Origin of the sequence: Lonsdalea britannica (assembly GCF_002111595.1) — a bacterium.
GTDB classification, from domain to species: Bacteria; Pseudomonadota; Gammaproteobacteria; order Enterobacterales; family Enterobacteriaceae; genus Lonsdalea; species Lonsdalea britannica.
Genome location: NZ_LUTN01000007.1, coordinates 57,672 through 115,342, shown reverse-complemented (window position 1 = coordinate 115,342; position 57,671 = coordinate 57,672). Strand labels below are relative to the sequence as shown.

Annotated in this window: 42 protein-coding genes, 7 pseudogenes and 1 other annotated feature (2 of these 50 cut by a window edge); of the genes and pseudogenes, 13 read left to right on the top strand and 36 right to left on the bottom strand. The window is 55.4% G+C overall.

Annotation, left to right across the window (positions count from 1 at the left end; genetic code table 11):
* The 10 genes and pseudogenes from AU509_RS07970 to ribF all read right to left on the bottom strand — a co-directional run.
* A protein-coding gene (locus tag AU509_RS07970) for a threonine/serine exporter family protein (RefSeq protein ID WP_085651800.1) crosses the window boundary here: on the bottom strand, window positions 1–505 show its 5' portion. It extends 272 nt beyond the left edge of the window; 505 of the gene's 777 nt are visible here — the first part of the coding sequence; the start codon lies at window positions 503–505; the stop codon falls past the left edge of the window.
* Between the two features lie 322 nt (window positions 506–827).
* Entirely contained in the window at window positions 828–1,751 is a 924-nt protein-coding gene (locus tag AU509_RS07965) for an SDR family oxidoreductase (protein ID WP_085651799.1), read from the bottom strand.
* 202 nt (window positions 1,752–1,953) lie between these two features.
* On the bottom strand, window positions 1,954–5,178 hold the full coding sequence (gene carB / locus AU509_RS07960) for a carbamoyl-phosphate synthase large subunit (RefSeq protein ID WP_094118088.1): 3,225 nt from the start codon (window positions 5,176–5,178) through the stop codon (window positions 1,954–1,956).
* 78 nt (window positions 5,179–5,256) lie between these two features.
* A complete protein-coding gene (gene carA / locus AU509_RS07955) occupies window positions 5,257–6,402 on the bottom strand; it encodes a glutamine-hydrolyzing carbamoyl-phosphate synthase small subunit (protein WP_094118087.1) in 1,146 nt (381 codons plus the stop codon).
* Window positions 6,403–6,859: 457 nt separating this feature from the next.
* The gene (gene dapB / locus AU509_RS07950; protein ID WP_094118086.1) at window positions 6,860–7,681 is read right to left on the bottom strand and encodes a 4-hydroxy-tetrahydrodipicolinate reductase; all 822 of its coding nucleotides are present in this window, start codon (window positions 7,679–7,681) and stop codon (window positions 6,860–6,862) included.
* 285 nt (window positions 7,682–7,966) lie between these two features.
* A pseudogene (gene ispH, locus AU509_RS07945) lies at window positions 7,967–8,916 on the bottom strand (4-hydroxy-3-methylbut-2-enyl diphosphate reductase).
* Window positions 8,897–9,370, bottom strand: coding sequence for an FKBP-type peptidyl-prolyl cis-trans isomerase (fkpB, locus tag AU509_RS07940; protein WP_094118085.1), 474 nt, complete (start codon window positions 9,368–9,370; stop codon window positions 8,897–8,899). Before fkpB ends, ispH begins: the two are co-directional and overlap by 20 nt.
* Before the next feature lie 3 nt (window positions 9,371–9,373).
* A complete protein-coding gene (gene lspA, locus AU509_RS07935; RefSeq protein ID WP_409359754.1) occupies window positions 9,374–9,868 on the bottom strand; it encodes a signal peptidase II in 495 nt (164 codons plus the stop codon).
* 11 nt (window positions 9,869–9,879) lie between these two features.
* The gene (gene ileS, locus AU509_RS07930) at window positions 9,880–12,699 is read right to left on the bottom strand and encodes an isoleucine--tRNA ligase (protein ID WP_094118083.1); all 2,820 of its coding nucleotides are present in this window, start codon (window positions 12,697–12,699) and stop codon (window positions 9,880–9,882) included.
* A gap of 32 nt (window positions 12,700–12,731) precedes the next feature.
* Window positions 12,732–13,672, bottom strand: a pseudogene (gene ribF / locus AU509_RS07925) (bifunctional riboflavin kinase/FAD synthetase).
* Between the two features lie 403 nt (window positions 13,673–14,075).
* Between ribF and rpsT the strand changes: the two are divergent.
* Window positions 14,076–14,339, top strand: coding sequence for a 30S ribosomal protein S20 (rpsT, locus tag AU509_RS07920; protein ID WP_026739060.1), 264 nt, complete (start codon window positions 14,076–14,078; stop codon window positions 14,337–14,339).
* Window positions 14,340–14,508: 169 nt separating this feature from the next.
* Here the strand turns inward: rpsT and nhaA are convergent.
* The 6 genes and pseudogenes from nhaA to mog form a co-directional block, all read right to left on the bottom strand.
* Window positions 14,509–15,710 (bottom strand): annotated as a pseudogene (gene nhaA / locus AU509_RS07915) (Na+/H+ antiporter NhaA).
* A 218-nt stretch (window positions 15,711–15,928) separates the two neighbouring features.
* Window positions 15,929–16,828, bottom strand: a complete 900-nt coding sequence (locus tag AU509_RS07910; RefSeq protein ID WP_094118082.1) for a glycerophosphodiester phosphodiesterase family protein — start codon at window positions 16,826–16,828, stop codon at window positions 15,929–15,931.
* A gap of 205 nt (window positions 16,829–17,033) precedes the next feature.
* Window positions 17,034–18,170, bottom strand: coding sequence for a molecular chaperone DnaJ (gene dnaJ / locus AU509_RS07905; RefSeq protein ID WP_026739057.1), 1,137 nt, complete (start codon window positions 18,168–18,170; stop codon window positions 17,034–17,036).
* Window positions 18,171–18,282: 112 nt separating this feature from the next.
* Entirely contained in the window at window positions 18,283–20,199 is a 1,917-nt protein-coding gene (gene dnaK / locus AU509_RS07900) for a molecular chaperone DnaK (protein WP_094118081.1), read from the bottom strand.
* Between the two features lie 345 nt (window positions 20,200–20,544).
* Window positions 20,545–21,881 (bottom strand): annotated as a pseudogene (locus AU509_RS07895) (MFS transporter).
* Between the two features lie 120 nt (window positions 21,882–22,001).
* Complete coding sequence (gene mog, locus AU509_RS07890; RefSeq protein ID WP_085651786.1) at window positions 22,002–22,589, bottom strand: molybdopterin adenylyltransferase; 588 nt, start codon at window positions 22,587–22,589, stop codon at window positions 22,002–22,004.
* A gap of 361 nt (window positions 22,590–22,950) precedes the next feature.
* On the opposite strand from mog, the gene AU509_RS07885 reads away from it, so the two are divergent.
* On the top strand, window positions 22,951–24,036 hold the full coding sequence (locus AU509_RS07885; protein WP_099045372.1) for a GGDEF domain-containing protein: 1,086 nt from the start codon (window positions 22,951–22,953) through the stop codon (window positions 24,034–24,036).
* A gap of 50 nt (window positions 24,037–24,086) precedes the next feature.
* Here AU509_RS07885 and tal read toward each other — a convergent pair whose 3' ends face one another.
* Complete coding sequence (gene tal, locus AU509_RS07880; protein WP_094118115.1) at window positions 24,087–25,040, bottom strand: transaldolase; 954 nt, start codon at window positions 25,038–25,040, stop codon at window positions 24,087–24,089.
* A 338-nt stretch (window positions 25,041–25,378) separates the two neighbouring features.
* Between tal and yaaA the strand changes: the two genes are divergently transcribed.
* The gene (gene yaaA / locus AU509_RS07875) at window positions 25,379–26,155 is read left to right on the top strand and encodes a peroxide stress protein YaaA (RefSeq protein WP_085651785.1); all 777 of its coding nucleotides are present in this window, start codon (window positions 25,379–25,381) and stop codon (window positions 26,153–26,155) included.
* 175 nt (window positions 26,156–26,330) lie between these two features.
* Here the strand turns inward: yaaA and AU509_RS07870 are convergent, their stop codons facing one another.
* Window positions 26,331–26,912, bottom strand: coding sequence for a CGNR zinc finger domain-containing protein (locus AU509_RS07870; protein ID WP_094118080.1), 582 nt, complete (start codon window positions 26,910–26,912; stop codon window positions 26,331–26,333).
* A gap of 88 nt (window positions 26,913–27,000) precedes the next feature.
* On the opposite strand from AU509_RS07870, the pseudogene AU509_RS07865 reads away from it, so the two are divergent.
* Window positions 27,001–27,888, top strand: a pseudogene (locus AU509_RS07865) (alpha/beta fold hydrolase).
* A 108-nt stretch (window positions 27,889–27,996) separates the two neighbouring features.
* On the opposite strand, the gene galR reads toward AU509_RS07865, so the two are convergent.
* The gene (gene galR / locus AU509_RS07860) at window positions 27,997–29,007 is read right to left on the bottom strand and encodes an HTH-type transcriptional regulator GalR (protein WP_094118079.1); all 1,011 of its coding nucleotides are present in this window, start codon (window positions 29,005–29,007) and stop codon (window positions 27,997–27,999) included.
* A 413-nt stretch (window positions 29,008–29,420) separates the two neighbouring features.
* On the opposite strand from galR, the gene AU509_RS07855 reads away from it, so the two are divergent.
* Together AU509_RS07855 and galK are read left to right on the top strand one after the other, a co-directional pair.
* The gene (locus AU509_RS07855; RefSeq protein ID WP_094118078.1) at window positions 29,421–30,464 is read left to right on the top strand and encodes a UDP-glucose--hexose-1-phosphate uridylyltransferase; all 1,044 of its coding nucleotides are present in this window, start codon (window positions 29,421–29,423) and stop codon (window positions 30,462–30,464) included.
* A gap of 9 nt (window positions 30,465–30,473) precedes the next feature.
* The gene (gene galK / locus AU509_RS07850) at window positions 30,474–31,640 is read left to right on the top strand and encodes a galactokinase (RefSeq protein WP_094118077.1); all 1,167 of its coding nucleotides are present in this window, start codon (window positions 30,474–30,476) and stop codon (window positions 31,638–31,640) included.
* A 70-nt stretch (window positions 31,641–31,710) separates the two neighbouring features.
* Here the strand turns inward: galK and thrC are convergent, their stop codons facing one another.
* The 5 genes from thrC to AU509_RS07825 form a co-directional block, all read right to left on the bottom strand.
* Window positions 31,711–33,000, bottom strand: coding sequence for a threonine synthase (thrC, locus tag AU509_RS07845; protein WP_094118076.1), 1,290 nt, complete (start codon window positions 32,998–33,000; stop codon window positions 31,711–31,713).
* 3 nt (window positions 33,001–33,003) lie between these two features.
* Window positions 33,004–33,933, bottom strand: a complete 930-nt coding sequence (thrB, locus tag AU509_RS07840; RefSeq protein WP_094118075.1) for a homoserine kinase — start codon at window positions 33,931–33,933, stop codon at window positions 33,004–33,006.
* Between the two features lie 2 nt (window positions 33,934–33,935).
* Entirely contained in the window at window positions 33,936–36,395 is a 2,460-nt protein-coding gene (gene thrA, locus AU509_RS07835) for a bifunctional aspartate kinase/homoserine dehydrogenase I (protein ID WP_094118074.1), read from the bottom strand.
* 87 nt (window positions 36,396–36,482) lie between these two features.
* Window positions 36,483–36,601: a sequence feature (Thr leader region), on the bottom strand.
* A complete protein-coding gene (thrL, locus tag AU509_RS19055; protein WP_072000207.1) occupies window positions 36,537–36,608 on the bottom strand; it encodes a thr operon leader peptide in 72 nt (23 codons plus the stop codon). It overlaps the preceding feature by 65 nt.
* Before the next feature lie 198 nt (window positions 36,609–36,806).
* A complete protein-coding gene (locus AU509_RS07825; protein WP_094118072.1) occupies window positions 36,807–37,508 on the bottom strand; it encodes a tRNA/rRNA methyltransferase in 702 nt (233 codons plus the stop codon).
* Between the two features lie 784 nt (window positions 37,509–38,292).
* On the opposite strand from AU509_RS07825, the gene arcA reads away from it, so the two are divergent.
* Window positions 38,293–39,009, top strand: coding sequence for a two-component system response regulator ArcA (gene arcA, locus AU509_RS07820; protein WP_026739041.1), 717 nt, complete (start codon window positions 38,293–38,295; stop codon window positions 39,007–39,009).
* Between the two features lie 51 nt (window positions 39,010–39,060).
* On the opposite strand, the gene creA is transcribed toward arcA, so the two are convergent.
* Window positions 39,061–39,540, bottom strand: a complete 480-nt coding sequence (gene creA / locus AU509_RS07815; RefSeq protein WP_094118071.1) for a protein CreA — start codon at window positions 39,538–39,540, stop codon at window positions 39,061–39,063.
* A 208-nt stretch (window positions 39,541–39,748) separates the two neighbouring features.
* Here creA and robA point away from each other — a divergent pair, with 208 nt between their 5' ends.
* On the top strand, window positions 39,749–40,618 hold the full coding sequence (robA, locus tag AU509_RS07810; protein WP_094118070.1) for an MDR efflux pump AcrAB transcriptional activator RobA: 870 nt from the start codon (window positions 39,749–39,751) through the stop codon (window positions 40,616–40,618).
* On the opposite strand, the gene gpmB is transcribed toward robA, so the two are convergent.
* On the bottom strand, window positions 40,615–41,265 hold the full coding sequence (gpmB, locus tag AU509_RS07805; RefSeq protein ID WP_094118069.1) for a 2,3-diphosphoglycerate-dependent phosphoglycerate mutase GpmB: 651 nt from the start codon (window positions 41,263–41,265) through the stop codon (window positions 40,615–40,617). The genes robA and gpmB overlap by 4 nt on opposite strands.
* A 51-nt stretch (window positions 41,266–41,316) precedes the next feature.
* On the opposite strand from gpmB, the pseudogene yjjX reads away from it, so the two are divergent.
* A pseudogene (gene yjjX, locus AU509_RS07800) lies at window positions 41,317–41,849 on the top strand (inosine/xanthosine triphosphatase).
* Between the two features lie 21 nt (window positions 41,850–41,870).
* Here the strand turns inward: yjjX and trpR are convergent.
* Both trpR and sltY read right to left on the bottom strand, forming a co-directional pair.
* On the bottom strand, window positions 41,871–42,197 hold the full coding sequence (gene trpR, locus AU509_RS07795) for a trp operon repressor (protein WP_094118068.1): 327 nt from the start codon (window positions 42,195–42,197) through the stop codon (window positions 41,871–41,873).
* 131 nt (window positions 42,198–42,328) lie between these two features.
* Window positions 42,329–44,257, bottom strand: a complete 1,929-nt coding sequence (gene sltY / locus AU509_RS07790; RefSeq protein ID WP_094118067.1) for a murein transglycosylase — start codon at window positions 44,255–44,257, stop codon at window positions 42,329–42,331.
* 432 nt (window positions 44,258–44,689) lie between these two features.
* On the opposite strand from sltY, the gene ettA reads away from it, so the two are divergent.
* A complete protein-coding gene (gene ettA / locus AU509_RS07785) occupies window positions 44,690–46,354 on the top strand; it encodes an energy-dependent translational throttle protein EttA (RefSeq protein WP_094118066.1) in 1,665 nt (554 codons plus the stop codon).
* Window positions 46,355–46,561: 207 nt separating this feature from the next.
* Here ettA and AU509_RS07780 read toward each other — a convergent pair whose 3' ends face one another.
* Window positions 46,562–47,461: a LysR family transcriptional regulator gene (locus AU509_RS07780; protein ID WP_085651283.1), complete on the bottom strand. Its 900-nt coding sequence runs from the start codon at window positions 47,459–47,461 to the stop codon at window positions 46,562–46,564.
* 124 nt (window positions 47,462–47,585) lie between these two features.
* On the opposite strand from AU509_RS07780, the gene AU509_RS07775 reads away from it, so the two are divergent.
* A complete protein-coding gene (locus AU509_RS07775; protein WP_094118065.1) occupies window positions 47,586–48,575 on the top strand; it encodes a zinc-binding alcohol dehydrogenase family protein in 990 nt (329 codons plus the stop codon).
* A gap of 70 nt (window positions 48,576–48,645) precedes the next feature.
* On the opposite strand, the pseudogene serA reads toward AU509_RS07775, so the two are convergent.
* Window positions 48,646–49,877: pseudogene (serA, locus tag AU509_RS07770) on the bottom strand (phosphoglycerate dehydrogenase).
* A 311-nt stretch (window positions 49,878–50,188) separates the two neighbouring features.
* A complete protein-coding gene (gene rpiA, locus AU509_RS07765; protein ID WP_094118064.1) occupies window positions 50,189–50,854 on the bottom strand; it encodes a ribose-5-phosphate isomerase RpiA in 666 nt (221 codons plus the stop codon).
* 192 nt (window positions 50,855–51,046) lie between these two features.
* Between rpiA and AU509_RS07760 the strand changes: the two genes are divergently transcribed.
* Window positions 51,047–51,940 (top strand): LysR family transcriptional regulator ArgP, encoded by an 894-nt coding sequence (locus AU509_RS07760; RefSeq protein ID WP_085651279.1) that lies wholly within the window; start codon window positions 51,047–51,049, stop codon window positions 51,938–51,940.
* Window positions 51,941–51,976: 36 nt separating this feature from the next.
* Here AU509_RS07760 and AU509_RS07755 read toward each other — a convergent pair whose 3' ends face one another.
* The 3 genes from AU509_RS07755 to AU509_RS18595 all read right to left on the bottom strand — a co-directional run bounded on the left by AU509_RS07755 (window position 51,977) and on the right by AU509_RS18595 (window position 53,878).
* On the bottom strand, window positions 51,977–52,702 hold the full coding sequence (locus AU509_RS07755; protein ID WP_085651278.1) for an oxidative stress defense protein: 726 nt from the start codon (window positions 52,700–52,702) through the stop codon (window positions 51,977–51,979).
* A 370-nt stretch (window positions 52,703–53,072) separates the two neighbouring features.
* Window positions 53,073–53,450, bottom strand: coding sequence for a helix-turn-helix domain-containing protein (locus AU509_RS18600; protein WP_254901544.1), 378 nt, complete (start codon window positions 53,448–53,450; stop codon window positions 53,073–53,075).
* A 56-nt stretch (window positions 53,451–53,506) separates the two neighbouring features.
* Entirely contained in the window at window positions 53,507–53,878 is a 372-nt protein-coding gene (locus tag AU509_RS18595) for an AraC family ligand binding domain-containing protein (protein ID WP_254901543.1), read from the bottom strand.
* A 278-nt stretch (window positions 53,879–54,156) separates the two neighbouring features.
* Between AU509_RS18595 and AU509_RS07745 the strand changes: the two genes are divergently transcribed.
* Window positions 54,157–55,833 carry a 2-isopropylmalate synthase gene (locus AU509_RS07745; RefSeq protein ID WP_094118063.1) on the top strand — a complete coding sequence of 559 codons (1,677 nt, stop codon included), beginning with the start codon at window positions 54,157–54,159 and terminating at the stop codon, window positions 55,831–55,833.
* A 307-nt stretch (window positions 55,834–56,140) separates the two neighbouring features.
* Here the strand turns inward: AU509_RS07745 and mscS are convergent, their stop codons facing one another.
* Both mscS and fbaA read right to left on the bottom strand, forming a co-directional pair.
* Complete coding sequence (gene mscS, locus AU509_RS07740) at window positions 56,141–57,010, bottom strand: small-conductance mechanosensitive channel MscS (protein ID WP_085651275.1); 870 nt, start codon at window positions 57,008–57,010, stop codon at window positions 56,141–56,143.
* A gap of 128 nt (window positions 57,011–57,138) precedes the next feature.
* Window positions 57,139–57,671 carry the end of a class II fructose-bisphosphate aldolase gene (fbaA, locus tag AU509_RS07735; RefSeq protein ID WP_085651274.1) on the bottom strand. Its footprint extends 547 nt past the window's final position, so only the last 533 of its 1,080 coding nucleotides appear in the window; the start codon falls outside the window, past its right edge — the gene reads right to left on this strand; the stop codon is at window positions 57,139–57,141.

The following is a 57,671-nucleotide window of genomic DNA, read 5'->3' as shown; positions in this document are numbered from 1 at the left end:
TCAGCGGATTAAAACTGCGGGCTGTCAGCAGTTGGCGCACATACATCGCAAGCCCGCTGGCGAGCAGCGCGATGAGGAATGCATCCCAGCCGCCGCCGTTCAATCGGCTGAAACAGCCGCAAGAGAGCGCGACGATGCTCACGACAATCCAGCGCGGATAGCGCAGCGGCTTGATGTTATTGAGCCGTTTCGCCACCTCCTCAACGCCCAGCAGATGATGTTCAGCCATAATCACGACATGCTGCACCTCCGTGACGACGTGCATATTGATGCCGCGATCTTCGTTTCTGCGCGTGGTCGTCAAACAGTGTCCATTGACGATGGTGCTCAGCACCACGGCGTTAGCGGAAATGGAACTCTCCACGCTATCGACGCCCAGCGCTTTTCCCAGACGCGACGGTAGCTGCTCGACGACCGTACTTTCCGCGCCGTGCTGTAGCAGCATCAGCGCACATTGAATACACAACCGGGTGATGTCCCGTTGGGCGATATCTGAACTGATCATGTTGATGCTCCGACCCGACCTCAAAAGTCCCGAGAATTCACGCTGACGCACGTCACCCAGGCAGCGACAGTCACTCACGGCTTTCGGCCTATGGGCTAAAGCCACAGCGTGATTTGACAACATTATGCACGGATTTGACGCAATGGCTTTGATGACGATAGGGATTATGGCAGCTAATCAGGGAGATGAAACGGAGGAAGCGTAAAGCAGGATCGGCGTAAATCTGGCGTGACAATCAGGGCGGCGGTGCGTGATGACCTGACTTCAATGAAACAGCGTGGAACGGCGCATCGCCGCGCCACGCACCAAAACAGCTTGAAGACTACAGCGTGCCGGTGCCGCCGTCCGCACACCATACCTGACCGGACGTATAACTGGCTTCCGCCGACGCCAGCGTGACATACAGCGGCGCGATTTCCACCGGCTGACCGGGACGCCCCATCGGCGAACTCGCGGCAAACTGCTGCACCATCTCCATCGGCTGACCGCCGCTGGACTGTAGCGCCGTCCAGTAAGGTCCCGGCGCGACCGCATTCACGCGAATCCCTTTGCCGGTGACCTGCTTCGCCAGCGCCTTGGTGAACGCCACATTACAGGCTTTGGTCTGCGCGTAATCCAGCAGAATGGCGCTGGGGTTGAAGGCCTGCACCGAGGTCGTGTTGATGATCGCCGAGCCGGGTTTCATGTGTTGCAACGCGGCTTTGCTGATCCAGAACGGCGCATAGACATTGGTTTTGAACGTGGCGTCGAACGCTTCGGTCGTCAGCTGTGCGATGGATTCTACGTACTGCTGGCGTCCGGCGTTGTTGACCAGAATATCCAGTCCGCCCAGCTTATGTACCGCTTCGTCCACCAGCTTATGGCAGAACGCTTCGTCGCGAATATCGCCCGGTATCGCCACCGCCGTGCGCCCTTCGGCGCGAATCAGCTCAATGACTTCTTTCGCGTCAGACTCTTCTTCCGGCAGATAGTTGATCGCGACATCGGCCCCTTCTCGCGCATAGGCGATCGCCACCGCGCGGCCAATACCGGAATCGCCGCCGGTCACCAACGCTTTGCGGCCCTGCAGGCGACCTGTTCCGCGATAGCTTTTCTCGCCATGATCCGGCAGCGGCTGCATTTTACTTGCCAGCCCCGGCGGGGTTTGCGGCTGACTGGGAAACGGAGGCTGGGGATAAGCGTCGACCGGATTTTTGCCGGTCAAAGCGGAATGTGAGGACTGACCTTCTTTCTCATGCGAAGCCATACTTATCTCCTGATAAAGGATGTTCAGACGGATAAAAAATGCTCATCCGCACACGTTTGGGTCACCCTTTAAGCGTAGACGCTAAATGCGTCTTTTTCAGGAAAAGGAGTCATTTATGCTGCCAAATAGAGATTCAACACAATGAAATATCAATAAAAAAACGGGCCGATCGGCCCGTCATCTACGCCCCGTATAGCGAGCGTTATTGGCTGATTTTCGCGTGCATTTCCTGCACGGAAGTCACCTGTTCCGTCGGATCGGCATTCAGCGACATCGCGGTAGCAAATCCTCCGTTCATAGTGGTGTCGTAGTGCACTTTGTACTGCAGCGCGCTGCGACGGATCAGCTTGGAGTCCTCAATCGCCTGACGACCCGCCGTCGTATTCACGATATAAGCGTACTCGCCGTTCTTGATGCGATCCTGAATGTGCGGACGGCCTTCGTGCACCTTGTTGACCAGACGCGGATTGATACCCGCCTCACCCAGCACCACCGCGGTGCCGTGAGTCGCATCCAGCTCAAACCCATGCTTCAGCAGCTTGGCCGCCAGATCTACAACGCGTCCTTTGTCGCCTTCACGTACCGACAGCAGCGCCCGGCCATTTTTCTTCATGGCGGAGCTACTGCCCAGCATGGCTTTGGCGAACGCTTCCGCAAACGTGCGGCCTACGCCCATGACTTCGCCGGTCGAACGCATTTCCGGCCCCAAAATAGGGTCGACGCCCGGGAATTTATTAAACGGCAACACCACTTCTTTGACCGAGTAATAAGGCGGAATCACTTCTTGGGTGACGCCCTGCTCGGCCAGCGTTTTGCCCGCCATGACGCGCGCCGCCACTTTCGCCAACGGCACGCCGGTCGCCTTGGAGACGAATGGCACGGTACGCGCCGCACGCGGGTTCACCTCAATCAGATACACTTCGTTGTTCTTGACCGCGAACTGCACGTTCATCAACCCGCGTACCGCCAGTTCGAACGCCAGTTTTTCGACCTGCTGACGCATCACATCCTGAATCTCTTTGCTCAGGGTGTACGCCGGCAGCGAACACGCGGAGTCGCCGGAGTGAACCCCAGCCTGCTCGATGTGTTCCATGATGCCGCCGATCAACACCTGTTCGCCGTCGCAGATGGCGTCCACATCCACTTCCACTGCGTCGTCCAGGAAGCGGTCCAGCAGTACCGGCGCATCGTTGGAGACGCTGACCGCCGTCTGGAAGTAACGGCGCAGGTCCGTTTCGTCGTAGACGATTTCCATCGCACGACCACCCAGAACATACGAAGGACGCACTACCAACGGATAACCGAGGCCCGCCGCTTTTTCTACCGCCTGGTCGATGGCGACAACCGTGGCGTTCGCAGGCTGTTTCAGGCCCAGACGGTCAACCGCCTGCTGGAAACGTTCGCGGTCTTCCGCACGGTCAATAGCATCCGGACTGGTGCCAATCACCGGTACGCCGGCCGCTTCCAGCTCACGCGCCAGCTTCAGCGGCGTCTGGCCGCCGTACTGGACGATCACGCCCTTCGGTTTTTCGATGCGGACGATTTCCAGTACGTCTTCCAGCGTGACCGGCTCGAAGTAGAGACGATCGGAAGTGTCATAGTCTGTAGAGACGGTTTCCGGGTTGCAGTTGACCATGATGGTTTCGTAGCCGTCTTCCCGCAGCGCCAGCGAGGCATGTACGCAGCAGTAGTCGAACTCGATACCCTGACCGATACGGTTCGGCCCGCCGCCCAGCACCATGATTTTATCGCGGTCGGTGTTCGGGTTGGCTTCGCACTCGTCTTCATAAGTCGAGTACAGATAAGCCGTATCCGTCGAGAATTCGGCGGCGCAGGTATCCACGCGTTTGTAGACCGGGTGCAGGTTGTACTTGTCGCGCAGCTTACGAATTTCGCCTTCAGAGACGCCCGCCAGCGTCGCCAGACGCGCATCGGCAAAGCCTTTACGCTTCAGCATCCGCAGGAACTCCGGCGTCAGGCTGTTCGCCCCTTCTTCCGCCACCTGCTCTTCCAAACGCACCAGCTCTTCAATCTGTACCAGGAACCAGCGATCGATATTGGTCAGGTTGAAAACGCCGTCTACCGACATCCCGGCGCGGAAAGCATCGGCCAGATACCAGATGCGATCGCCGCCCGCGTCTTTCAGCTCGCGGCGAATGGTGGTCAGCGCCTCGGGATCGTCCAGATCCACTTTCGGGTCAAACCCGGTCGCGCCCACTTCCAGTCCGCGCAACGCTTTTTGCAGCGACTCCTGCTGCGTGCGGCCAATCGCCATCACTTCGCCCACCGACTTCATCTGCGTCGTCAGGCGATCGTTCGAGCCCGCGAATTTTTCGAAGTTGAAGCGCGGGATCTTGGTGACGACATAGTCGATAGACGGTTCGAACGACGCCGGCGTCCGCCCGCCGGTGATATCGTTCATCAGTTCGTCCAGCGTGTAGCCCACCGCCAGCTTTGCGGCGATTTTCGCGATCGGGAAACCGGTGGCTTTAGAGGCCAGCGCCGATGAACGGGAGACGCGCGGGTTCATCTCAATGACGATGAGACGGCCATTTTTCGGGTTAACCGAGAACTGCACGTTGGAGCCGCCGGTTTCAACGCCGATTTCACGCAGCACCGCCATCGAAGCGTTACGCATGATCTGGTATTCCTTGTCCGTCAGCGTTTGTGCCGGAGCCACGGTGATGGAGTCACCGGTGTGGATCCCCATCGCGTCGAGGTTCTCGATAGAGCAGACGATGATGCAGTTATCATTCTTGTCCCGCACCACTTCCATCTCATACTCTTTCCAGCCAATCAGCGACTCATCAATCAGCAGCTCATTGGTCGGAGAAAGGTCCAGACCGCGAGTACAGATCTCTTCGAACTCTTCGCGGTTGTAGGCGATGCCGCCGCCAGTGCCGCCCATCGTAAAGGACGGACGGATAATGCAGGGGAAGCCCACGTCAGCCGCCACGGCCAGCGCTTCTTCCATCGTATGCGCAATGCCGGAGCGGGCGGTATCCAGCCCGATTTTCTTCATGGCGATATCGAAACGACGACGATCTTCCGCTTTGTCGATGGCATCGGCGGTCGCGCCGATCATCGTGACGCCGAACTCTTCCAGTACGCCGCGACGCTCCAGCTCCAGCGCGCAGTTCAACGCCGTCTGCCCGCCCATCGTCGGCAGCACCGCATCCGGACGCTCTTTATCGATGATTTTGCGCACCACTTCCCAGTGAATCGGCTCGATGTAGGTGGCGTCGGCCATCTCCGGGTCAGTCATGATCGTCGCCGGGTTGGAGTTCACCAGAATGACGCGGTAGCCCTCTTCACGCAGCGCCTTACATGCCTGCGCCCCAGAGTAGTCGAACTCGCACGCCTGACCGATGACGATCGGGCCGGCGCCCAGAATGAGGATACTTTTTATGTCGGTACGTTTTGGCATTTCTCGCTCCTGAGAACCCGCTAACTCGCCGCCGTGCGAGGGTGATTCCCCGGCGCGGCGCGACTCAGCGTCTTCTGGTTATTGGGTGTTACGGTAAGACTCAATCAGCTCGATAAAGTGGTCGAACAGCGGCGCGGCATCGTGCGGACCCGGGCTGGCTTCAGGGTGTCCCTGGAAGCTGAAAGCCGGTTTATCAGTGCGGTGAATGCCCTGCAGCGAGCCATCGAACAGCGATGTATGAGTGACGCGCAAATTCGCCGGGAGTGAGGCTCCGTCCACCGCAAAGCCATGGTTTTGAGCGGTGATCATCACGCAGTCCGCATCCAGATCTTTCACCGGGTGGTTGCCGCCGTGGTGGCCGAATTTCATTTTGATAGTGTCGGCGCCGCTGGCCAACGCCAGCAGTTGGTGACCCAGGCAAATGCCGAAGATCGGGATCTCGGTGTCCAATAGCGTTTTGATGGCGTCGATAGCGTAATCGCAGGGCGCCGGGTCGCCGGGACCGTTGGACAGGAACACGCCATCTGGATTGAGTTTCAAGACATCTTCAGCGGAAGTCTGGGCCGGAACGACCGTCAGACGGCAGCCGCGATCCACCAGCATGCGCAGAATATTGCGTTTGGCGCCGTAGTCGTAGGCCACCACATGATAAGGCAGCTCGCTGTCGTCTTTCGGCGTCGGCAGATCGCCTTGCAGCGTCCAACTCCCCTGACGCCACTCGTAGCTGGCGGCAGTCGTCACCTCTTTCGCCAAATCCATGCCTTTCAGGCCCGGGAATGAGCGCGCTTTTTCCAGCGCCAGCGCGGCATCCGCCGCATCGCCCACAATGATGCAGCCATTTTGCGCGCCTTTTTCTCTCAGCAGACGCGTGAGCTTACGGGTATCGATATCCGCAATCGCCACAATGTTATTGCGCTGAAGGTAGTGGGAGAGGCTTTCCTGGCTGCGGTAGTTGCTGGCAATGAGGGGAAGGTCGCGAATAATCAGGCCTTGTGCCTGAATGGATGAGGATTCTTCGTCGCTGGCGTTGACGCCGACATTACCAATGTGAGGATACGTAAGAGTAACAATCTGGCGGGAATAGGAAGGATCAGTGAGGATTTCTTGATAACCGGTCATCGACGTATTGAAGACCACTTCCCCCACAGCCGATCCCTCTGCCCCAATGGCCCGGCCATGGAATTGGGTTCCGTCTTCCAGAACCAATAGCGCTGACTTAATCAAAACACCCTCCAAGGAATAAACAATCACGTTATTTGCATATTAATTCAGATTCGCCGATCTAAATCAATGCAAAAACCACCTGTAAGGTAAATTTTCGGCAAATTGGGCGCATTTTAATGACGGGCCGGTCAATTGTCCATCCAAAACAGGATTTTTTCTTGTGTTTATACGTATTCAGTCAATAATCCCAGTCGATAGCCATAAAAACACACATAAAATGGCTTAAGAAAACGGTTGCTCACCAAGATGACGAAAAATGTGGTTGATATCGCATCAACTGCGCCAAACAGAGAGCGCAGAAGTCAAAAACAAGCCATAAAACAAAAGAAAACAACGAAATAAGAAGAGTTAATTAAAATATAACAATCAAACACATATTTTATGCACAAAACAAAAATGACACCCAAAAGGTGCCATTTAAATCATATAGTTACATTTAAATCACCAGACCATAAAATCACAAATCATCGAGACCAAGCACATCTTTCATGTCATAAAGACCTGATTTATGCGCCCTTAACCAAATGGCAGCCCTGACTGCGCCATTGGCAAAAGTCATACGACTTGAAGCCTTGTGGGTTATCTCTACGCGTTCGCCGATATCCGCAAACATGGCCGTGTGTTCACCGACGATATCGCCCGCACGAACGGTCGCGAAACCAATGCTTTTCGGGTCACGCTCGCCGGTATAGCCTTCACGCGCATAGACGGCGCAGCTTTTGAGATCGCGCCCCAGCGCGCCGGCGATGGATTCGCCCATGGCCAGCGCCGTCCCCGAAGGGGCATCCACTTTGTGGCGGTGATGCGCTTCGATGATTTCAATGTCGGTATAATCGCCCATAACCTTCGCGGCTTTCTCCAGCAGCTTCAGCATCACGTTCACACCCACGCTGAAGTTGGCAGCGAACACGATGCCGATGTCGGCCGCTGCCTGAGAAATCGCGGCTTTGCCCGCATCATCAAAGCCCGTGGTTCCGATAATCATAGATTTAGCGTGCTGACGACAAAATGCCAGATGCGCCAATGTGCCTTCAGGACGCGTGAAATCGATTAAAACATCGAAGTCGTTCTTTACGGCATCAAGGGAGTCAGAAACAACCACATTCCGTTTCCCCAGCCCGGCCAGTTCGCCGGCATCACTGCCGACCAGCGTGGAGCCCGCTCGCTCCAACGCCGCGCCCAGCACCGCGCCATCAACATGATCAACGGCCTGTATGAGCTGACGCCCCATGCGCCCGCCAGCACCGGCGATCGCAATACGGATTGATGAATCCTTCATGTCTTCTCTCTCTTATTCATGTCGTGCATAAAAAATGCATTCAGGGTAACCAAACCGAACGGCAGAAAATGAAGCGATGTGCCGACCGGCGAAAATGAGCACGTATCCCGCCTCTGCAACCCGCGCCACCACTCATTGAGAGTCGTTATATGCCCTTTTTTGCGGTATTCGAGGCATCATGCAGATTCACCACTATAACGCATAAACATGCAGTTTCAACGCAGGGAAATATTTTCGGGAAGGGGGAAACGACAGCACCGAACGGGCTGTCGCTCAGTCAGATCGTCAGTCGACCTGTTTAATTTCAACACGCAGTTCTTTCGGCACTTCGAACACGATGTTTTCCTCGCGTCCGACCATCTCGTGCGCCACTTCGCCGCCCAACGACTGGAGACGCTGTACGACCTCCTGCACCAGAACGTCAGGCGCGGAGGCTCCGGCCGTGACGCCGACACAGGCCGCATTGTTGAACCAGGCTTCCTGAATGTCGTCCGCCGAGTCAATGAGATAAGAGCGCTTGCCGACGCGCTGAGCCAGCTCCGCCAGACGGTTTGAGTTGGAGGAGTTTTTCGATCCGACCACCAGCACGACATCAGCTTCACTGGATAAATTACGCACAGCTTCCTGCCGATTCGTCGTCGCATAGCAGATATCGTCCTTACGCGGCCCGATGATTTTGGGGAAACGCGCCCTCAGGGCATCAATCACCGCATAGGTGTCATCAACGGATAGAGTCGTTTGCGTCATGAAACACAAATGGTCTTCGTGCTTCACCTGCAACGCATACACGTCCTTCGGGCTTTCGACCAGATACATCCCGCCCTCAGGGTTGTTGTACTGCCCCATGGTGCCTTCGACTTCGGGATGCCCCGCGTGGCCAATCAGAATCGCTTCCATCCCTTTCCGACTGGCGCGCGCGACTTCCATATGCACCTTGGTGACCAGCGGACAGGTCGCGTCAAACACGCTCAAATCACGGCTTTTGGCCTCTGCGCGCACCGCCTGTGAAACGCCGTGCGCCGAGAAAATCAGGATAGCGCCGTCCGGCACTTCATCAATTTGCTCGATAAAAATAGCGCCGCGTTCCCGCAGACCGTTAACGACAAAGCGGTTATGCACCACCTCATGACGCACGTAAATCGCGCGCCGTAAATCTCCAACGCGCGTTCCACGATGCTGATGGCGCGGTCAACGCCCGCACAGAACCCGCGGGGGTTAGCCAGCAAGATTTTCATGCTTCTCCTCCTGTAACGGGGGATCGATAGCCTGCACGTCGATGTCGAACGTGATGGTGTGTCCGGCCAGCGGATGATTGAAATCGACGGTGACAGACTCTTCCGCCACTTCCTGAATAATGCCCGGCATATCCTGACCGCCAACGCCGCTGAACAGCATAATCGTTCCCACGTCGGGCACGCCGGTTTCAGCGAAGTCGCGTCGCAGGAAGAACTGAATCAAATCGGGATTGGCATCGCCAAAGGCGGATTCGGGCGGCAGGCTGAAGCGACGCTTATCGCCTACCTGAAGCCCTAACAGCTGCTGCTCCAGCTCGGGGGACAAACTGCCGTCCCCCAGCCGAAACCGAGCCGGTTTTCCGCTGCGCTGAGTATTTTCCGCCACCGATCCGTCTTCCAGGGTCAACGTGAAATGCACCAGTACGGTACTGTGGTTCTCAACACGTTCAGACATGCGTTATTTACCTTCGGCTTTTTTCTTCTCAGAGGACACGAAAAAGCCTTCGAGCACAATCAACAATGCTCCGATACAGATGCCCGCATCGGCGATATTGAAGATGGGGTAGTGCCAGTCATTGATATAGAAATCAACAAAGTCAATCACATAGCCATGAACTATGCGATCGGTCAGGTTACCCACCGCGCCGCCGATAATCATGGCGTAAGCCATGTTATTCAGCTTCTGACTGGCGCTGGAGCGATACATTAGTACCAGCAGAGCCGCGGTGATCGCCAGCGCGATCACCGCAAAGAACCAACGCTGCCAACCATCTTTATCAGCCAGGAAACTGAACGCTGCGCCCGGATTATGGGCATACGTCAGATTAAAGAATGGGATCAGCGGCAGCGACTCACCCAACTGAAAGTGAGTCATGACCCACTGCTTGCTGCCCAGATCGACTACCAGCACTACCAGCGCCAGCCAAAGCCAGCGCAGTCCCGTTGATTTCATAGCGTGTCTCATTAGACGAATTTACGCACTTCGCCCGCACCACCGACATTGGTGGCACAGCGACCGCACACTTCAGGATGCTCGGAGTCAGTCCCGATATCCGTTTCAAAATGCCAGCAGCGCGGACATTTCTCGCCGTCAGCCTTATCAAGGACAATTTTCAGCCCTGATAATTCCGTCTGCTGAGCGTCCGCAGGCGCATCGTCGTAAGAGGCGATGGTCGCTTTCGAGGTCAGCAGCGCGAAATGCAGCTCAGGCTGCAGCTGATTCAGCTTCTCAGTCAACGCGCTATCCGCATACAGCGTAACAGCCGCTTCCAGAGAACCACGGATGTGCTTGTCGTTACGCGCCTGCTCGATGACCTTGTTCACTTCGCTGCGGATTTGCAGCATATCGGCCCAGAAAGCCTCATTCATGCTTTCATCGCCGTCAAGACCGAACAGGCCGTCATACCACTCTTCGGTAAAGACGTACTGCGCGCGCTCGCCCGGCAGGTAAGCCCAGATTTCATCCGCAGTAAAGGAGAGGATCGGCGCCATCCAGCGCACCAGCGCTTCGGCGATGTGGAACAGGGCCGTCTGACAGCTGCGACGCGCGACGCTGTCGCTCTTCGCGGTGTACTGGCGATCTTTGATGATATCGAGGTAGAACGATCCCATTTCGATCGAGCAGAACTGCATCAGGCGCTGTACTACGCGGTGGAAGTCGTAGTTTTCGTACGCATCCAGAATCTCTTCCTGCGCCGCTTTCGCGCAACCGACCGCCCAGCGATCCAGCACGACCATATCCTGAGGTGCCACGCTATGCTGAGCCGGATCGAAACCGTTCAGGTTCGCCAGCAGGAAGCGGGCGGTGTTACGGATACGGCGGTAAGCATCGGCGGAACGTTTCAGGATTTCATCGGACACCGCGATCTCGCCGGAGTAGTCGGTGGAACCGATCCACAGGCGCAGAATGTCGGCGCCCAGTTTATCCATGACGTCCTGCGGGCTGACTGTGTTACCGATGGACTTGGACATTTTGCGGCCCTGTCCATCCACGGTGAAACCGTGAGTCAGTACCTGACGGTACGGCGCTTTACCTTTGATAGCGGTAGAGATCATCAGAGAAGACATGAACCAGCCGCGATGCTGGTCGGAGCCTTCCAGATACATATCCGCCTCGTGGCCGCCGAACTCCGGACGCACGTCGACCACTGAAGCATGGGTAGAACCGGAATCAAACCACACGTCCAGCGTATCAGGCACTTTGACGTAGTTGGCGGCGTCTTCGCCCAGCAGCTCCGCCGGGTCCAGATCCCACCATGCCTGAATGCCATCCTGCTCAACGCGTTTAGCGACGGCTTCCATCAGCTCCACGCTGCGCGGATGCAGTTCTTCGGTGTCTTTGTGCACGAACAGCGACATCGGCACGCCCCAGGTACGCTGACGGGAAATACACCAGTCTGGGCGGTTCGTGACCATGGTTTCGATACGCGCCTGGCCCCAGTCCGGGATCCACTGCACATCTTTGATTTCCGACAGCGACTGCTTACGCAGCCCTTTCTGATCCATGCTGATAAACCACTGCGGCGTCGCGCGGAAGATAATCGGCGTTTTGTGACGCCAGCAGCAAGGATAGCTGTGCAGCAGTTTTTCAACGTGCAGCAGCACGCCGCGTTCGCGCAGCATTTCAACAACAGTATCGTTAGCCTTGAAGACGAACAGACCGTCCAGTCCCGGGAATGTACCCGGCAGATAGCAACCGTTTGGACCTACCGGGTTGGCGATTTCCAGCTGATATTTCTGACTGATGACGTAATCGTCCGGACCATGTCCGCCCGCGGTATGGACCGCGCCCGTACCGGCATCCAGCGTAACGTGGTCGCCCAGAATCGCCGGGACATCGAAGCCCATGAACGGGTGATTGAAGCGCATCAGTTCCAGCGCGTTACCCTCGCACTCGCCCAGCACCTTCCATTCGGAAACGCCCAGACGCTGCATCACGCTTTCAACCAGATCCGCCGCCAGAATCAGCGCCTGACCATCAACCTGCACCAGCTGGTAAATGAATTCCGCATTCAGGGAGATAGCGCGGTTAGCCGGCAGGGTCCACGGGGTCGTCGTCCAAATCACCAGAGAGATGGAACCGACTACCGCATCGGCTGAAACGCCAAACTTCGCCGCCACGGCGGAAGGGTCTACCGCGCTGAAAGCGACATCAATGGAAGGCGACGTTTTGTCATAGTATTCGACTTCCGCTTCCGCCAGTGCGGAACCACAGTCGGCGCACCAGTGCACCGGCTTCGCGCCTTTGTGCAGATGACCGTTAGCGATGATTTTGCCCAACGCGCGGATGATGTTGGCTTCGGTGTCGAAGTCCATCGTCAGGTAAGGATGATCCCACTCGCCCAGTACGCCCAGTCGAATGAAGTCTTTTTTCTGTCCGGCAACCTGCTCTGCCGCGTACTTACGGCACTCCTGACGGAATTCTGCCGCGCTGACTTTTTCGCCCGGCTTGCCGACCAACTGTTCAACTTTCAGCTCGATAGGCAGACCATGACAGTCCCAGCCCGGAACATAGGGCGAGTCATAGCCGGAAAGCCCCTTGGACTTGATAATAATGTCTTTAAGAATCTTGTTAACCGAGTGACCAATGTGAATGTTGCCGTTGGCGTACGGGGGGCCATCGTGCAGGATAAAGGTTTTTTTACCCTGCTTGGCGCTACGAATAATCCCGTACAGATCCTGATCGTACCAACGTTTCAGCATATCGGGTTCGCGCTTGGCGAGATCGCCACGCATCGGGAACCCTGTTTCCGGCAAATTCAGGGTAGTTTTATAGTCACTCATTAGATTCTCGATTTCGTTTTCGGCTAGAAAAATTAAACCGGTGCCTTTAGCCCAAAGAATTCACGGGCCGCCACCTCATCATTAGCAATCTGCTGCTTCAGCGCATCAAGCGAAGCAAATCGCTGTTCATTACGTAGTTTTTTGCGCATGACCACTTCTATATGGCGGCCATACAGATCCAGCGTGACGTCAAGCAAATGCACTTCCAACTGCTGACGTTTGTCGCCGGTGACCGTCGGGCGCGTTCCGATGTTAGCCACGCCGGGAATAGCTCATCGCCCAATCCGTAAACGCTGACGGCGTACACGCCGCTGACCGGCGAGACCTTGCGTTTTAACGGCACGTTCGCCGTAGGGAAACCGATCGTGCGGCCCAGCGCATTACCGTGTACCACGCGTCCCGAGATACTGAACGGATGCCCCAGTAACGCTTCGGCCTGCGCCAAATCGTCCTGGCTGAGCGCTTCCCGCACCGCGGTACTGCTCACTCGTTTTCCACCGTTGCAGAACGAATCGGTGCTAATGACCTCAAAGTCCAGCTCAACGCCCGCTTTCTGTAATAACAGGAAATCCCCTTTGCGACCAGCGCCGAAGCGGAAGTCATCCCCCACCACCAGGAATTTCACCCCCAGCTTGTTGACCAGCAGATCGGAAATAAAGGTATGGGCGTTGTGGGCGGCGAAAGCCGCGTCGAACTTCACGCACAAGAGGTAATCCACCCCCGCCTGCGACAGGTATTTGACCTTGTCGCGCAACCGGGTCAGTCGGGCAGGCGCGTTGTCGCCGCCGAACAGTTCCTGCGGTTGGGGTTCAAAAATCATCACCATCACCGGCAGTCCGCGCTTCTGCCCTTCCTGTTTCAGGCGTTCGAGCAGCACATGATGCCCGCGGTGGACACCGTCAAAGTTACCAATAGTAAGCACACAGCCATGATGGTGTGCCTGAAGATTGTGTATACCGCGTATTAGCTGCATAACTGGCTCAAAACAGTGGAAATCGGCGGATTATACCTTGTACAGCGAGTAAGGTTAACCCGGGATGCGTGCCTTTTGTCGCCAGCCCTGCTGATTTCAGCACAGGAAGGCAGCTTAAAATGAGCAGAATTGCCTCCCATGAGGTAGTATCTCGCGCTCAGTAAGGCATGGGATTGCCAAGATCAGTCGGTTAACACGGGTTGCGCGTTTTAATACCGATTTATGGTGTGAAAGGCTGTATTCCCCGACGTGAAGCTGTTAAAATCCTGCGCCATCACAACGTAACAAGCGCTGACGTACAAACGGCGCTTATTTGCACAAATCCATTGACAAAAGAAGGCTAACCGGGCATATTCCTCGGCCTTTGAATTGTCCTCGATAGAATATATTTGGGAGTTGGACCTTGGCTAATATCAAATCAGCTAAGAAACGCGCCGTACAGTCTGAAAAGCGTCGCAAGCATAACGCAAGCCGTCGCTCCATGATGCGCACTTTCATCAAGAAAGTATACGCGGCGATCGCCACTGGCGATAAAGAAGCAGCACTGAAAGCGTTTAATGAAATGCAACCGATCGTGGATCGTCAGGCTAGCAAAGGCCTGATTCACAAGAACAAGGCTGCACGTCATAAGTCAAACCTGATCGCTCAGATCAACGCTTTGCAATAATCGCTTTTTGCGAGCATTGCTAGAAAAAACCGGCCTAGGCCGGTTTTTTTATGTCTGCAGATCCTGAAACAGCAAACGATGATCTTACCTGACTGAGTGTGGTCTTGATCGCGTAGAGGCTGTCACATGCCCACACGATCGTCGCCCCATCGTCTGATGACTGCGCAGGTTACTCTTCTCTGGGTAATGTCGTGTGACAAGACACTGCAGGCAAGGCCATACGCAAAGCGATAAAACCCAACACCCCAGCCGCCAACGAGGTCACCAGGATCGCGAGCTTGGCATACAGCACCGTCGCCGCATCCGCTTCACCGCCGAAAGAGAGCAACGTGATGAAAATAGACATCGTGAAGCCTATACCGCACAGCACCGATACCGCACTAAGCTGACGAAAGTTCACGCCTGCCGGTAATGCCGCAAGCCCCAGCGCGGTCACTGCCCCGCTGAACAACATAATACCCAGCGGTTTTCCTATCAGCAGACCGGCGGCGATGCCCACCGTGAGCGGCGAGAGCATCTGCGTTGCGTCTACCCCCTGTAGCGCGATACCCGCATTGGCGAAGGCAAAGAGCGGAATAATCAGAAAGGCGACCCAGCCGCTTAACCGGTGTTCCAGCGCTTTCGCAGGCGATGGTTGTCCAGCTGGCGCGCGCAGCGGGATGAGGAATCCCACCACCACCCCCGCCAGCGTGGCATGCACGCCCGACAGCAGCACGCAGAACCATACAACGACGCCTACCAATAAATAAGCGGGCGTGTTCATCACCTGTCGCCAATTCAAATACGCCAGGATCAACGCCGACAGCGCCGCCCCCAGCAGAGCCCATCCATGCAGTTGCTGCGTATAAAACAGCGCGATCACCAGAATCGCCCCGAGATCGTCAATGATCGCTAGCGCCAACAGGAAAACTTTCAGTCCCAGCGGCACCCGCTTACCCAGCAGCACCAGAATACCCACGGCGAAGGCGATGTCCGTCGCGGTCGGGATTGCCACCCCACCCGAGTGTGCGCATCTGCGGCGTTGATCGCCAGATAGATCAGCGCAGGGACCACCATTCCTCCCAGCGCTGCCGCAACGGGTAACAGCGCCTGACGCCGGCTGGCCAATGCGCCGACCATCAGCTCGCGTTTGACCTCAAGCCCCACCATCAGGAAAAACAGCGTCATCAGGCCATCGTTAATCACATGCAGCAGCGAGGCATGAATGCGTATTTCTCCCCACGCCACGTGGAACGGCGTTGTCAGTACCTTGTCATATCCCATCGCCGTCAGCGGAATATTCGCCATCAGCAACGCCAGCAGCGTAGCAACAATCAGCGTTATTCCCGCCGCTGCATCCAGCCGGGCAAACCGGCGCAATAGCCTTATCATCAGGACTCTCTCTCAAAACGGCATCAGCACACCGCCTTCTTGTGTAGTCAGGAAGGCGGGATCAGAAGCCATCACTCTCGTTGAAAATGCCGCAGCATTCAACAAAAACCAGATAACCTTCGGTAAAAACGAATCACAGCAAAATGATGAGCGTTATAGGGACGGCAAACGCGTGTCACCTACGCACCAACCACGGCGCCTCATGACGTTCGACAACGCTATTTCGCGTTACCCTGACGAAAAGCCCGCGCGTCGCGCGGAGAATCCACCAGCACGCCATCCGCCCCCAACTCCCGCGCACGCGCGTAATCGGCTGGCGTATTAACGCCAAACAGAATAACCTGCGCCGTTCCGGCAGACCGAAAGCAGTCCATCGCTTCTTTATCCCAGGTCAGTAAGGATTTGGAACGCCCTTCCCCCAATGTGAAGCGCTCAACGACCTCAACCTCGCGACGTAACTCCAATCCATACCAATGCATCGTCTGCGAAGCCGGAAGCGGATCACATTGATGCGCCATGGAGACATTCGCCAATAAGGTTCTGGTACGGTCACGGCTTTCGAAGCGAGAAATCGGCGGCGGCAACGCGTCGAGATAGCGCGCATCCGTGGAGTAAACACGCGTACGCGCCAGGCTTCCAGTGTCCTGCAGCGTTTTCAGCAGCGCCTGACCGAAGCGGACCGGATCGGTATCGGGCGATTTGATATCCAGATAGAACGTCACCTGAGGAAACATCCGCAAGACCGCATCCAGTCGGGGAATGCCGATGCCTTTGCCACGGAAGGGATGATGCGTGGCATCACCGAAAGCCCATCCCGCATCTACGTTCGCCAATTCAGCACTGGTGTACGCAGAAATCGGCCCTTGTTTATCGGTCAACGCCTTAAGATCCGTCGGTCTATACAGCACAATCACGCCATCTTTCGCCTCCTGCAACGTGATCCAAACCGCATCCGCGCCATTCTTCAGCGCGGTATCAACCGCTATCACCGTATTTTCCGGCGCATCGCCGGTCCCACCCCGATGTGCAATCACCTGGGGCGCACTCGCGGAATACGCCGTGCCGGACGCCGCCGCCAAACACAGAAACACACAGAAATCGTGGAAAAATCGTTGCATGCCAAGCCCCTGTTTGAACAATCAATGAGGGGCCTAAGCATATCGTCGCGATATGACGTTTTTGTAACAGCGCGCCGTATTGGCCGGGAAAACCGGCTTACGCAAGATTGTCAGCAAGACAGGGAAAATGAGGCATCCACGCACCATAAAAAACGGCCCGCAAAGCGGGCCGTTGATGGGGATCGACACGTCGAATGATCTGATCTTAACGGGTCAAGTCGTCAAAGAATTTCTTCACGCCATCGAAGAAGCTTTTCGAACGCGGGCTGTTGCGCTCACCGGAAGGTCCGCCAAAGCTCTGTTCCAGTTCTTGCAGCAGCTCTTTCTGACGCTCGTTCAGGCTGACCGGCGTTTCTACCACCACGCGACACAACAGGTCGCCCTGTGCGCCGCCGCGAACGGACTTCACGCCCCTGCCGCGCATTCTGAACAGCTTGCCGGTCTGCGTTTCCGCCGGGACTTTAAGCTTCACGCGGCCATCCAGGGTCGGCACTTCGATTTCGCCACCCAACGCCGCCATCGCGAAGTTGATCGGCACTTCGCAGTACAGGTTGTTTTCTTCACGCTGGAAGATCGGGTGCTGTTTCACCTGAACCTGTACGTACAGATCGCCTGCCGGCGCGCCCATCTCACCGGCTTCACCTTCACCGGAAAGACGAATGCGGTCGCCCGTATCCACGCCAGCCGGAATTTTAACCGACAGCGTTTTGCTTTTTTCCATACGACCGTGACCGTGACATTTCACGCACGGATCTTTGATGATTTTGCCGCGGCCATGACAGTGCGGACACGCCTGCTGCACGGTGAAGAAGCCCTGACGCATCTGCACCTGACCGTTACCATGGCAGGTTGGACAGGTCGCCGGCGAGCTGCCCGGACGGGAGCCGTTGCCATGACAAACATCACACTCTTCCAGCGTCGGAATACGGATCTCTTTGGTGACGCCACGCACGGCCTCTTCCAGAGTCAGATCCATGTTGTAACGCAGGTCTGAGCCACGGCTCGCGCGTTGACGGCGTCCACCGCCAAAAATGTCGCCGAAAACGTCGCCAAAGATATCGCTGAAGTCTGCGCCGCCGCCGAAACCGCCGCCGCCGCCACCACCCATGCCGCCTTGTTCGAACGCAGCATGACCGTACTGGTCATATGCAGCACGTTTCTGCGAATCGCTCAGCACTTCGTAGGCTTCTTTGACTTCTTTAAATTTGGCTTCAGCACTGCTGTCACCGGGGTTACGGTCCGGGTGAAACTTCATCGCCAGGCGCTTGTACGCCTTCTTGATTTCACGTTCATCCGCGCTTTTCGCAACGCCTAACGTTTCGTAGTAGTCTTGCTTAGCCATGCTTGTTATCTGCCCTCAACATGCGTGCACGGGCGCAGAGTTTCCCCGACGCCCGTGCTGATTGCCTTGCCGACAACGATAACTTACCGCTGCCGCGCCCGCTCAAGGGCGATTATTTTTTGTCTTTGACTTCTTCGAATTCCGCATCAACGACATCGTCGTCTTTACGGTCAGCGCTTTCGCCGCCAGCGGCGCCCGCTTCCGGCTGAGCCTGCTGCTGCTGAGAAGCTTCCAGCAGTTTGGTCGATGCTTCAGCCAGCGCCTGGATTTTCGCTTCGATGTCCGCTTTATCTTCAGACTTCAGAGACGCTTCCAGCGCTTTCAGCGCGTCTTCGATCGCCGTTTTGTCGTCAGCGGCCAGTTTGTCGCCCAGTTCTTCCAGCTGCTTACGCGTGCTGTGCAGCAGGTGGTCGCCCTGGTTACGAGTCTGAACCAGCTCTTCGAACTTACGGTCAGATTCAGCATTCGCTTCGGCTTCACGCACCATCTTCTGGATTTCGTCTTCGTTCAGACCGGAAGACGCCTTGATGGTGATGTTCTGTTCGCGACCGCTGTTCTTATCTTTCGCAGACACGTGCAGGATACCGTCGGCATCAATGTCGAAGGTGACTTCGATCTGCGGCATGCCACGCTGAGCCGGCTGAATGCCGTCCAGGTTAAACTGCCCCAAAGATTTGTTGTCCTGAGCGCGTTTACGCTCGCCCTGCAGCACGTGGATCGTCACTGCGGACTGATTGTCTTCCGCGGTGGAGAATACCTGGCTGTGTTTGGTCGGGATCGTGGTGTTCTTGGCAATCAGCGCCGTCATCACGCCGCCCATGGTTTCGATACCCAGAGACAGCGGGGTAACGTCCAGCAGCAGTACGTCTTTGACATCGCCAGACAGTACGCCGCCCTGTACGGCAGCACCGATAGCCACGGCTTCGTCCGGGTTAACGTCTTTACGCGGCTCTTTGCCGAAGAAGTCAGCGACTTTCTTCTGAACCATTGGCATACGCGTCTGACCACCGACCAGGATGACATCGTTGATGTCGGATACGGACAGTTTCGCATCCTGCAGCGCGACTTTCAGCGGCTCCAGAGAGCGGGTGACCAGTTCTTCAACCAGAGATTCCAGTTTGGCGCGAGTCACTTTGATGTTCAGGTGTTTCGGGCCAGAAGCGTCAGCCGTGATGTACGGCAGGTTAACGTCGGTCTGCTGCGCGGAAGACAGTTCGATTTTCGCTTTTTCTGCCGCTTCTTTCAGACGCTGCATTGCCAGCGGATCGTTACGCAGATCGAAGTTCTGCTCTTTCTTGAACTCGTCAACCAGGTAGTTGATCAGACGGCTGTCGAAGTCTTCACCACCCAGGTGGGTATCACCATTGGTTGCCAATACTTCGAAGGTTTTTTCGCCTTCCACTTCATCGATTTCGATGATGGAGATATCGAACGTACCACCACCCAGGTCGTAAACCGCGATAGTACGGTTGCCGACTTCTTTATCCAGGCCGTAGGCCAGGGCAGCCGCGGTCGGTTCGTTGATGATACGTTTGACTTCCAGACCCGCGATACGGCCGGCGTCTTTGGTGGCCTGACGCTGAGCATCATTGAAGTATGCCGGTACGGTGATAACCGCTTCAGTGACGGCTTCGCCCAGGTAATCTTCAGCCGTTTTCTTCATCTTCTTCAGAACTTCGGCGGAAATCTGCGGCGGAGCCAGTTTCTGGTCTTTCACTTCCAGCCAAGCATCGCCGTTGTCAGCACCGATGATTTTGTACGGCATGATGTTGGCGTCACGCTGAACTTCTTCGTCCTGGAAACGACGACCAATCAGACGCTTGATAGCAAACAGCGTGTTTTTCGGGTTGGTCACCGCCTGACGTTTAGCCGGTTGGCCAACCAGAGTTTCACCGTCTTGCGTATAAGCAATGATGGAAGGCGTGGTGCGATCGCCCTCGCTGTTTTCCAGTACCTTAACCTTCGTACCATCCATAATCGCAACACAAGAGTTGGTTGTACCCAAGTCGATACCAATGATCTTACCCATCTAAACATCTCCACTAAAAAGTCATATTCGGTTGTATCGTTCAACCTACTATGTGGGCGGCAAATGAGTTTTCAACTCCTCGCCATACTATGCCGTGTTCGGTCAAACTGTTCTGATGACTCATAGATGGGGACGACAATGCCAGCATCAAGGGCTACTGGGTAAAAAAAACCATTCTTTTGCTATTTTGCTTTTTCTGTGTACAGAAGAAAGGCGCTCAGCCGGCTTCTTATACCCCGCATGAACCCTTTTTGCCCGCGATGTTGTCGCCGACGGGGAGGGATTCCCCGTCAGAGATAGGACCAATGGGCGTCGACGATGCGGGTTAAGCCAAGAGGGGGCGTTTTACCCGCGCCCGGAGAAGGAGGAAGGGGACGCTTCACTTTCAGAGGACACATCACCCTGCTCTTTTTCGAGCAGATAACGTATGAGATAGCCGCCCATCAGGACGCCGCCTAACGACAAGAACAAGACGTAATACGCGGGCGCCAACGGCGTCAATGTCATCAAAAATGTCACCAAAACCGGCGTGAGTCCGCCAAAGATTGCGTAGGCGATATTGTAGGATAATGAAATACCGGAAAATCGCACGACGGGCGGGAAAGCCCGCACCATCACGCACGGCACTAATCCCGTCACACCGACGCTAAAACCGGCCAGCGCATAGCTCACAAACAGGGTTGTCGTGCTGTCCGCCGCGTGGGTATAAAAGAATCCGCTGCTGGCGGCCAGCAGCAAACTGCCGCCGATAAACGTTTTGCCCACCCCCAGCCGGTCCGCAATACCGCCTGCAACGATACAGCCCAACATCAGCATGACGGTCGCCAGACTGTTTGCCTGCAAGGTCAGCGCAGGGGCGATGCCGTAAACCTTCTGCAGATAGGTGGGCGACATCAGCACGACCACCACCACCCCCGCCGACAGCAGCCAGGTCAACATCATCGATAGCACGACCGACTTTTTGTGCGCCTGAATGACCGATTTGAGCGGAAGTTCTTTCGCCAGCGCTTTACGCGCCTGCATATCGACGAACACGGGGGTTTCTTTCAGCCAACGCCGCAGATACATCGCGATAAAGCCGAACAGACCGCCGATGAAAAAAGGGATACGCCAACCGCCGGAGAGAATTTGATCCTGGGACAGCAGCATGTTCAACAGCGTAGCCAGCATCGACCCCACCAAAATGCCCAGCGTCAGACCCGACGTGAGAATGCCGCAGGCAATGCCGAGACGCTTCGCCGGCACATGTTCGGCAACGAAGACCCAAGCGCCGGGCACTTCCCCGCCAATGGCCGCCCCCTGCAGTAAACGCAGTAGCAATAGCAACAACGGGGCGGCTATTCCGATGGTCGCGTAGGTAGGGAGCAGTCCCATGCCCAGCGTCGGCAGCGCCATCATCAAAATGCTCAGGCTGAACATTTTTTTACGCCCTACCAGATCGCCGAAGTGAGCCATGACGATTCCGCCCAACGGTCGGGCCAGATAGCCTGCGGCGAAAATGCCGAACGTTTGCAGCTGACGCAGCCACTCAGGCTGTCGGATGGGAAAAAAAGTTGGCCGATCACCGGCGCGAAGAAGACGAACACGATGAAATCGTAAAATTCCAGAGCGCCGCCCAGCGCCGCCAGAGAGAGGGTTTTGTAGTCTTGTCGATTCAACTGCTGATGGGATTTGTTATCCATAATGACCGCGCTATGCGCCATTGAGTCGGGGCGCTGTAGTATCCTTGCGAAAACATGACTATACCGACAAATTTCAGCCAGACAGACAAATCTAAATATTATGACGCGTGAACGCCGACTTCAGTTTTGAAGTTCGCGCAACGCGCTTTTAGGACGAAAAGCGGCAACCACGTTGGGATCGGTCTCAACGTACGGCCCTTCCAGGAGCTGAATGCAGTAGGGGACGCTGGCGAAAATGCCGGGAACGATCACCTGCCCCGCCTCATCTTTCAGACCGGTTAGCGTCTCTTGAATCGATTTGGGCTGGCCCGGCAAGTTCAGAATCAACGCCTGTTTACGAATCACGCCCACCTGACGGGACAAAATCGCCGTCGGCACAAATCGCAGGCTGATTTGACGCATCTGTTCGCCGAATCCCGGCATCTCACGATCGGCGACCGCCAGCGTCGCATCAGGGGTAACGTCACGTCGGGCCGGACCGGTACCGCCGGTAGTCAGCACCAGATGACAGCCAAATTCATCCACCAGCTCGCACAGCGTTTGTTCGATCATCGCTTGTTCATCGGGCACCAGACGCGACTGTATCTCGAACGGCGTCGTCAGCGCTTGTGAGAGCCAGGTCTCCAACGCAGGGATCCCCTTATCCTGATAAATGCCGCTGGACGCTCTGTCGGAAATCGACACTAATCCAATACGCAGACTGTTCATAATGACCTCGTGCCTATCTAATTATCTCGGAAAGCCCATTTTATCAGGCCGACGTAAATAGCACCTCCGGAAATAAATTTGGAGGCGAATCGAGAGAATATCCCGCTGTGCCTTCTTTGCTTTTCATTTTTGTCGACAATGAAAGCGCAGGCGGGTGAACGCTCAGGATAAAAACGAATTTAGGAATTCGATAATATATTATCGTCAACTGCTGACACCCGAGAATAAAATCGCCAAAATAGTGCCTTTGCTATACCGCGCTGGTGCGTGGTTCTGGTCACCCTGTTTTTCATCAGTATTACTTATGGTTATCCTGCATAAATATTTTAGGTGAATGATTTAATTCGAATAAGATGTCTGAATGAATATAATTCAACGCAATATATTAAAAATTTTGTCGCATACGCCGGTCGCGTTTGTCCTGTTTGGTATAGTCTCATTTGTCATTACTGCCTGTATTCTGCTGAACACACAGCGAAATAATTGGCAGGAAGAAAAACGCTATTTCGATAATATCATTCAGATCTATGAATCATTCAATAATGGTAATGCACTCGTAGAAAGCGACCATAGCTATAAAAATGGCGATTCGCTCTTTTCAAGAGTGATTATTCTCTCGTTCCGCAGCAACGATGTCGTTAAAGAGTGTATTCACCGACTGTCGTCATTCGATATCACGATGAGCGAAAAGTCGATCGCTCGCGTCTGCCAGAGCAAGCTGCCTACCGTTGGGGAGCTGAATAAGAAAGATCAGTTAACGTCCGTGCTTCCTCTCCTGTCTTCGTCGGATGACCTGGTGGGTATTCGTATCCGGTTCGCCACGTTGAGTGGACCGCCGATTTTCAGTTCCGTATTTTCCTCTCTCAGTTCGTTGGTGGCGCTGCTGAGCATCAGCCTGTTCGGCGCATTTCTTGGCACCCTCCTGGCGCTGCTGATAAAAAAATACCTGATTGAGCTACCGGCCATCGCCCGCTTCGACGATCTGACCGGTTGCCTGCGCAGAGATGCTTTTTACCATGCCGCCAACAAAGTCATGCGCAACGCCACCCAGCAACATCAACCGCTGTGCGTCCTGCTGATCGACCTCGATCACTTCAAGAAAATTAATGATACGCTGGGGCATGCCGCGGGGGATGAAACGCTGAAGGATGTTGCTGATGTGACCCGACACTACTTCCGCAGAGGCGACATCTTGGGACGTTTGGGAGGCGACGAGTTCGCCGTGATATTACCAAATACGACGTTGGATAACGCCTACAGAGTCTCGGAACGCATCCGCCTTGCGATCCACGAAATGACCTACGACAAACTCTCCAAACGCCATCTTTCCGTCAGTATTGGTTTAGTGGAATACGCGGCTGGCGAAGAGACGCTGGAACAAGTGATCAATCGGGCCGATATCAAGCTCTACGCTGCGAAGAAAAGCCGTAACCGCGTTGAAAAATAAACGGCCAGCGATGGCTGGCCGTATGGCGATGCTTCCTGTCTTTGCCGCCCTTACAGCAGATCGGCAATCATTTTTTCCAGTTTGCCCTGATCGACGGCAAACTTACGGATCCCTTCCGCCAGTTTATCGACGGCCATCGGATCCTGGTTGTGTTCCCAATAGAACTCGGACTCCATGAGCGGAGCAGGACGCGCCTGGATATCGCCGCTGTAAGACAGTTTGCGTTCAACGCTGCCTTTCGCTTCCGCCAGCTCTTTCAGCAGAGCCGGCGCGATAGTCAGACGGTCGCAGCCCGCCAGCGCCAGAATTTCACCGCTGTTACGGAAGCTTGCGCCCATGACCACCGTCTCGTAACCGTGAGACTTGTAGTAATCGTAAATTTCACTCACCGAGATAACGCCCGGATCTTCCTGTGGTTCAAACGTCTGCTGTTCGCCGTTGGCTTTGTGCCAGTCAAGGATACGGCCCACGAACGGGGAGATCAGATACACGCCCGCTTCCGCACAGGCGCGGGCCTGAGCGAAGGAGAACAGCAAAGTCAGGTTACAGTTGATGCCTTCCTTTTCCAGCTGCGCCGCTGCTCGGATGCCCTGCCAGGTGGAGGCTAATTTGATCAGGATACGATCATTGTCGATCCCGGCATCGTTGTAGAGTTTGATCAGGCGCTTCGCTTTCGCCACGCTGGCGTCGGTGTCATAGGACAGGCGAGCATCCACTTCGGTGGAAACACGGCCGGGAACCAGCTTCAAAATTTCCAGCCCGATATTCACGGCCAGTTTGTCGGAGGCGTCGGTCACCTGCTGAGCAGGATCGTTGCTCTGCTGACGCGCCCAGTTCACGGCGTCATCAATCAGTTTGCGATATTCCGGGATCTGGGCCGCATTCAGAATCAAAGAAGGGTTAGTCGTGGCATCCTGCGGCTTGTACAGTTTCATTGCCGCGATATCACCGGTATCAGCCACTACCGTAGTGTATTGGCGTAGGGAAGTCAGTTTATCCGTCATGTTGGCCTTTCTCATTGTTAGTACATGAACTGGTGGCAGGGTGCCGTCGCCAGAAATTGATAATAGCATGCGCGAAACCCCACGCAAGATGGCCTGACAAATCACTGCCATCATGCTTTCTTTATGTTTTTCACTTTTAAAATCAATAAGAAAATCGAAAATCACCGCCAATAACATTTTTGTTCATGTGGATATGAAGGAGAAAAAAGATCTCCTGGCCACCGCGTCGATTACCCTTCCCTGTCGCAACCATCGCCCTTTCCTTCCCCGGTATTAGCCCGTTTTTTGCTACATTAGTGCTATAAAAATTGCGCATCGAAATCAAAGGGAACTCGCTCATGCTTATTACGATCTCTCCGGCTAAAACGCTGGACTACACCAGCCCGCTCCCGACTCACCGTCACTCTCAGCCAGCACTGCTGGAGCGCTCGTCCCAGCTCATCGAACGCTGTAAACAACTGACGCCTGCGGAGATCTCTTCGCTGATGGGCATCAGCGACAAACTCGCCGGGCTGAACGCGGCGCGCTTCAACGACTGGCAGCCCCACTTCACGCCGGATAACGCTCGTCAGGCGCTGCTCGCATTTAAGGGCGACGTATATACCGGCCTCGCGGCCGAGGATTTCAGCGATCGTGATTTTTCATTCGCCCAGAAGCACATGCGTATTCTTTCAGGCCTGTACGGCGTGCTGCGCCCGCTGGACTTGATGCAGCCCTATCGTCTGGAAATGGGGATCAAACTCAAGAATCAGGCGGGAGATAACCTGTACCAGTTCTGGGGGGATACCATCACTCACACGCTGAATCAGGCGCTGGCAGCGCAGGGTGACGACATCTTGATTAACCTTGCTTCTGATGAATACTTCAAGTCGGTGAAGTCTAAGGCGCTAAACGCGCGCATCATCAAGCCGGTCTTTCTGGATGAGAAAAACGGCAAATACAAAGTCATCAGTTTCTATGCCAAAAAAGCCCGTGGACTGATGAGCCGTTTCATTATCCAGAATCAGCTCACGCAACCGGAACAGCTGAAAGGGTTTGACCTTGAGGGATATAGCTTCGCCGCCGCCGAATCGTCAGCGGACGAGCTGGTATTCAAACGCGCTGAACGCGTATGAGCCGTAGTGAAGCGACGGCGACGATTCACGCTTCGTTGCCGTTCGGCCTCTAGGTATGGAAGGCGATACAGAGGCCTCACTCGTTTAGCCTGCTCGGCGACATCCCCCTTCACCGCGCTGATGTTCTATTGATGCCGTCACCTGGCTGCGATTCAGGTGACGGCTCGAAACCCGCTCATCTGACATCTTGTTTCCGTGAGCGAAACGCCGCCACTTTCATTCGGTTACCGCAGAGCGCCATGCTGCACCAGCGGCGTCGATGCGACTTTGTGGTGTCCAGAAACATCAGCGTGCAGTCGTGAGCCTCGCACCGGCGCACATACTTCAACGACTCTCCAGACAGCAGCACCGCCAGCGCTGAGGCTATCGGTTCAAGCAAGCTATCAATCTGGTCATCTCTGCGGCGCTCAATCAGTTTGAAAGCTGACGCCTGTTCGTCCCACTCCAAACGTCTCGTCGGCCGTCCTTGATCCAAGACCTGATTGACCGTATCCGGGCAACAGGCCACCCCGGCTCGGCCCGATGCAATCATCCGCCCTGCCGCCTCTCTTAACGCTCTGGCCCTTTCAGCGAGGCCGGACGGAATATCCGAAAAATCGTCGGGAAGTTGCCCGGCGGCCTTAAGCCAGGAGACGACGCTGGCATCATCGGTCAGACAGTCCTGAAACGCCTCACCGACGCCATAAGCGCTGTTAATGAAGTCCAGAACCAGATGGTTCGCGAGAAAGTGGGGCTGCGAAGAAGAGGATGTCGTCATCAATGTAACCTTTAAAAAATAATTGACAGGTTACACGAGATATCAGTAACCTTCAAATTACCACTTTAAGGGTTACAAAGGAAAAGCGATGAATACTACCAGCACCGTGAAAGCACCATCGCAGGTCCACTATCGCTATGAGCAGGTGGGACAGGTCAACATGTTCTATCGAGAAGCGGGGAATCCCTCATCACCCTGCGTTCTCCTGCTGCACGGCTTCGCCGCGTCGTCGTATATGTTCCGGGATCTCATCCCCGCGCTGGCGGAGAAATATCATGTGATTGCGCCGGACCTGCCGTCCTTTGGCTTCACCGAAGCACCGGCGAGGGGTGAGTATGCCTATAAGTTTGATAATATTGCGGAAACGATCGGCCAATTCACGGAGCAATTGAAGCTGGAGCGCTATGCGATCATGGTGCATGACTATGGCGCACCGGTCGGCTGGCGCCTGGCGGCGGCGCATCCGGAGCGGATTACGGCGATTATTTCTCAGAATGGCAATGCGTACGAAGAAGGTCTGGCTCAGGCTGGGACGCCATCAGAAGGTATTGGGACTCGCCGACGCCGGAAAACCGCGCAGCGTTGAGCGATTTTCCGACGCCTGCCGCCGTCAAATGGCAGTATCTGGAAGGCGTGCCGAATACTGACCTCGTATCGCCGGATGGCTATACGTTAGAGGGGCTGCACATATCACGCCCGGGTAATGCCGATATTCAGCTCTGACCTGGTGCTGGATTATGCGTCTAACGTACGGAGTTACCCGCGTTTTCAAGCCTACTTCCGCGAGAAGCAGCCCCCACTGCTTGCCGTCTGGGGCAAAAATGACCCTTATTTTCTGCCTGCTGGCGCTGAGGCCTGGAAGCGCGATATTCCGACTGCCGACATCCGTTTTTACGATACCGGCCACTTTGCGCTGGAGACGCATGGACAGGAAATGATTCCGGTCATCCGGGCCTTTCTGGACCAACACCTCTAATAAGGCGTTTAGCGCACAGAAGCGCATATCGGTATGAAGAGGCTGCCGCGGTATAGCGCTCGGGGATAGAGGACGCCTCCCTTTATCGCGCATGGACAGCCGATGACATCAGCGGGCCTCGGACGGCCCTGCGACCGATTGACGTCTCACCAGCGTGGGGTGAAACAGATGCGTCGACTCCGCGGGTTCTCTACCTTCGAACAGCGCCAATGCCAGCTCCGCTGCCTGTACCGCCATCGCCGAAACCGGATAGTGGATCGTGGTGAGGCGAGGACGTAAATAACGGGCGATCAGGACATCGTCGAATCCCACCAGCGACATCGCCTGCGGCACCGTGATGCCGTTATCATCCAGCACCGACAGCGCGCCCGCCGCCATCGAATCGTTGTAACAAGCCACGGCGGTCATATCGCCTCCGCGACTCAACAGGATCGTCATCGCCATCTCGCCGCCCGCTTCGTCCGGGGTAGAACTCGCCACCAACCGCTCATCGTAGGCGATTTGATGTTTAGCCAGCGCCTCTTTATACCCTTGCAGACGGTCGGCTGAGTCGGAAATAGGATGGTTTGAACACAGAAAACCAATGCGCCGATGGCCCGACTGAATCAAATGCTGTGTGGATAAAAATGCGCCCTGACGATCGTCCAGCGCGATGCAACGTCGTTCATAACCTTTCAGTACCCGATTGATTAGCACCATGTGCGGAATATGGTCCATCAGCATGCCGAGCTCATCGTCGGCGATCATTTTCGCATGCACCACCAAACCGCTACAGCGATGGCGAATGAGCTGTTCGATCGCCTGTCTTTCCTGTTCGGCATCATGATAACCATTGCCGATCAGCAAGAACTTTTTCGCGCTTTGAGCCACCTGCTCCACCGCTTTAACCATAGTGCCGAAAAAGGGGTCGGAGACATCCGCCACCACTAGTCCCATCGTCTCGGCGCTTTGCTGCGCCAGCGCGCGAGCATTGGCGTTAGGATGATACTGCAGCGCCGCCATCGCCTGAGTCACAGCCTCGCGTGAGGCCACGCTGGCCTTGGGCGATTCATTAATCACACGGGACACTGTCGCAACTGAGACACCCGCCAAACGGGCAACATCCTTTATGGTAGCCATATCACATTCCTGTATACGTCACGGCGTGCAGCGGCACGCACATTGACGTCATTGCCTATTACGGGGCGGCACACAGCGCTCGCCATGCCGCTCAATATACCGCTTTCACCCTGAGCCTGCGACCTTCTACAACACCTAACGCAGACGCGATGCGTTTACGCGATCGTGGTGACGGTCCTGGCCTCTATCGGCACTTCACAAAATGATCCGCCGCTGTTTAAATAGGGTAATCGGTTACACAAAAATCAAGAAAACAACAGCTCATCATTCAATGACATGCCAACTTTAGGCCACATTCCTATATAAAATGCAATGTAACTGATTACACAATTCATCAATTTTCCCCGAGCCAAAAGCGGATCAACGCTTTGCAACACGGGGCATCGGTCCCAGTGATGACACAGGAGTCGTCCATGATGTTGTTTGAACCCACAGAACACCCACACAGACGCTTCAACCCGCTCAGGGGCGACTGGGTGCTGGTCTCGCCGCATCGGGCCAAACGGCCCTGGCAAGGGCAGCAGGATCGCCCCGATCTCACGATGCCGCCCGCCCACGATCCAAGCTGTTATTTGTGTGCGGGCAATCGTCGTATTTCCGGAGAGATTAATCCCAACTACAACGGCACGTTTGTCTTCGCCAATGATTTTTCAGCGCTGCTACCGGACACCCCGGACGTCTCGCCGAGCGAGGATCCGCTCTTTCAGATGAGCAACGCCCGTGGGCTGAGCCGGGTGATCTGCTTCTCTCCTGATCACAGCAAAACGATCCCGCGGCTCTCCCTCCCCGCGCTGCGCGACGTGATTGATACCTGGAGCGATCAGACCGCAGAACTGGGTGCCCACTATCCCTGGGTGCAGGTGTTTGAAAATAAGGGCGCGATGATGGGATGTTCCAACCCGCATCCGCACGGGCAGATCTGGGCCAATGATTTTCTGCCCAATGAGGCAAAGATTGAAGACCAGCAGCAGCGCGACTATCTGACGCGGTACGGAACCCCGCTGCTGCTCGACTATATGCAGCGCGAACAACAGGCGGGAGAACGAACGGTAGTGGAAACCGAATACTGGCTGGCGGTCGTCCCATACTGGGCGTCGTGGCCGTTTGAAACACTGCTGCTGCCGAAATTCGCCGTCCGGCGATTACCGCAGTTGAACGACCGACAGCGCGACGATCTGGCGCTCGCCCTGAAAAAACTGACCAGCCGCTACGACAACCTGTTCCAGTGCTCATTTCCCTATTCAATGGGCTGGCACGGCGCGCCCTTCACGGCGGAAAGCCACGACCACTGGCAGTTGCACGCTCACTTCTACCCGCCGCTGCTGCGCTCCGCCAGTATCCGAAAATTCATGGTGGGCTATGAAATGCTGGCGGAAAGCCAGCGCGATCTGACAGCGGAGCAGGCGGCGGAACGCCTGCGCGCGGTCAGCGACATTCACTTTCGCGAACACGCCTGAGGCTGACTGATGACCACTCGTATCACCCATTTGAAAATGACCGCAGGCGCGGTATTCCAAGAGTCTTTCGGCTACGCGCCGGCCGCCTTCATTCAGGCGCCTGGGCGCGTCAATCTGATCGGCGAACACACCGACTATAACGAGGGGTTTGTCCTGCCCTGCGCGATCGACTATCAAACCATGATCGCCGCCCGCCCGCGTCATGATGGCCGCATCCGGGTCGTCGCCATTAATTACGATCGTCAGCGGGATGAGTTCGATCTGACGCAGGATATTGTGCCGCATCCCACCTTCGGCTGGGCCAATTACGTGCGCGGTACGGTGAAATGCCTGCGGCTGCGCGGCGTGAATCTGACGGGGATGGATATGGTCATCGTCGGCAACGTTCCCACCGGCGCGGGATTAAGCTCCTCCGCGTCGCTGGAAGTCGCCATCGGTCAAACCTTTAAAGCGTTGAATGGGCTGTCGCTCAGCCAGCTTGAGCTGGCGCTGAACGGACAGCAGGCAGAGAACGACTTCGTCGGCTGTAGCTGCGGCATTATGGACCAGTACATCTCAGCGCTGGGCCGCGCAGGTCATGCTCTGCTGATCGACTGCCGCTCGCTGGATCACTCTCTGGTGAAAATGCCCGCCGACATCGCCGTCATGATCGTCCATTCCAACGTCCATCGAGGTCTGGTGGACAGCGAATACAACCTGCGCAGGCAGCAGTGCGAAACCGCGGCCCGTCATTTTGGGGTCGCCGCGCTGCGGGATGTTTCTTTGGAACAGTTCGAGCAGGAAAAAGCCGGGCTGGACGATATTGCCGCGCGCCGCGCGCGTCACGTCATTACGGAAAATGCCCGTACGCTGTCCGCCGCCGAAGCGCTGACCGCAGGCGATGTGCCAAGACTATCGACGCTGATGAGGCAGTCACACCTTTCTATGCGCGATGACTTTGAAATCACAGTCCCGCCCGTCGATGCGTTGGCAAAGCTGATTCAGGATGAGGTCGGCGATCGGGGAGGCGCGAGAATGACGGGAGGCGGATTCGGAGGCTGTGTGGTGGCGTTGGTTCCCGTCGATATGACGCAGGACATCGGCGCGATGATTGAGCGGGAGTACCCGCGTCTCACCGGTCTGCAACCTACGCTGTATATCAGCCAGCCGTCCAACGGCGCGAGTTTGCTGGTCTAAGGCCTGCAACGCCGCCGGACGATCGCCAGAGCCGTGAGGAGAAGGAGCCCCTCACGGATCGCGATGTGGTTTAACGCGGCAGTTCCATCAGGAACTTGCGCAACTGGGCGAAATCAGGACCGAAGTGGTGAGACAGCAGCTCCAGATCGGCGCGCTCAGCCAGGGCGGCCGGCAGTTCCAGCGGTTTACCCAGAATCTCTTCCACGCTCTCTTTGAACTTCGCCGGATGCGCCGTTCCCAGGAACAGGCCGAACTCGCCCGGCTGCAGCTGATCGCGCAGCAGACGGTAGGCGATGGCCGCATGAGGCTCAGAGGTATAACCCAGCGCTTCCAGCTCGTGCATCGTCTCTTTGGTGGTCTCGTCGCTGACCGCACCAAAGCCCAGCGTGTTCAACTGCCAGTTTTTACGGCGATACAGCTCTTCAACGCGCGGCCAGTTGTTCGGCTGGCTGACATCCATTGCGTTCGACAGCGTAGCGACCGTCTGTTTAGGCTGCCATGCGCCGTTCTGCAAGAAGCGCGGCACGGTGTCGTTCGCATTGGTCGCGGCGATGAAACGTTTGACCGGCAGGCCCAGTGATTTGGCGAGCAAACCCGCGGTCAGATCGCCGAAGTTGCCGCTTGGTACAGATACCACCAGCTGATTGCGCGCTTCCTGAGGCAGCTGCGCCACAGCTTCGAAGTAGTAGCAGATCTGCGCCAGCAGGCGGCTGATGTTGATGGAGTTGGCTGAGTTCAGACCGATCGTATCTTTCAGCTCCTGATCATCGAACGCCTGTTTCACCAGTGCCTGACAGGCATCGAAATCGCTGTCGACGGCGATGGTATGGATGTTGCCGCCCAGCGTACAGAACAGTTTTTCCTGCAGCGGGCTAATTTTGCCGCGTGGATAAAGGATAACCACGCGTACGTTTTCCAGACCGTAGAACGCATGCGCCACTGCGGCACCGGTATCGCCGGAGGTTGCGGTCAGAATGGTGATCTGCTGATCGCCGGCGACTTCCGCCAGCATCTGCGCCATGAAGCGGCCGCCGAAGTCTTTAAAGGCCAGCGTCGGACCGTGGAACAACTCCAGCGCCGCGATATCGTCGCTCACCGGGACGACCGGTGCAGGGAAAGCGAACGCCGCTTTGACCCGCTGGTAGACCGTTTCAGGCGGCAGCTCGTCACCGATAAAGGCTGACAGAATACGGCTGCTGCGGGTCACGAAGTCCTGCTCCAGCAGCTCATCGATCGCCGTCAGATCAAACTCCGGCAGATCCAGCGGGAAAAACAGACCTTGCTGGCTTCCCAATCCCTGTCGTATCGCCTGAGCGAAATCGACCTGTTCGTTATGATCTTTCAGATTGTACAGTTTCATGCGTTATCCCAATTGTCGCGCGCCGGACGTATCCAGACGGCAAATATGAACAAAACCTTCGTCATTTTGCAGATAGTTTACCCGCAGCCAGTCCGCCAGACGCTCCGCGACCGCTTTATCGTTGCAGACTGAGAAGAGCGTCGGACCGGAACCGGAAATCCCGGTCGCAAGCGCGCCGATTTCCTGCGCCGCCTGCCGTGCCTCGGCAAAACCGGGCAGCAGTTGGGTGCGGTAAGGTTCCGCAATCACATCGTGCATCAGCGTCGCCGCCAGTTCAGCCTGGCCGGTATGACATGCGTGAATAAAACCGGACAGGTAGCGGCCGTGACGGATACAGTCCTGGCGGCTGTAACTATCAGGCAGAATCGCCCGCGCTTCGGCGGTCGACACTTTGATGCCCGGATAAGCCATGACCCACAGCCAATCGTCAAACCCCGGCACGGGTTGACTGACGATCCCGCATTCTTCCACCATCAGCTGAATGCCGCCCAGAAAACACGGCGCGACGTTATCGTAGTGAACGCTGCCCGAAATGCGGCCTTCCAGCTCGCCCATCAGCGTCAGCAGACGATTGTCATCCAGCGGTTTACCGCAAAATTCATTCATCGCCATCAGCCCGGCGACCACGGAGCAGGCACTTGAGCCCAGACCGGAGCCGATAGGCATATTTTTTTCCAGCGTCATCGCCACAGGTACGGTTTTACCGATTTCCTGACAGAAACGTTCCCAGCACTGATAAACGATGTTCTCGCGGGCCTCAGTCGGCAGTTTGCCGACGAAGCGCCCTTCATTCTTCAGGCTGAATTCATCAGCCACGCTGACGGAGACGCAGTCTCCCAGCAAAGAGCCATCTATCGGCGAAACCGCCGCGCCCAGCACGTCAAAGCCAACGCTCACATTCCCGATGGAGGCCGGTGCATAAATTCTGACCATGATTACACTCCCACCTTCCATGACAAGGTACGTAACAGATCGGCAAACACGCCCGCCGCCGTCACGTCATTTCCCGCGCCATAACCGCGCAGCACCAGCGGCAGAGGCTGATAATAGCGGCTGTAAAAGGCCAGGGCGTTCTCACCGTCTTTAACCTTGAACAACGGATCATTGCCGCCCACCGCACTGATGGCGACTTTGCACTGACCGTCTTCAATCATACCGATATAACGCAGTACTTTCCCCTCGTCACGCGCTTGCTCTACCCGACGTTCAAATTCGCCGTCCAGTTCCGGCAGGCGGGACATGAAGGTCGCCACATCGCCAGACGCATCGAAGCTGTCCGGCAATACGGATTCGACCAGAATGTTGTCCAGCTCCAGCTCATAGCCCGCTTCGCGCGCCAGAATCAGCAATTTACGCGCAACGTCCATACCGGACAGATCGTCACGAGGATCCGGCTCGGTATACCCTTTTTCTTTCGCCAGCAGGGTTGCCTGCGACAGCGTCATGCCCTCATCCAGCTTGCCGAAGATAAAGGACAGCGAACCGGACAGAATCCCGTTGAATTGAACCAGTTCATCGCCCGCATTAAGCAGGTTCTGCATGTTTTCAATCACGGGCAGACCCGCGCCCACGTTAGTGTCGTACAGGAACTTGCGGCGAGAGGCGGCCGCCGCATCACGCAGCTGATGGTAATAGTTCAGGCTGCCGGTGTTCGCTTTCTTGTTCGGCGTGACGACGTGGAAACCGTCTTTCAGGAAATCCACATACTGATCGGCCACAGCCTGATTGGAGGTGCAGTCCACGATAACCGGGTTCAGCAAGTGGTACTCTTTCACCAGACGGCTCAGCGTTTCCAGATTGAACGGCTCGCGGGCTTTCGCCAGATCTTCGCGCCAGTTGTCCATCGAGATACCGTTGATGTTCGTCAACAGCGCTTTGGAGTTGGCGATGCCGCACACGCGCAGGTCGATATGTTTCTGCTTGAGCCAAGGCTGCTGACGATGAATCTGTTCCAGCAGAGCGCCGCCGACGCCGCCGACGCCAATCACGAAGACATCGATCACCTGTTCGGTGTTGAACAGCATCTGATGAGCCACGCGCACGCCGGTGGTGGCGACATCGTTGTTCACCACAACGGAGATGGAGCGTTCGGACGACCCCTGCGCAATGGCGACGATGTTGATGTTCGCGCTGGCCAGCGCGGTGAACAGACGCGCCGACAGGCCGCGCAGCGTGCGCATACCGTCGCCGACCACAGAGATGATCGCCAGTCGCTGAATCACATCCAGCGGGTCAAGCACACCCTCTTTCAGCTCCAGATAGAATTCGCTTTCCAGCGTTTTGCACGCGTGACGCAGTTCATTCTGAGAAACGCAGAAGCTAATGCTGTATTCGGAAGAGGACTGAGTAATCAGCACGACGGATATCCCGGAGCGGGACATGGCTGCGAATACGCGGGCCGCCATCCCGATCATGCCTTTCATCCCCGGGCCTGAGACGTTAATCATCGCCATATTGCTGAGGTTGGTGATGCCCTTCACGGGATACTGTTTGTCGGAGCTGTCGAGTCCGATCAAGGTGCCGGGCGCTTTGGGGTTTTCCGTGTTTTTGATAAGGCAGGGGATCTGGAACTGAGCGATGGGGGCGATGGTGCGAGGGTGGAGAACTTTGGCGCCGAAGTAGGAGAGCTCCATGGCCTCCTGATACGACATGGACTTCAGTAACCTCGCGTCCGGAACCTGACGCGGGTCGCAGGTGTAAACGCCGTCGACATCAGTCCAGATTTCGCAACATTCCGCGCGCAGGCAAGCGGCCAGCACGGCGGCGGAGTAATCCGAGCCGTTGCGGCCCAGCACCACCAGTTCACCCTTCTCGTTACCGGCGGTAAAGCCCGCCATCAGGATTACGTCCTCTTTGGGAATAGCCTGTTCGTTGATGCGGCGGGTGGACTCGGCGATATCGACGGTGGACTCAAGATAGTGTCCCTGCGCCAACAGTTTTTCGACCGGATTAATGACCGAAACCTGATAGCCGCGCGCCTGGAACAAACCTTCCATGATCGCGATGGACAATTTTTCACCGCGGCAAATCATGGCGGCGTTCACGCTGTCCGGGCACTGGCCCAGAAGGGAGATACCATGAAGTACCTGCTTGATGAGTGCGAATTCCTGATCGAGCAGCGTGTTCAAACGGGCGTAAGGGAAACCCGGCTGCACTTTTTCCAATCCGGACAACAGCGAAGAGAAAATCGTCAGTGCTTCGTTAAAATGCGTCTCAGTGTCGTGTCCGGCAACGGTTTTTTCGATCATCGCAACCAGATGGTTGGTAATTTTTGCCGGGGCGGACAAGACGGTGGCAACCTGTCCCTGCCGTGCATTACTTTCAATAATGTCGGCAACGCGAACAAACCGTTCCGCATTTGCCACCGAAGTCCCGCCAAATTTCAACACTCGCATTTTTATCTGTTCTCCTGAATTTCCGTCAACAAAAACGCTTACTGCATTCTTGATTGCCGCTTGTGGCAGGCAGGATTTCGCCTGCCATAAAAAAAAACCCGCACTGTGAAGTGCGGGCCTTTTTGGATTCTTCTTTACGCGTCAGCCCGCACCGCAATACATCGTATCGGTGATGGTAATAATAATCGTGGTGATCAGGCTAAATGGACGCATGGAATAGTCGTGTCTCGTTCGTAATAAACTTTTTCTGGCCCTATTAGTTAGGGCAATCACACCGCTAAGTCAATGGATTTCTGATTTTTCGCCCCTGTTCCCCACATCGCCAGACAGACAGATAAACCAGTAAATTTACAAACCGCCACAGATTGATTTATGAAAAATAACCAAGTCTTATATTTGACTTCAAAAAACTCATTTCCCCTGATTTTCTTTCGAGAGGGCTTTTTCGATGTCATGCAGCAGCATATGCAGCATTGCGGTGTCCCGCTGTTCGAGCATGCCTAAACGCTGATGCAGCCAATCCTTGAGTTTGGCATCCTGTTCCGCCCCGATATCCACCAGCAAGCGATCCATACGCTGGCGCAGCGCGTTCAACTGCCCCGCTTGCGCTACCGGCGCATTCTCCCGCTGCACATTCATCAGCGACGACAGCTGATGGCAGTACACCATGACCGCCTGTCCCAGGTTTAAGGAAGGATAGTCCGCCTGCATCGGCACGCCGGTCAGGACATCGGCCAGCGCCAGCTCCTCATTGGTCAGCCCGGAGTCTTCACGACCAAACACCAGCGCGGCGGAAGAAACCCAACTGCGCTTCTCTTCCATCACCCCCTGCAATTCGGTCGGCGTGCAGTAATAGTGAAAACGGGCGCGGCTGCGCGCCGTGGTGGCAACGGTAAAATCAATGTCAGCCACTGCGTCGGCGAGCGAGCTAAAGGTTTTAACGCCGTCCAGGATATCCCCAGAGCCATGAGCGACCCACCGTGCGGCGGGCTCCAGATGCGCATGGCTATCGACGATGCGCAGCCGGGTGAACCCCATGGTTTTCATCGCTCTCGCCGCCGCGCCCACGTTCTCAGCCCGCGCCGGAGCCACCAAAATAATATAAAACTGCATGACTGCCTCTTGAGATCCTGCATCGCAAAAAAAACGTCCTCCCTTTCACGCTAAATCGTGTAACGCGATGGGGGAGACAATTTACCACGGATAGCCTAATGGCGATGACAAAGGCATGGCGAATACCCCGCTGAAAGGCGCCAGCTAAATACGGTAAAAAGAAGGAAAAATTGTGCTCTCAACAAAAACGGTGTCAGAAGCGGAGAAATAAAGTGGGGTAAAATTAGAAATCAAACATTATCGAAACATAAAAGCAACAATAGTTGGCTTATTTATTTTTGCTGCCCAGATGACGCAGTTAATCGACTTAAAGAAAGTGCCCAAAATAAAAAACCATTTGTATCACCCTATTACAGTCATTCTTGGTGTTGTTTATGCCAAAAAACCACACAATTTATAGGTTAAATCGATTCAACAAGCCGCGAAAATGTGATTTCAATTGACAATTTTATATCTGTTTTTCACAAAATTTTTAACGTGCTACAATCAAATTTGATATATGTCAACAGAACCGTAAATTTGCTGGCTGGCGAAATCAGTGCTTACTGTTATGTTGCTGTTAATAAGGTTAAACTGTGCGCCACTTTTAAAACTTGAGGCCGAGTTTAGCGCCTCCTCTCACCAGCCATTAAAACACTTTGCGGGTGAGGAAAAGTGCATCGAAACGCATTTACGTACTTGAGTCAGTTGGCGCGTGAGACGGTGAACATTATTTCTAGAGCGCCTGAAGAACCCAGACTTTTGTACTTCTCAAATTATCAGTTGGCAATTTTAGGTAGCAAACATGCAGACCCCGCACATTCTCATTGTCGAAGACGAGTTAGTCACTCGCAATACCCTCAAAAGCATTTTCGAGGCTGAGGGATATATCGTTCACGAAGCCACCGATGGTGCTGAAATGCATCAGATCCTGTCCGAGAACGATATCAACCTCGTGATTATGGATATTAATCTGCCAGGTAAAAACGGCCTGCTGTTGGCACGCGAGCTGCGTGAACAAGCCAGCGTAGCGCTGATGTTCCTCACAGGCCGTGACAACGAAGTCGACAAGATTCTGGGCCTGGAAATTGGCGCTGATGACTACATCACCAAGCCATTCAACCCGCGCGAACTGACTATCCGGGCACGCAACCTGCTGTCACGCACCATGAATTTGGGCGGAGGCACCGAAGAACGCCGTCTGGTTGAAAGCTATCGTTTCAACGGCTGGGAACTGGACATCAACAGCCGCTCGCTGATCAGCCCTAACGGCGAGCAGTACAAGCTGCCGCGCAGCGAATTCCGCGCCATGCTGCATTTCTGCGAAAACCCGGGGAAAATTCAGTCCCGTGCAGAACTGTTGAAGAAAATGACCGGCCGCGAGCTGAAGCCACATGACCGTACAGTCGACGTGACTATCCGCCGCATCCGTAAACACTTTGAATCCACCGCCGATACGCCGGAAATCATCGCCACCATCCATGGCGAGGGTTACCGCTTCTGTGGCGATCTGGAAGAGTGATCGATAGGGCAGACCGGAGCGTCAATCTCCGGTTTGCCCCGCTCTACTGCATTACTGCGTTGTTCCCCATGCCATGATAGGCACCGCGCTGAGCGCATTTTTGGGCGAACCGTCGATAACGCGGTCAGAGTAAGTCAGATAGATCAACGCATTACGTTTCTCATCGTAAAACCTCACCACCTGTAACTTTTTGAAAATCAACGATGTGCGCTGTTGAAAAACAACGTTCCCCTTTCCTTTACTCTTCGCGATTTTCTCACTGAGCGTGATCGGCCCCACCTGTTGACAGGAGATAGCCGCATCCGCCGTATCTTCAGCCAGCCCCAATCCCCCTTTGATGCCGCCCGTTTTCGCCCGGCTCAAATAGCACGTGACGTTGGCGACATCCGGGTCGTCAAAAGCCTCCACCACAATTTTATGGTCGGGGCCAAACAGCTTAAATACCGTATCGACGGAGCCCACCTCTTCAGCACTCGCTGAAACCGCAACGCTTAGAAAGAGCCCAAGACTCAACAATGATTTTTTAAACATTCTGCAATTTTCCTGATATGTGGCCATCACTCATGACGTGTAAAAGCTGACAAAGAAAACTTTTCCCCCATCGGTAGCGAGGTCTCACTCTACCGACGAGCGCCATTGAGGTTTTACCTGAAATTCCAGGCAGTCGTAGGTGAAAAAAGTTGCTATCATGCAAGGTCTTATAACCTTTAACGCTCTGAGTGTTCTATGAGGACGAGCTATGGATCAAGCCAGTATCATACATGACCTGCTTAACTGGCTGGAAGGTCATCTGGACCAGCCTCTGTCGCTGGATAAAGTCGCAGCAAAAGCGGGTTATTCGAAATGGCATCTACAGAGAATGTTCAAGGACGTCACAGGCCATGCCATCGGTTCTTATATCCGGGCCAGACGCCTGACCAAAGCCGCCGTGGCGCTATGCCTCACAAGTCGGCCCATTCTGGATATTGCTCTACAGTATCGCTTTGATTCTCAGCAAACCTTCACTCGCGCGTTCAAGAAACAGTTTTCCCAAACGCCCGCGTCATACCGTCGCTCGGATGACTGGAACACTCACGGCATTCAGGCTCCCATCCGACTGGGCGCTTTTACTATGCCTCAGCCAGAGTTCATCACACTGCCAGAATTAAAACTGGTTGGCGTGACGCAAACTTACAGCGGTACGTTGGAACAGTTGTGTCATTTCCGTATGGAACTTCGGGTGCATTTCTGGCGCCAGTATCTTGGCGACGCCAAGCAAATTCCCAACCTGTTGTATGGATTGGCGCACTCTCGGCCGAGCAAAGAAAAAGATGACGAGCATGAAGTGCTCTATACCACGGCGATGGAGCCCGATAACGTGCCGGAAGGCACTGCACCGGGCGACCCCATCACCCTGCCGGGCGGTGAGTATGCAAAGTTCAACTATGAAGGCCCGAAGGATGAGCTGCAGGACTTTATTGTCAGTCTGTATGACACATGCCTGCCGACCTTCAAGCTGACCCGACGCAAAGGTTGCGACATCGAGCGGTTTAATCTGTCTGGGGGAGTCAAGCAGGATGAGCCACCAGCAGTCATCCGCTGCGAATACTTCATCCCGGTGCTGCGCTAACGCTGCAGTTCGTCCAGTGCCGGAGAATCCAAATGGGATACATCTCCGGCCGTCTCGACGACCCAACCAGACGCCAGCCACGGACTCTGCTGATGGTCGATACGGGACAGTGAGCAATTACGCAGACGAAGGCGACGCTCAGCCCACGCAGGTAACCCCAGCAGCGTTCCGAGCAAACAGCCCAACGCAATACCGTGACTCACCAGCAACGGACGGCTCCCCGGGGGCAGAGTCAGGCAGAACTCAAGCACCTTGTGCATCCGTTCGGCCAGCTCTGAAAGTGATTCCCCCTCAGGGATACGACCTTCCCGCGTGCCATCCACGATTTGCTTGCGCCATCCCTCTTCCTCGCTATTCAGCGAGTCGATCAGACGCTCTTCCAGAACGCCCATGTTGAGCTCACGCAGGTTGGGATCGAGCAGAATGGGACAACCGCCGCAGCCCTCTGAAATGATGTCGGCCGTTTGACGCGTCCGACCCAGGTCACTGGCAATAATGTGGGTAATTCCCAGATGTTTTACCCGTTCCGCCACCCGACGAGCCTGTTGCTCCCCCGCCGACGTCAGCTTGCTATCTGATTGACCCTGGATGCGCCGCGCCACGTTCCATTCGGTCTCTCCGTGGCGAACAAGATATACCTGTAACATGATTGTTTTCCGTTATACTGCGTCAAATTAACGACTAGAGTAGAGAACATTATGTATTACGTTGTAGCGTCTACGACTAACCCGGCAAAAATTAACGCCGTAACTTTAGCATTTGCTGATGTTTTTGGTGCGGAAAATTGCCGCATTGAGGGAGTCGACGTAGACAGCGGCGTTCCACAACAGCCTTAGGTTCCACAGAAACACGTACGGGGGCAAGAAACCGCGTAATGATGGCTCGACAGGTACGTCCCGAGGCCGATTTTTGGGTCGGCGTTGAGGCCGGTATTGAAGACAACATGACCTTTGCCTGGATGGTTGTCGAAAACGCGACAATTCGCGGAGAGTCCCGTTCCGCCAGTCTAATGCTCCCTGAAGCGGTCCTGCAGGGGATCCGTGAAGGCCGCGAGCTAGGCGATGAAATGGCGCGCCTGAGCGGTATTCAGAACGTGAAACAAAAAGGTGGCGCGATTGGCGTATTCACCAACGGTAAACTGACCCGAACCAGCGTTTATCATCAGGCCCTGTTGCTGGCACTGGTGCCGTTTCAAAACACCTTGTTCCAACAGGCCGTTTCCAAGGCGTAGAACGTAACCTTTAAGACTGCCCTACTTTTTTTCCAGAAGCTGCGCCTCGAGCCAAACTTTCAAATCGGGCGGCGCAGCCTTCAGACTATTCGACCCACGCGTGATCGTCGCAATTCCGGCACCTAATTCGTTTTTTAGCTCTCGCTGACTTAGGTTACCGCGCATCAACTCCTGAATGATACGTACCCGAGTTCCAAGCGCTGTACGTTCGTCCGCCGTCAAAAGCAGTTGCAGTAATGGTAACGCCAGATCGTCCTTCACCGACTGACGCATGAGCGCCAGAAAGTACGACCAGTTTTCATTGTCTTCTTCCGAAAGTGCGGGATCGTGAGGAGATGGAGTCGTCATAGCTCTTTGCCATACTAATAAACTAGTACGCAAGCATAGCATGTTTTAAGAAACGAATTTACCACTTAAGGCGCATATCCGTTCACTGTCAGGCCATAGCCGCCCGTAATACGGGCGACCTGGCTCCCAGATTAATAACGGTGATGCCATTCACTGTCCATCAACACGGGCGAGTTATGTTTCAAGAAATAGCGATAATACGCGTCATAGGCCAGCACATTTTTGACGTAATTCCGCGTTTCCGAAAACGGTATGCTTTCGACAAAAGCGACAGCGTCGATACGACCATTGCTGTTCCTCAGCCAGGTATTCACCCGTGATGGCCCAGCGTTATATGCGGCAGACGCCAGAATGCGGTTTTGCCCAAACGACTGATAGACATACTCTAAATAGAGCGTGCCCAATTCAATGTTGGTCTGCGGATCCATGAGCTGCGCACTATTGGAATAACTCGAGACATTAAATTTTGCCGCGGTATGCTGCGCCGTCGCTGGCATTAGCTGCATCAGGCCTGATGCGCCTACAGCGGACTTCGCCTGAGAATTCCACGCGCTTTCCTGACGCGCTATCGCCATCGCATAGCTTTGAGAGATCTCTTTGCCCTGAGTGGCACGACGGAATTCATCGTTCCAGGCGAGTGGGAAACGCTCTTCCAGGTTATCCCACATTTTGCCGATGATCGTGGCCTGCACGCTAAGATCATACCAGCCTTGCTCGAAGGAATATCGAGCCAGCGCCTCCTGCTGCAACCTTTCGCGACTCGCCACCAAGCCTGACCACTCGGCTCGCGCCAGATTATCCATATGCCAGTACATCAGCTCACGAATACGCGCGACTTCAGCGAGTTGCGCCACCGTGCGGTCGGGCTTGGCAGCCACCTTAATCGTCAGCGGATATTGAGCCTTGAGCTGCTGCGCCGCGATCATGGGATAAAAGCCGCGGGCTTTCATCAATTCACGCAGTTGCCCTTCGCCTTCCTCACGCTGCCCGCTTTCAATTGTCAGCATGGCTCGCCAGTATCGCCACTCGTCTTTTTGCAATACCTCGGCGGGCAAACGCGCCAACCATGTCGCCAGTCCACGTCGGTCGCCCTCTCCCAACGCCATACGGACGCGACGCTCCAACAGCGCGGTGGACTGACTACGCTGTATTACCGCATCGCGCCATTCCGCCTGCTCACTGGAAATCTCTTTCCCCATTAGACGCCAGACGACGTCCTCTTCCATCTTGCTGCGTTCGAGACTGCCCATCCCCTGCAAACGCGCAATCACAGGCAGCATGGAGCGCGCCTCATCGGGGTCCTGGCGAGCCACACGGGTAAACGCCGCCAGCGTGACTTTACGGCTGAAGTCGGTCGGCCCGACGGTACGGGCGAAGTGCTCCAGCGTCATCGGATCGCGCTGCAGCGTGCTTAACGCATCTGCGATGGTCTGATAATCCTGCGGCAGTTGTCGTACCAGATGCGTCACTAAACCGCTGCTGCCCGAATCCATTGCCAGAAGAATGCGTTCAAGTATCAATGAAGACGTCAAAATTCCTGACTGCTGCCAGGACGTCAGCAGGTTGTCGCAGCTTGCCGGCAGCGAGCGACCATTCAGCCAGATATCGCGATTCTGTTCCCATATTCCCTGACGCTGCCCGGTGATCCACTTGGCATAGAGGTAGTTGCAACGGGCAGCCATCGGCTTGGGTATGGTCGGGCTGAACGCCAGCAATCCTCTCCAGTCCTGACGCCGTGCCAGCTCGTTAATGAAGCTGGTCTGCAAATTATGAGAAACAGGAAGTGTGGGATGCGACGTAATGAACTGTTTCGCCTGAATGCTGGTCAGTTGCGAAAGATCCTGCGTCAAAGAACGATATTCCAAATAGGGGTAAAGCGGATAATCCCGCAAGGTTGGCATCAACTGCGCCACGGTGTCCATCTGGTTCGCATCCCAGGCGGCTTTAACCTGCTGATAATGTTCACGTTGTTCGGTAATAGAGTCGGCCTGCGCGGCAATCGAGACTCCGGCCAGAGAAACTGCCACCAAGGCATAGCGCCAATAAACCGCTTTGAACATCACTACGCTGACCTCATTCGTTATCGTTTTATCTGCCCGCAGGTGCCAATGCTCCAAGCAACGGTGATCCTGCCCAAAAAGCTGTCATGCTTCCCACTTCAACTTAGTGTGGCACATCCAGTCAGACAACGATACGCCAGCATGGAATATTCATCACTCGGAAAATTAACGGTATTTATGCCATTTCCGAGCAGGTTCCCAGTTCTCAATGAAACTTTACTCTGCCGTTGCATGACTCCCGGAATGCGTCACGCAAAGTAAACCACCAATACGCCTGACGGCTGGGATCACTGGCTGAAAACAGCTAAACTTCGTCACAGTGAACTCATCGGCCGGATTTGCGTGCTATGCCCGCATCCGACCGATTCCCCTACGGTGCGGTGAAATCAACTGCCGCCGCACCCACATTGACAGAGAGAGGCTCAGAGCAACGTGGCTCAATTCGTTTACAGCATGCACCGCGTCGGCAAAATTGTTCCGCCGAAACGCCATATTCTGAAAGATATCTCCCTCAGCTTTTTCCCGGGCGCCAAAATTGGCGTACTCGGTCTGAACGGGGCCGGTAAATCAACGCTGCTACGCATTATGGCCGGCATCGATAAAGACATCGAAGGCGAGGCACGCCCGCAGCCCGGCATCAAGATCGGTTATCTGCCGCAGGAACCCCAGTTGAATCTGGAGCAAACCGTACGCGAAGCGATTGAAGAAGCGGTCGGTGAAGTCAAACAGGCGCTGACTCGTCTGGACGAAGTCTACGCGGCCTATGCCGAACCGGATGCGGACTTCGATAAACTCGCCAAAGAACAGGGCGAGCTTGAAGCGATTATTCAGGCGCACGACGGTCACAACCTGGACAATCAGCTGGAGCGCGCCGCAGATGCCCTGCGTCTGCCGCCGTGGGATGCCACAATTGGCAAACTTTCGGGCGGGGAACGTCGCCGCGTCGCCATCTGCCGGCTTTTGCTGGAAAAACCGGACATGCTGCTGCTGGATGAACCGACCAACCACCTGGATGCCGAGTCCGTCGCCTGGCTGGAACGTTTCCTCCACGATTACGAAGGCACCGTAGTGGCGATCACCCATGACCGTTACTTCCTCGACAACGTAGCGGGTTGGATTCTGGAGCTTGACCGTGGAGAAGGGATTCCGTGGGAAGGCAACTACTCCTCCTGGCTGGAACAGAAAGACCAGCGTCTGGCTCAGGAAGCATCTTCCGAAGCGGCGCGTCGCAAGTCGATCGAGAAAGAACTGGAGTGGGTTCGCCAAGGCGCTAAAGGCCGCCAGTCAAAAGGCAAGGCGCGTCTGGCCCGCTTTGAAGAGCTCAACAGCGTTGAGTATCAGAAACGTAATGAAACCAGCGAACTGTTTATTCCAGCCGGTCAGCGCCTCGGCGACAAAGTGCTGGAAGTCACTAACCTGTCTAAATCCTATGGCGATCGCGTCCTGATCGACGATCTCTCTTTCACTCTGCCGAAAGGCGCGATTGTGGGGATCATCGGTCCGAACGGCGCGGGTAAATCCACGCTGTTCCGTATGTTATCCGGTCAGGAACAGCCTGATGGCGGCGAGATCAGCTTGGGCGAAACCGTTAAATTGGCCTCCGTCGATCAGTTCCGTGACAACATGGACAACAGCAAAACCGTCTGGGAAGAAGTCTCCGGCGGACAGGACATTATGCGCATTGGCAACTTCGAGCTGCCCAGCCGCGCCTATGTCGGCCGTTTCAACTTCAAAGGCGTGGATCAGGGCAAACGCATCGGCGAACTGTCAGGCGGTGAGCGTGGGCGTCTCCATCTCGCGAAACTGCTACAGGTCGGCGGCAACATGCTGCTGCTCGATGAACCGACCAACGACCTGGATATCGAAACTCTGCGAGCGTTGGAAAACGCCCTGCTGGAATTCCCGGGCTGCGCGATGGTTATCTCGCATGACCGCTGGTTCCTGGACCGTATCGCGACCCACATCATAGATTATCAGGATGAGGGTAAAGTTGAATTCTTCGAAGGTAACTTCACCGAATACGAAGAGTACAAGAAACGTACCCTGGGTGCGGAAGCGCTGGAACCTCACCGTATTAAATACAAGAAAATGGCGTAACGTTTCGACGAAGCGCAAGCTAAGAGGCTCGCCCCAGTTCGGGCCTCTTTCATCTACACCTTTGTTTTCCTAAATAACGTTTTCTAAATAGCATTGACGCCGATTAATAGGCTTGCCCTACGCCGCTAATAACCCCATTCTCCCTGTCCCACGGGACTTCCCCGCCATATCGTTCCATGACTCAGATATGGGGCCCCGTCCTTGGCGTTAACTTTTTAAGAGCTTCGGAAAGAAAGCCTCATGTTGCAATACAAAATCAATGAAACAAGCCAACGCGGGTGAATTCAGTTTACGACTGGGATAGACGAGGTACATATCGTTAGGCTCGGCCTGCCATTGCGGTAACACCCTCATCAACGTTCCCGCTGCGATAGCTTCCCGACTCAGAAACTCGGGAAGCAAAGTAATGCCGCCATGGGCAATCGCACACGCGCGAGCGTAGAGCAAATTATCCGTGACATGGGAACGCGGCAGCAGACACTGGTAATACTCCTTTTCCCGATGCAAAACCCACTCGGTCCAGGCACGATGCGCAATGCAACAGTGCTCCTGCAACTGGCGCGGGTGCATCAGCGGAGCCGCATGTTTGAGATAGCCGCCGGACGCCACCAGATAACGCGGCGTTAATCCCAGAGCTCGGCCTATCAGAGATGAATCCTGTGGTTTACCGGTACGCAAGCCAATGTCAAACCCATCGGCCACCAGATCGATCACGGTGTCCGATACCGAGACTTCAAGCATGACCGCAGGAAAACGCTGTTGAAACTCCGCCGTCAATTCCGCCAGAAGGGTCGCCCCCACGCCAGCCGGGCTAGTGATGCGTAATCGACCACTCGGATTATCCCGCAAATGCTGGATCGTGAGATCCGCGCGCTCCTGTGCCTGCAGCATCTCCTGACAGTGAATCAGGTAGCGCTCGCCCGCGAAGGTAAGATTAACTTTTCGGGTAGTGCGGTTCATTAATCGCAGTCCGAGCCGTTGTTCTAACAGACTGACGCGCTGACTCAGGCTCGACTTCGCCATACCCGCCCGCTGCGCGGCCTGAGTGAAGCTACCGCTTTCAGCGACCAAGGCAAACAGCGCCATGTCTTTAAGCTGGTTAAACATAATTGTTCTTCTTATCCGAACACTGCGTTATTTATTGTACACCTTATCAGCATCTCTTTGTCGTTCTACACTGTGTTGTACGCATAAATCGACTCCAACACTTTGCAGAACGGGAGAGCTCACTATGACAGCAACAGCAATTGCGGTTGATCCTAAACAACCGGAAAACTTTATCGAAATCACTCAGGACATTCCGGCTCCCGGCGACCACGATCTCTTGGTTGCCGTCAAAGCGGTTTCTATTAACCCGGTCGATACTAAAGTGCATGCCATGCTGCGCGCCGACGGCTTGAAAGCCCCGCGGATTCTGGGGTGGGACGCCAGCGGCGTCGTGCTGAAGGTGGGTAAGGCTGTATCGGGTTTTCAGGAAGGCGATGAAGTCTGGTATGCCGGTGATATTACCCGTCCCGGTAGTAACACCACCCATCAATTGATCGACTCGCGTATTGCGGCGCATAAACCCAAGACTCTGGACTGGGCTTCCGCTGCGGCGCTGCCTCTGACCTCACTGACTGCCTGGGAAGGGCTATTCGAACACCTGCGTATTCAGGATGCGGAAGCGGGAAAAACATTACTGATTATCGGCGGTGCCGGCGGTGTAGGCTCTATGGCTATCTCCCTCGCCGCATTACATAGCAAGGTCACCATCATCACCACAGCCTCCCGTCCGGAGTCCGTCGAATGGTGCAAGCAGCGTGGCGCGCACCACGTGGTAAACTACCGTAATCTGGTAGACACGGTCAAAGAGCAAGGCTTCGAACAGGTGGACTATATCTTCTGCCTTAACGATACCGACGGTCACTGGGACGCCATTGGGCAGTTGATTGCGCCTTTGGGCCAGATTTGCACCATCGTAGAAAACGCGCATCCGCTGGACCAAACCCAGCTCAAACTCAAAAGCGCCGCCCTGCACTGGGAATTCATGTTTACCCGCAGCATGTACACCACGCCGGACATTGCTCGTCAGGGAGACATTTTGCAGCAGGTAGCCCGTGAGGTCGACGAAGGCAAACTGAAAGGAACCGCCAGCAAAGTGCTGAAGGGATTAACGACGGAAACGCTCTCCGCCGCGCACAACACGGTGCTGGAAGGACATACTCAGGCAAGATCGTGATCGACTGCCAGTAAAAACAAAACCGGCCCTCACAGGGCCGGTTTTCTACCATTAATGACAACAACAGCCATCAGTACAGCAGACGAGCGCGAATGGTGCCCGGAATCGATTTCATCAACTGCAGCGCGGTATCAGCGCTGTCGGTGACCACATCAATCACGACATAGCCAATATCAGCGCTGGTCTGCAGATACTGTGCGGCGATGTTGATGCCTTCGTTGGCGAAAATGGTGTTCAGCTGAGTCATGATACCCGGACGGTTTTCATGAATGTGCAGCAGACGGCTGGCGCGTGCGCTGTGCGTCGGCAAAGACACCTCAGGGAAGTTCACCGCAGACAGCGTAGAACCGTTGTCGGAGTATTTCACCAGTTTGCTGGCCACTTCCCCACCGATGTTTTCCTGCGCTTCCTGAGTAGACCCCCCAATATGCGGCGTCAGCAGCACATTATCGAATTCGCACAGCGGCGACAGGAACGGCTCTTTGTTGGATGCGGGTTCTTGCGGGAATACGTCGATTGCCGCGCCGGACAGATGTTTGCTACTCAGGGCTTCACACAGCGCGGGAATATCCACCACGGTACCGCGTGATGCGTTAATCAGCATGGCGCCCGGCTTCATCTGAGCCAGTTCGTTGGCCGCGATCATGTTTTGCGTACTGTCGGTTTCCGGAACGTGCAGGCTGACAATATCGCTCATTTTCAGCAGATCAGACAGCTGGTTAACCTGCTGCGCATTGCCCAGAGACAGTTTGCTTTCGATGTCGTAGTAATACACGTGCATACCCAGGCTTTCCGCCAGAATACCCAGCTGAGTCCCGATATGACCGTAGCCGATAATGCCCAGATTTTTCCCGCGGCTTCATAGCTGCCAACGGCCTGTTTGTGCCATTCGCCGCGGTGTGCCTTCGCGTTGGCCCCTGGGACGCCGCGCAGCATCAGCAGCAATTCGCCGATGACCAGTTCAGCAACGGAGCGGGTATTGGAGAAAGGTGCGTTGAAGACCGGGATACCGCGCTTGGTGGCGGACGGCAATTCAACCTGGTTGGTGCCAATGCAGAAACAGCCTACGGCAACCAGTTTCTCCGCAGCCGCGAAGATTTCTTCAGTCAGGTGCGTGCGGGAACGAATGCCGACGAAATGTGCGTCGCGAATCGACTCTTTCAGCGTTTCCGGGTCCAGCGCGCCTTTATGGTATTCGATGTTGGTGTATCCGGCGGAACGCAGGTTATCAACCGCATTCTGGTGTACGCCTTCTAATAACAGAAATTTAATTTTATCTTTTTCGAGTGATACCTTTGCCATTTCCCGACCTTATTTTTCAGACTTCAGATGTGACGGTTTGCAAAACCATTGCCTGCAAACATAACAAAAATTACGCGGGCGGCAATACAAACGATTGCTTGTCGGCGCACAGAAGCCGCAGCGTAAGGCGACATTTGTGGCAAAAAATGCTGCTAAATAAGAGGCCGACCATATAGTGGCTATGCCAAATAAGAAAAAGTGATATTAAGCACCAAAAATGCGGGGTAAAAAATAATGCGCCTGATTACCACAAATCCGGCCTGACGAAACAGGCCGGAGAGAGACGACGAGAGGTTATCGAAGGGACTGACTCACGAGCTTCGTTTGACCGTTTTCACGCCTTCCGGCGTTCCCACCAGCGCAACATCCGCGCCACGGTTGGCAAACAGACCGACCGTCACCACCCCGGCGATGCCGTTGATTCTATTTTCCATCGCAATCGCATCGGAGATATCCAGGTTATGCACATCCAGAATGACATTCCCGTTGTCGGTCACGACGCCCTGACGATACTCCGGTTGCCCACCCAGTTTGACCAGTTCCCGCGCAACATAAGATCGCGCCATTGGGATCACCTCAACCGGCAGCGGGAAACGCCCCAGAATATCCACCTGCTTGGTGGCATCGACGATACAGACGAACTGCCGGGCGATGGCGGCGACGATTTTCTCACGCGTTAACGCAGCCCCGCCCCCTTTAATCATTTGCATATGGCCATTGATTTCGTCCGCACCGTCCACATACACGTCCAGCACATCCACTTCATTGCAATCAAACACCGGAATACCGAGGCTTTTCAGCTTGGCGGTGGAGGCGTCCGAACTGGAGACGGCGCCCTCGATCTGATCTTTCATGGAGCCCAACGCATCAATAAAATGCGCCGCCGTCGAGCCTGTGCCAACGCCGACGATAGTACCGGGGCGGACATAGTCCAGCGCGGCCCAGCCGACGGCTTTTTTCAGTTCATCCTGTGTCATGGTCTGATTGCCTGTTGCTTTAAAAAGTGCGCGTATTATAAAGCAGACGTTGTCGAAAAGGCGTGATTTAGCGTTTGCGTCGACACAAATTTCAGGAGTTCGCAGGTAAAAGCGTCATTTATTAGAGAGGTGACCCGAAAAATTATGGCATAGTGAAAAGAGTAATATTTTTCACAGGAACTTTTCCCCTTCATGAAACGCCCGGACTATCGCACTCTTCAGGCCCTGGACGCCGTAATCCGCGAGCGTGGCTTCGAACGCGCTGCACAGAAACTTTGTATTACTCAATCCGCCGTATCGCAGCGCATCAAGCAGCTTGAGAATCTCTTTGGTCAGCCGCTGTTAGTCAGAACGATCCCGCCCCGGCCGACCGAACAGGGGCAAAAGCTGCTGGCGCTGCTGCATCAGGTGGAACTGCTGGAAGAAGAGTGGCTCGGCGATGAAAACAGCAGCGAGGCTCCTCTCCTGCTATCACTCGCGGTCAACGCCGATAGTCTGGCGACCTGGCTGCTGCCAGCATTGCAGTCGGTGCTGGCGGACTCGCCGATTCGTCTGAACCTGCAGGTGGAAGATGAGACACGCACGCAAGAGCGTTTGCGTCGCGGCGAGGTCGTCGGTGCCGTGAGTATTCAGCCACAGCCGCTGCCAAGCTGTCTGGTCGATGCGCTAGGCGCGTTGGACTACCTGTTCGTCGCCTCGCCGGAATTCGCGAAACGCTATTTCCCGAACGGCGTCACCCGCTCCGCCTTGCTGCGCGCGCCCGCCGTTGCTTTCGACCATCTGGATGATATGCATCAGGCGTTTTTACAGCAGAATTTCGACCTTTCGCCCGGCAGCGTCCCCTGCCATATCGTGAACTCGTCGGAAGCATTTGTGCAGCTGGCCCGTCAGGGCACCACCTGCTGCATGATCCCCCACTTGCAGATCGAACGAGAGCTGGCTAAAGGCGAGTTGATCGATCTCACGCCGGGCCTGTTGCAGCGACGGATGCTGTATTGGCATCGCTTCGCTCCGGAAAGCCGGATGATGCGTAAAGTGACGGATGCGCTGTTGGATCACGGGCGTCGGGTGCTGCGTCAGCCCTGATCGCAGCAAAAATTCCGCGCCCGCGGAGTGAGGAGATTAAGGCTGACGTTGCAGCTCATACACGACGTCGACCTGATCGTCGAAATGAATGGTTTGCTGCTCGTAGGTCTGGGACGCCATCGTCTGTACGGCCGCATCCGACGCCTTCAACATCCGCGCCACTGGCACCGGCTGATAATTGGCGACGTGATAACGAATGCTGTAAATCGGCCCCAGCGTCGCTTTGAAACCGCTGGCCAGCGCCTGCGCCTGACTGCTCGCTTGTTCGATCGCCTTCTGACGCGCCTGATCGCGATAGGTATCCGGATTGGAGACGCTAAGATCGACCGTGCGAATTTCGTTCAGGCCAGACTTCAGCGCGCCATCCAGCAGCTCATTCAGCTTATCCAGCTGACGTACCGTGACTTCCACCTGTCGAACGGCAAGATAGCCTTTCAGCACGGAGCCGCCGGTTTTCAGGTAGTCATATTCAGGCTGGGTGCGGATATTGGCCGCATTGATATCTTTCTTGTCGATCCCCTGCTTGGCGAGGAAATCGAAATATTGCGCCACGCGGGCATCCGCCTGTTTTTTGGCATCAGCGGCATCCTTGGAGGACACGCTGACTTCAATGGCCAGACGCGCGATATCCGGCGTAGCGTCCACGCTTGCCGCGCCTGAGGTGACGATGTGCGGGCCATTAGGCAACTCGTTGGCCGTAGCGGCGGCGGATAGCGCCCCCATACCGATAATCGCAGCCAGTGTCAGTGTCTTGAGTTTCACACTCTCTCCTTTCAAATTGTGACGGCAGTGCACACCATACGCGAGGTGGCTACCACTCAATATAGGAGAGTTTCTGAATATTCGCAGAGCGTTAGCTAAACGAAAGGGCAATGAAAAGGTCCGACGCGCGGTTTTTTTCACTCTCGAACAGTCATCGAAAATCTCTTATCGTGCAGAGAGTTAGTTTCATCCACGCCTTGGATACACTGTCGACCTTGTGAAAGCGATACACCGTCGAGGCGCATGACGGCGGCTTGAAATAGCGCCTCAGTCGCTCACCCCGCAGGCCGTCAACACTCACCACAGAACACCGATGTTTCTCTGTCTATTGCTGACATCTCACCGCGATTCGTCACTCATCATCGCGGGCCTATCGATTCGCTGCGAAGGCCGACGGGGGCTGTCCGAATTGTTTGCCAAAGGCTGTGGTGTAGGCGCTATGGCTATCGTAACCACTTGCCAGCGCGACCTGCGTAATCGGCATTCCCTGCATCAATAACGTCAGCGACGACATCAGCCGCAGCTGCTGGCGCCATTTGCCGAAGGTCATACCGGTCGACTGGAGAAAATGCCGATGGAAAGTCTTATCACCCATCGCCAGTCTGTTGGCCCACTCGGCGGCGGTGGCGGTATCGTCCGGGCTGTCCACCAGCGCCTGACACACTTGCTGCATCGCGCTATCAGCGCTGCCTGTAGGCCAGGGAAGGTGGAGCGGAAGCACCGGCTGGGTGTGCAGTTCTTCAACCAACAGCTCACCGAGTAGACGCAGACGAGTGGAAGAGACAGCGGCATCCTCGGATTGGCCTAACGCATGATCAGTTCCCGCAGCAGACCGGAGACATGAACGACGCAATCGGTCGACGGCAAGCGAGCGCATACATCCTCACGCACAAACAGACCATGTGCTTGCAGCGCCACCGGGACTACCAGCCGGTGCGCCACACCCGATCGTAACCAGACCGCAGCGGTGGGCGGCACCAGCCACTGGCCGCTGTCGGCCTCCACACGCAACAGGCCACGATCCGCATAGATCAAATGACCATAAGGGTGCGAGTGCGAAGTCACGATATGGCCCGCGGGATAGCGTACGGCGACACCGAATACCGGCAGGCCGCAGGCTTCTCCTGCGCTCAGGTCAAGCGCATGTGAGCCGTATTCGGAAGAGGAAAAGCCCATGACGGTAAAGTTTGTCCAAATAAATAAAGTATTTGTCCATTTTTATGTAGATGGACGCCACCTGCAAGCCTAACATCGAAAACAAAGTCATCTACTGGGTCTATTCACCGATGTTCATACACTCTCTTTCACCACGGCGACTATCCCTGATCTCTGGTCGGGGTCTGCGCACGTCCGTTCGTGCCACGACCCATCCTGATTCCCCCTGACCCCGACCCTCGTCAGCTTTCTCCAAGCCAGGGGGATCAGGTGCCCACAATGTCCCTGGAGTCCTTTTCATGCTGACCGATCCTTCCCAGAAATACCGTCCTACAGCTCCGGTCGATCTGACCGACCGCCAATGGCCATCACGTACCCTGACACAAGCCCCAATCTGGCTGTCCACCGACTTACGCGACGGCAATCAGGCCCTGTTTGAGCCGATGAACCGCGAGCTTAAAATCCGCTTGTTCCATGAGCTGGTACGCATTGGTTTTAAGGAGATCGAAGTGGGCTTTCCTGCCGCTTCGCGCACTGATTTCGACATCGTGCGTCACTTGATCGACACGGACCAGATTCCTGAAGACGTCACTCCGATGGTGATGACGCCATTGCGCGATGACCTGATCGCCGAAACGGTGCGCTGTGTGGCTGGCGCACGACGTGTGATCGTGCATTTCTACAACGCTATCGCCCCCGCGTGGCGCGAGATCGTCTTCGGCATGAGCGTGCCGCAGATTATCGATATGGTGGAGCAGCGGATTACGCTGTTCAAACAACTGACGGCGGCCCACCCGGAAACCGAATGGGTCTTGCAATACTCACCCGAGACTTTTTGCATGGCCGAGCTGGAGGTTTCACTGGCCGTCTGCAACGCCGCCATCCGCGCGTGGGATGCCGGTCCGCAGCGACCGATGATCATCAACCTGCCGACCACGGTAGAGATCGCTACGCCCAATGTTTTCGCCGACCAGATCGAATGGATGGATCGCCGGTTAGCGCGGCGCGAGCATATCGTGCTGTCCGTGCATCCCCATAATGATCGGGGGACGGGCGTGGCCTGTGCCGAACAAGCCATGCTGGCCGGTGCGCAACGGGTGGAAGGTTGCCTGTTCGGCAATGGTGAACGCAGCGGCAACGTCGATGTGGTGACGCTGGCGCTGAACCTGTACACCCAAGGCATTGCGCCGGGACTGGACTTCTCCGACATTGCGGCGGTCGCCCGCGTGGCCGAGGAATGTACCGCGCTGCCTGTACACCCGCGCCATCCTTATGTCGGCGATCTCGTCTTCACGGCGTTTTCCGGCTCGCATCAGGATGCCATCGCCAAGGGCTTTGCCGCACAAAAAGCCGATGAGCCGTGGCGCGTGCCTTACCTGCCCATTGACCCCAAAGATCTGGGCCGCACTTACGACAGTATCGTGCGCGTCAATAGCCAGTCAGGCAAAGGCGGGATCGCCTTTTTGCTGCAGCGGGACCACGGTATCGTCATGCCGCGCCGTATGCAGGTGGAGTTCAGCGCCATCGTTCAAGCACAGGCCGACGCCAGCGAGACGGAGCTGACCAGCCAGCAAATTTGGGACCTGTTTAAGCGCACCTACTTTGCCCCGCTTCGGGAACAGCCCGGCTTTATTCATCATCGCCATCGCTTGTTCGAGCATGCAGACGGGCAAGGTATTGAGCTGGCGCTGGTGAGTGAAGCCGGTGACGTCAAAACCTGCAAGGGGACAGGCAGCGGCCCCATTGACGCGGCTGTCGCGGCGCTGGGCATGCCGCTGCGCATCGATAGTTATGAAGAACGCAGTATGGGGGCAGGGTCCGATGCAATGGCGCTGGCCATTGTGGAGGCCGCGATACCCGGCGTACCCGGTTCGCGCTTCGGCGTAGGACGACATGCGAACATCGCAACCGCGTCAGTTTTAGCCGTGTTGAGTGCCGCAGCCCGATTCGCTACGGAGATGGCGACGGCCGACTGAGAGGCGATAGATGACCGCCCAGGGGCTTCGCGCTGGGCAGTCTTCACCGTGAGTTTTCATCAGTGGGGTTTAGTGAGGTGACGCTGCCGCTCTCCCCGTTTTCGCTGTTGGCTCACGTTGGCGCGTCTGCATCTCAAACCTGCGCGTCCTATGCTTTATGAACGCAATCTCTGACAGCGAAATTAGCTTATTAAACGGTGGGATTTATAGCGCGTTGGCGTCGTCTGGGAAGGCGTATTCGGGCGGAAAAAAGGATATCGCGCTGCCCGTAAAAGGGGGCGGACAGCGCGTAAAAGAGAGGACTGACTTACGCCTTGTCGGCGGGTTCCGCCGTCGCAGTCTGGTGCAAATGCACATCCATCTGCGGGTAAGGAATGCCGATCTGATGTTTATCAAGCGCACGCTTGAAGTTTTCCAGCAGGTCCCAGTTCACCTCGGTGGAGTCTGCGTTGGTCGTCCATACGCGCACGACAAAGTTCAGGGAAGACGCCGCCATTTCGTTCAGACGGATCACAACATCTTTATCTTTCAGAATACGGTCGTCTGCTTTGATGATGTCGCCCAGCACTTTCTTCACCACATCGATATCTGCATCGTAAGCGACGCCCACAATGATCTCGGTACGGCGATTCGGCTCGCGGGAGCTGTTGATGATATTGCCGGAGATGATCTTGCCGTTCGGTACGACAATGATGCGGCCATCAGTGGTCAGCAGCGTACTGGAGAAAATCTGTACCTGAGTCACGGTGCCGCTCACGCCACCCAGATCGACCGTTTCACCGGTACGGAAAGGACGGAACATCACAATCAGCACGCCAGCAGCGAAGTTGGACAACGAACCTTGCAGCGCCAAACCTACGGCCAAACCGGCGGCACCCAACACGGCGATAATCGATGCCGTCTGTACGCCGATGCGGCTTAACGCGGCAATCAATGTAAAGGCAATCACGCCGTAGCGCGCAATCGCAGACAGGAAATCCGCGACCGTGGCATCGATATTACGCGCCCGCATCAGACGGTTCAGGGTGCCTGAAACCACCCGCGCGACAATCAATCCCGCGATCAGAATGACCAGTGAGGAAACAATATTAACCGCATACTCCAGCAGCACATGTTGATTGTTGGTCAACCAGGTCTGCGCGCGACTTACGCTTTCTGTTACACCTAAATCTTCCATTAACTTACTCCTGTTTGAGACTCGCTAAACTCACTTACCCACACCAAAATCTACCGTTATTGGTTTAAAACGGCAGTAAAAATAAGGCTCCCGAAGGAGCCTTATTGAAGCCATTTAAATCGTATTTATTACAGAACGTCGATCGCGTTCAGTTCTTTAAAGGCTTGTTCCAGACGAGCGATCATGGTGCTCTGCGCAGCACGCAGCCATGCACGCGGGTCGTAGTATTTCTTGTTCGGCTTGTCAGCGCCTTCCGGGTTACCCAGCTGTGCCTGCAGGTAGCCTTCGTTTTTCTTGTAGTATTCCAGAATACCTTCCCAGGTAGCCCACTGGGTGTCGGTATCGATGTTCATTTTGATAACACCGTAGCCAACCGCTTCTTCGATTTCTGCAGCAGTAGAACCAGAACCGCCGTGGAACACGAAGTTCAGGCTGTTGTGCGGCAGGTTGTATTTTTCAGAAACGAAGTCCTGAGAGTTGCGCAGGATTTTCGGCGTCAGCTGTACGTTACCCGGCTTGTAAACGCCGTGTACGTTACCGAAGGAAGCCGCGATGGTGAAACGCGGGCTGATAGCGTTCAGTTTTTCGTACGCGTAAGCCACGTCTTCCGGCTGAGTGTACAGCGCGGAGTTGTCCAGATGGCTGTTATCTACGCCATCTT

Coding starts and splice junctions, on each gene's coding strand:
- AU509_RS07965 (WP_085651799.1), bottom strand. CDS start 1,751: ATGGCTTCGCATGAGAAAGAAGGTCAGTCCTCACATTCCGCTTTGACC.
- carB (WP_094118088.1), bottom strand. CDS start 5,178: ATGCCAAAACGTACCGACATAAAAAGTATCCTCATTCTGGGCGCCGGC.
- dapB (WP_094118086.1), bottom strand. CDS start 7,681: ATGAAGGATTCATCAATCCGTATTGCGATCGCCGGTGCTGGCGGGCGC.
- fkpB (WP_094118085.1), bottom strand. CDS start 9,370: ATGTCTGAACGTGTTGAGAACCACAGTACCGTACTGGTGCATTTCACG.
- lspA (WP_409359754.1), bottom strand. CDS start 9,868: ATGAAATCAACGGGACTGCGCTGGCTTTGGCTGGCGCTGGTAGTGCTG.
- ileS (WP_094118083.1), bottom strand. CDS start 12,699: ATGAGTGACTATAAAACTACCCTGAATTTGCCGGAAACAGGGTTCCCG.
- AU509_RS07910 (WP_094118082.1), bottom strand. CDS start 16,828: ATGCAACGATTTTTCCACGATTTCTGTGTGTTTCTGTGTTTGGCGGCG.
- dnaJ (WP_026739057.1), bottom strand. CDS start 18,170: ATGGCTAAGCAAGACTACTACGAAACGTTAGGCGTTGCGAAAAGCGCG.
- dnaK (WP_094118081.1), bottom strand. CDS start 20,199: ATGGGTAAGATCATTGGTATCGACTTGGGTACAACCAACTCTTGTGTT.
- mog (WP_085651786.1), bottom strand. CDS start 22,589: ATGAACAGTCTGCGTATTGGATTAGTGTCGATTTCCGACAGAGCGTCC.
- AU509_RS07885 (WP_099045372.1), top strand. CDS start 22,951: ATGAATATAATTCAACGCAATATATTAAAAATTTTGTCGCATACGCCG.
- tal (WP_094118115.1), bottom strand. CDS start 25,040: ATGACGGATAAACTGACTTCCCTACGCCAATACACTACGGTAGTGGCT.
- yaaA (WP_085651785.1), top strand. CDS start 25,379: ATGCTTATTACGATCTCTCCGGCTAAAACGCTGGACTACACCAGCCCG.
- AU509_RS07870 (WP_094118080.1), bottom strand. CDS start 26,912: ATGACGACATCCTCTTCTTCGCAGCCCCACTTTCTCGCGAACCATCTG.
- galR (WP_094118079.1), bottom strand. CDS start 29,007: ATGGCTACCATAAAGGATGTTGCCCGTTTGGCGGGTGTCTCAGTTGCG.
- AU509_RS07855 (WP_094118078.1), top strand. CDS start 29,421: ATGATGTTGTTTGAACCCACAGAACACCCACACAGACGCTTCAACCCG.
- galK (WP_094118077.1), top strand. CDS start 30,474: ATGACCACTCGTATCACCCATTTGAAAATGACCGCAGGCGCGGTATTC.
- thrC (WP_094118076.1), bottom strand. CDS start 33,000: ATGAAACTGTACAATCTGAAAGATCATAACGAACAGGTCGATTTCGCT.
- thrB (WP_094118075.1), bottom strand. CDS start 33,933: ATGGTCAGAATTTATGCACCGGCCTCCATCGGGAATGTGAGCGTTGGC.
- thrA (WP_094118074.1), bottom strand. CDS start 36,395: ATGCGAGTGTTGAAATTTGGCGGGACTTCGGTGGCAAATGCGGAACGG.
- AU509_RS07825 (WP_094118072.1), bottom strand. CDS start 37,508: ATGCAGTTTTATATTATTTTGGTGGCTCCGGCGCGGGCTGAGAACGTG.
- arcA (WP_026739041.1), top strand. CDS start 38,293: ATGCAGACCCCGCACATTCTCATTGTCGAAGACGAGTTAGTCACTCGC.
- creA (WP_094118071.1), bottom strand. CDS start 39,540: ATGTTTAAAAAATCATTGTTGAGTCTTGGGCTCTTTCTAAGCGTTGCG.
- robA (WP_094118070.1), top strand. CDS start 39,749: ATGGATCAAGCCAGTATCATACATGACCTGCTTAACTGGCTGGAAGGT.
- gpmB (WP_094118069.1), bottom strand. CDS start 41,265: ATGTTACAGGTATATCTTGTTCGCCACGGAGAGACCGAATGGAACGTG.
- trpR (WP_094118068.1), bottom strand. CDS start 42,197: ATGACGACTCCATCTCCTCACGATCCCGCACTTTCGGAAGAAGACAAT.
- sltY (WP_094118067.1), bottom strand. CDS start 44,257: ATGTTCAAAGCGGTTTATTGGCGCTATGCCTTGGTGGCAGTTTCTCTG.
- AU509_RS07780 (WP_085651283.1), bottom strand. CDS start 47,461: ATGTTTAACCAGCTTAAAGACATGGCGCTGTTTGCCTTGGTCGCTGAA.
- AU509_RS07775 (WP_094118065.1), top strand. CDS start 47,586: ATGACAGCAACAGCAATTGCGGTTGATCCTAAACAACCGGAAAACTTT.
- rpiA (WP_094118064.1), bottom strand. CDS start 50,854: ATGACACAGGATGAACTGAAAAAAGCCGTCGGCTGGGCCGCGCTGGAC.
- AU509_RS07760 (WP_085651279.1), top strand. CDS start 51,047: ATGAAACGCCCGGACTATCGCACTCTTCAGGCCCTGGACGCCGTAATC.
- AU509_RS18595 (WP_254901543.1), bottom strand. CDS start 53,878: ATGGGCTTTTCCTCTTCCGAATACGGCTCACATGCGCTTGACCTGAGC.
- AU509_RS07745 (WP_094118063.1), top strand. CDS start 54,157: ATGCTGACCGATCCTTCCCAGAAATACCGTCCTACAGCTCCGGTCGAT.
- mscS (WP_085651275.1), bottom strand. CDS start 57,010: ATGGAAGATTTAGGTGTAACAGAAAGCGTAAGTCGCGCGCAGACCTGG.